The sequence below is a fragment of the Lachnospira multipara ATCC 19207 genome (assembly GCF_000424105.1).
Lineage (GTDB): Bacteria > Bacillota > Clostridia > Lachnospirales > Lachnospiraceae > Lachnospira > Lachnospira multipara.
Window position 1 is genome coordinate 1 of the sequence record NZ_AUJG01000001.1, and the last position, 57,671, is coordinate 57,671.

The window sequence follows — 57,671 nt, forward strand, 5'->3', positions numbered from 1 at the left end:
AGAAAGGAGCAGCCCAGTTTTATAGAAATATACATTCGCAACCTATTATTGAGAATGGGAAAGTAGTGGATATTCCTAAAGTAGATATTGTGTGGCAAGATAAAGCAGAATATTTATTTTCAAATATAGGATATTCAAATGAAAGCACAGGATTTGATTATAGTAGTTATATGACAATTAAAAGACAATATAGTGTTATTAAGTCAGATGTTGTAGCTTTTTCTGTTGCATTATATGAAGAAACAATGCCTATAGGGGAAGGAATAGAAATAAGTATTTATGGTATTCCATATGAATATGCTAAACAGCAGTTGGGTGAAAATTTTATTTACACCATAGAAGATTCAGAAAATTTTAGTGAGAATATACATAATAATTACACTGAATTTGATAAAGTGTGTTCAGGAAGAATAAAAGATACAGGAGTGTATTATATCGACTTATTAGATGAAAATACAGATGAAATGTATTGGAATTATTATGTGGTATTAGATTTTGACGATAATACTATAAAATATTATGACGTGAGTGGAAGTTATGGATATAACATAACAAACCAATCAGAATATGAGGAATGGAAAGAACAAAACAAAGATAAATTTTTAAATTAGCTAGCAATTGGGGGGACAATGAATAATAATTACACATGTATTTCAAACGAAGTTTTAGATGAATTGATACTTCATAAAGTCGTTTTTTTTAAAGTAAATGGGCATTATTTAGAAGTAAAACTAGCCATGAGTGATTTAAAAATAAAGATTAGAGCAAGTCTTAAAACGTATAAGGATCGATTAATAGAGAAAAATTTTATTAACCCTAATCAGTCTATAATGATCAATTTACTTTATGTTAAAGAGATAGATAAGGTTAATAAAAAAGTAGTAATGCATACTGGAGACATGATTGATATAAGCAGAGATAAATATAAAGATGTTTTGACACAGTATATAAAATATATAGGAAAATATGAGGAAAGTGTAGATTTTATTTAGTTTTTTGGGGGGAATGATGACTAATATCAAGATTATTTTTAAGCGCGTATTAAAGAGACCATATTCAATCTTGGTAATGATAGCTATGTGTGCTATTTCTTTTTATATGTTTTCGGGAGAATTAACTGAAAACGTACAGTCTTTATATTATGTGCATAGAATACATAATATGTTTGGAATCGACGAAGAGCAGGTCGGTTTTGTCCAATTGCTAAAATCAAGTAACTCACTAGAAACAGCAATAGAAGTAAAAAATAAAATGAATGATATTCATGGAATTAAAGGCGCTGGATTTAGAAGTGGTTATACGATTTTTTCGCAGAAAAGTAATAGTGAAATACCAATATTTTTATTTGATACATCAATAATTGAATCTGTGAATGTAGATGTGGATGAAAAAACACTTGAAGAAATGAGACAAGAAACTGAATATGAACCTATTTTATTAGGACCAGATTATAAAGGAAAATATGAACTAGGAGAAGTTATTGAATATGAATATGCATCCTATAAAGTGTATGGCTTTTTAAAAGAGGATAGTGCTATATATCATGACTTTGATTTGTTTAGTGGATGGACAAATCTTGATTTGTACAACTTAGATAGCGCAGGAGTTGTAGTGATGGATGATTTGACTCAAAGAGAAAGCGTTAATTTTTCTTATATTCAGTTTATAACAGAGAAGAATGAATTTGATAATGTAGCCAAGGAATTAATTAAGTATTCATTGGACAATGGAATAGAATTGAGGGTAGTAAATAGAGCAGAGGAAATAAAAAATGAGTTGAAAGAAAAGAATATATTAAATAGCGACGATTTTTATTTATTAGTTCTTGTTGGAGTTGTGACAATTATAACCATAACCACAATGTCAGTTACTTATATCATGTTAGATAAGAGAGATTATGGAATATTAATGATAAATGGACTGAAGTCAAAAAGTATACATTTACAGATCATATTGCAGAATCTATTAATAGTCATGTTAGGTGCCATTATTGGATGGATGATAAATCAAAAATTGTATTATGGAGCCTTAATTATAAGTCAGACAGATATAAATAATAATTTTATGTATTTAATCTACTATAAAACAGCAATGATATTTATACCTATCATTATGTGTTTAACATCAGTGGTGATAGTGGCTTTATCAAGTATTATACCTGTTTATATTACAAGTAAACTAAGATTAGCAGACCTTGTGCAGACAGAGAATGAGTAAAGGGGAGCATGATATGAGAAGGTTATTAGAGAATGTACTCAGGTATAAGAAATCATTTGTCTTTGTATTAATAGGACAAATAGTTATATATATAAGTGTGTTTGGCATACTTAATTTATATAATAACGCGGAGAATAGAGAGAAAGATAGAATTGAATCAATTTATGATTCTAGAATAGAAATAGACTTATATAAGTCACAGGAAAAGAATATTTTTTCAGAAGATTTTTTAAATATAGATAGGGGAAATATAGTCGTAACTAAGGGCTTATCCTTAAGTTTTTCAGAACAGGGACTGCCTAATATAGTAGATCTTGTGCTTGTAAATAATGAAGAATTGCCTTATAAGCTTATTAAAGGTCATATTCCAGGAACAGAGGAAAGTGATATAGGAAGAAATGTAGTAGCTATAGGACGTGATAAATTAAAATATGCTTATGAAGAAAATGGTAAACAATATATTACTTTAGCAACAACAAAATATGAGGTAGTTGGAGTGCTAGGTTCTAATAGGTCGGATTTTTGGGATTATAAGATTGTTCTAAATATACATTGTATAAGCGATAAGACGTTAGAAAGCATTAATAAAGATAGTGATTTTAAGCTAGAACTTGGAAGTAACAATATAGATATTTTCGATATTTATAAGGATGTATATGTAAGTTTAAAGTCAGAAGATAATGGGCTTAATCTAGAATCTAATAAAGTAAAGGGATTGGGAGAAAGTACTGTATCAACAACATTAAATAGAACAGGTCTTGCTAAGAAATTAAGCGTTGCTTTATTTTGTTTTTGTAATTGCCTTGTAATATCGGAATTTTTCTTTATAGAACATAGGAAAGAGTTAGAAATAGAGAAGACTTTAGGTGCATCTAATAGATTTGTAATAGGAAAATTATTTACAAGATATGTGGAAATAAGCGCGATTGCATTATTATTATTTTTAATAGTAACAAAAGCATTTGAAAAAATCGGACTTTTATCAAATATAATTAGAGTAAGTTTTATAAATGTGTTAGTAGTTTTTGCTACAATTATAGTAATTGCGATTTTATCATTAATTTATCCATATGTAAAAGTGGTAAAAATGGACGTTGTAGAAATGAGAACTAGGAGATAAGAATGATAATTATAAATAACCTAAAAAAAGTATTTGAAACTGGAGATTATAAAAAAGAAGCTTTAGCAGGAATAGATTTAACAGTTAATGAAGGTGAAATGATAGCAATAATGGGGCCTTCCGGCTCAGGAAAAACAACTCTACTAAATGTAATAGGCTGCATGGATAGCAATTTTACAGGAGATGTAATAGTTAAGGGCAATAATATTAGAAAGATTTCGAAGGGAAAATTAGAAAAAATAAGACGTGACAACATTTCCTTTGTCTTTCAGGATTATGCCTTGCTAGATAATTATTCTGCTTATGAAAATGTGGAAATGCCACTTCTTATAAAAAGAAGAAAAAATCGAAAAGAAAGGGTAGTTGAACTTTTAGATAAATTAGACATAAAAAATGAAGCAAGTAAAAAGCCTTCTAAAATGTCAGGTGGCCAAAGGCAAAGAGTGGCAATAGCAAGGGCACTAGCCATGGATAATGATATATTATTATGTGATGAACCAACAGGAGCTCTAGATCAAAAAACAGGTGAAGATGTAATGGAAATCCTGCGTTCAATTAATAAGGAAGGCAAGACAATAATAATAGTAACCCATGATGAGAATGTGGCCAATAAAACAGACAGGATAATAAGAATAGTAGATGGTAAGATAATAAAAGATGAGATAATTAAGAATTAAAGTTTAAAATTCTTGCAGGTTTTGCCTATGTTTGGGTAACTTGCAAGAATTTTGTTTTTAGTGTATAATACTTGAACGCGTTCATACGCTAAAGTAGTTATGTAGTAAATGGTGTAAAATCGATAGTATTATATTTTCAAATTGGTTTAATAATAGTCTTATTCTGATTTTGATTAAGAGTTGCATTTGCAAAGATTAGAATAAGTTATTACTAAATAAAAACAAGGAAGGAGATATGGTGCGAGTTGGTTATGCATCATATGTAAAGTATGAAAGAGAAAAAACTTGGGCTCATGGCCCTAATCTTGATGATTTTTACATCAGTCTATGGATTTAATAACATTCCAAGATCTTATTATTTAATGGGATATGCAGCAATTCCTTGGTTTGTTGTTGCAGGTATCTTATTCTTTATTCCATTCGCCTTTATGGTGGCAGAATTTGGTTCAACTTTCAGAGAAGAAAAAGGTGGTATGTACTCATGGATGTGTAAGTCCGTAGGACCTAAGTACGCATTTATCGGTACATTTATGTGGTACACATCTTATGTATTATGGATGGTTAATGTATCTTCTGGTATTTGGGTACCAGTATCTAATATAATTTTTGGTAAGGATTGCACAAGTGAGTGGTCTTTCTTTGGCTTTGATTTATTATCAGGCACAAGATTACTTGGTGTAATGGCAGTAATCTTCTTTATCTTAATTACTTTCTTTGTAACAAAGGGTATTGATAAGATTAGAAAGGTAACATCAATTGGTGGTACAGCCGTTCTTACAATTAATATTTTAGTAGTAGTTGGTTCTATCATAATGATTATTGCTCGTCATGGACAGTTAGAACAGCCTTTTGCTGGCTTTGAGTCACTTAAGACTCCACTTAACGTAGCATATCAGGGTAGCCCTATTATGATTTTATCTTTCATCGTTTATGCATTATTTGCTTACGGTGGAATTGAAGCTGTAGGTGGTCTTGTTGATAAGACAGAGAATCCTAAGAAGAATTTCCCTAAGGGTATCGTAACAGCAGCAGTAGTTATTGTTATTGGTTATGCACTTCTTATCATGTTAGTTGGTTCATTTACAAACTACGAGGAAATTCTTGGTGCAGGCAATATTACACTTGGTAATGTATCTTATGTAATTATGTCAAATTTTGCAGCAGAGTTTGGTAAGGCATTTGGTATGTCAGTAGCAACTCAGGCTTTACTTTCTAACATATTTGCAAGAGTTTATGCTCTTATTATGTTACTTGCATTATTAGGTGCTATGTTTACACTTGTTTATTCAACATTAAAGCAGATTATCGATGGTACTCCAAAGGAATTATGGCCAGGTAAGATGGGTGTTGTTGATGAAGATGGTATGCCAAGACATGCTATGTGGATTCAGTGTGTAATTGTATGTGCATTAATCCTATTAGTATCCTTTGGTGGTGATAACATGCAACAGTTCTTCTTAATCTTAACAGCAATGGTTAACGTAGGTATGACAGTACCTTATATGTTTATCTCTTTTGCTTTCCCAAGATTTAAGAAGTTAAAGAATGTAGATAGAAGCTTTGAAGTTTATAAGACTCAGAGATCAGCTAATTTCTGGGGTTATGTAGTAACAATAACTCTTTTCTTAGCAAATCTATTCGCTATCATTCAGCCAGCTTTTGACGGTGATTATTTAACAACATTCTGGTCACTTAGTGGTCCAGTAATCTTTGGTATTGTTGCTTGGATTATGTATACTCATTATGAGAAGAAGATTGCAAAGAATCCAGAATTAGCAGCTGCTAAATTAGATGAAGATGAAGCAAATGCTGATGCATAATTAAATAAAAGCGAGTCTTGACTTTCTAATATACAATAAATTTATAGAGGCGTTATCAAAGGGCTTTAAGCCTGGTAGATAACGTCTCTTTTTTGTATTCTTTTTAAGAAAATGTATTAGCCCCTTTTATATATAATAAATATTTTATAATTTAAGCCTTGAAATAGTGAGGAAAAGTGATATTATTAGTATATACATTGTATGCAATAAAAAAGTACACAATCAAAATAAAAGGAGATTTATTATGAAATATGCAGTAAGATATTATACTAAGACAGGAAATACTAAAAGAATGGCAGAAGCAATGGCTAAGGAATTAGGAGTAGAGGCACTTCCAATTTCGGAACCTGTAACAGAAGCAGTAGATTATTTATTTTTAGGAAACTCATATTATGCTTTTAACATAGATCCTGAGGTAAAGAAATTCATTGCTACATTATCTAAAGATAAAGTGGGAAAGATTGTAAACTTTGGTTCAGCAGCTATGTTAAACTCAACTTACAAGAAAGTTAAGGCAGAAGCTGATAAGGTTGGTGTAGCTATGGATTCTAAAGAATTTCACTGTAAGGGTGAATTTAAGGGAATTCATAAAGGAAGACCTAATGCAGATGATATTATTGCTGCAGTTAATTTCGTAAGACAGTATAAGTAAAAGACTAAATAAATAGTTAATGATTTAAAGAAAGCCGTGAACATGTTATATGAGGGGACCCCAAAAAGTCTAACTTTTTGGGGTCCCCTCAATATGTTCACGGCATTTATACAGTCGGGGTGACAGGATTCGAACCTGCGACCTCTTGATCCCAAATCAAGCGCTCTAGCCAAGCTGAGCCACACCCCGTAAGTGTGCTTATTTACTATTTTAGCGACGTTTAATAGAATAACATATTTAAAATAAAAGTCAAGGTAATTTGCTTAAAAACATATATTTTTTCTATATATATTTAATTGTTTTACTGCTAATTTCATAATATAATTAATATAGTATAAAGAAAGAACGTGATCAATATGAATAACCATTTAAAACTGCTTGTAATTATAGGGGCTTTTATACCCAATTTGCTTGCTTGTAAGGGGGAGGTGCACTCTAAAAGTGTAAGTGATGAGCTAACTTACAAATTACATTTTCAAGAGATAAAAGATGAGCACATAGAGCTAATGCACTATAACAGGGAGGGTGAAAGGCATAACTATGCCTTGAATCGTCAAGCAGAGGAATTAGCGCTAGAAGAACAAGCTAAAGAGGAAGAAACAACAGAGTCTGAACCATATTTAAGTCAAAGTGCATATTTAAGCAAAAATATGGAATATACGCCGTCTGATGAAACTGTAGCAGTTCAGGAAAAGACCGTGGAGGAGACAAAAGATTTCGTAAGCTATTTAAATATAGCATCAACAACAAATCAGTTGTTAGTGGTTTCCGCAAGTGGTACAAAGGCAGAAGTTTCACTTCATAATAAGGATGCCTCTGGAAATTGGCAGCAGGTTTTAGTATGTAATGGATATGTAGGTTCTGCAGGAGTGGGTGTGACTTCTGAGGGAATGAAAATGACACCTATTGGAGTCTATGATTTTACATTTGCATTTGGAAATGCCGCAAATCCGGGAGCTCTGCTTTCCTACACACAATGTGACGATAGCTACTACTGGGTGGATGACGTAAATTCTGCATATTACAACAAATTTGTCACAACAAATGAGGTGACACCAGATTGGACAAGTGCTGAACATATCTCTGAAATAGCAGTTTATAGCTATGTTTTAGCCTTTAATTACAATGCAACTTGTATCCCAGGTAAAGGTTCAGCCTTCTTTGTTCATGTAAGTAGTGGGAGTCCAACAGCTGGATGCATTTCAGTTTCTGAGGAAAATATGCTTACAATTATAAGAAACGTGGCTCCAGGCTGTAAGATATTGATTGATAAGGAAGAGAATATAGGGGGATACTGAGTTAGCTAGCTTAAGATTTTCAATGTCAACTGCGGGTTAGATAAATACTTGTCTAACTCGCAGTTTTATACTATTCTAGATGGTGATTGTGCATTTTTATCTATTAGTGTTAATCACAGCATGGATATAGAGGAGAAATTAAACTATGAACCAAAAGAAGATAAGAAACAAAAGTAATAACAATAACAATTCTTGTACTTTTAACAAGCAGTACTATGAGGATATTAAGCTTGTCAGGCAAGGACAAAGTCTCGCATATATTTTGGCAGCTCTTGGGGTACTTGCCTATGTTGCATTTTTTATATTTGGCATTATTTCAAAGAAATTCGACTTTAATGTCACCACAAATCAAAAGATTTTCGTACTGTCTGCTATAAACATTATGATTATTACAGTAGATGTTATTTTTATTTTTATATACAGAGGTAAAGTTTATTCAAAAGAATCCACAGCAAAAAAAGGTAAAAAAGAGGTCGAAGAAAGAAAAGACCGTGTAAATTGTGACATTTTTCTATTAGAATTATCATTATCATTGATATTGATTTTTAATGTATTAAGGAAATACAACTTTTCTAATGAATTAAGATGGGGGATTGTGATAATTGTCATAGCTATTATAATGTTTATCTTTTTACATTTGGTAAAGTTGATTGAAACTAAGAAATTTGGGGTAAATTTCCCAACCTTTATAATTACGGTTTTGGTTTCTATAATTCTTACTTTCTCTTTGGTTAATATAACAGCTAGTTATTCTTATGAAAATGTAAAAGTAATAGATACTAATACTTATATATCAGGAACTAAAACTCGAACTAGAGTTTATAAAATCGAGTTTGAATATAGTGACGGAAAAACAGAGAAAATAGGCACTACAAAACAACTATATGAAAAAGCAAACTATCTAAGTTATGGCTTTTACTTAGAAGATGTAACTGGAATTTTTGGCTTGAAGATGCATAAATTGTGTTATAAGCCTCTTTTTTAAATAAAGCCTGCATATTATATTATTCTAGTTAGTGATTTGGCGAAAGGAGATAGGCATGAAATTATTAAAGAAGATAGTTATAACTTTAGTGGCAGTGATTGCGCTATTTTATTTACTTGTGTTGATCACAGCTTGGATATAGAAGAGGATTTCAATTATCCGTTTGAAAAAAAGAGACTTACTAGGAGGCGGCTAGATGTTTAAAAGGAAAAATACTGATACGAGTTCTGAAATAAAAAAGAATAAAGACATGCTATCTAATGAAACTAAAAAGAACGAGGCTGGTGTATCGGTTGAAACTAATAAAAAAGATGCTATTAAAATTAATATAAAAAATAAGAACACGGGAATTTTAACAAGAATAATCTGCTTTGGGCTTGGATGTCTTGTGACTTTTATAGTTATGATTTCTGTTGGCTTTAAGATGGTGAAATCAGAGACGGTTTCAACAACTAGTGATGATGGCTTAAGTCTTCCAGGGGAAACACAAGTAAGAGAGGTAACTGTGGAAGAAGTAAAGGTAAAGCTTGAGGAAATCGGCGAGCTTAGTACTTACCAAGGAACTTATTCAATTACTTATGGAAAAAAAGAGACAAGAGAATTGTTGGAAAAATTCACAATTCCATTTACCAGCAACAACATAACAATAGAGTGTGAAGGCGTTGTAAAGGTAGGTTACGATCTTGATTCTATAAATGTAGAGGTGGCAGAAGCTGATAAAAAGATATTCATCTCTATTCCAGAAGCCAAGGTTAACGATAACTACGTGATTTGGGACACAATGAATTGTAGCGAAGAGAACAACATTCTAAATCCTATCGAGTTTTCTCAGTATCAGGAGTTGATATCTGAAATTGAAGAAAAAGGACTTGAAGAAGTTGAAAACGATGGAATCTATACAAAAGCAGAGGACAATCTAAAGCTTTTGATTGAGAAGTTTTTAGGGGACTTTGAAGAGTATGAGATAGTGTTTATGTAGTGGGCTTGTAAAGCGGTTAAAAGTGTTATAAGGACCGGAGGGTTTGTGAAACACGCCGGAATTCGGGCTTTTGTGCCTGTGAGGGAGTTTATCTCTTAATTTAAGCACAAGAAATTTCTGGGACGATGTCGCATTTTCAAAAGTTAGTGCCTAAATAAATTGAAAAGTAATAACTCAGGCACAAGAGAAAAATTAGAAATCAAAATTTTTTTTCAAGTCTTAAAGCTAGAGAAATCCTACGTTTATTAGTATGATTAATTTACTTTAAGCAAAGTTTTTCGTGACAAATGAAAAAAAGCATGTTACACTATCCAAGAAATTTTTACAAAAGAAGAAACCATGGTTAGGTAAATTTTTTACAAAAGAGAAAAAAGATATTAGACAAAAGAAAACCAATACAAACAAAGGCAAAATTCATTGCTAATTAATCCCATCACTAAAGAAACTAAATAAGGAGATTCACTATGGATGAATTACTAATGATGCTAGAGGCTAGATTAGCAAACTTAAACTGCGCATTAAGGTTGGCAAAGAAAGATCAAGATTTTCCCGAGGGTTCACTCAGAGTTTCAACAAGTAACAAAAGAGTTAGATATTATTGGATGAATCAAAAGGCCTCCGATTTAGGTGAGTACATCAAGAAAGATAACCACCAATTTGCTAGAGAACTAGCCCAGAAAAGTTACAATAGAAAATTTATAAAAATGGCAGAATCTGAAATCCTTTATCTACAAAGTGTAATCACACATTTATCAAAAAACAATTCTGATATGTCCTATGACAAATTATCGCTTACTAGAAAAAATCTAGTAAATCCCTACATTTTACCAGACAATATTTATGCTAAAAACTGGCAGGAAGAAAGTTATAAAACAAGTAATTACTTGCCGGAATGCAAGGTTTATTCAACAAAAAGAGGAGAAATGGTACGTTCTAAATCCGAAGCAATCATTGCTGATATTCTTTATGAATTGAAAATTCCATACAAGTACGAAAAGGCTTTAGTCCTTAAAAACGGAACGATCAAATTTCCAGATTTCACTGTGTTAAATAAAAAGACAATACAAGAAGTTTACATTGAGCATTTTGGCTTGTTAGACGATGAGCTGTATTTAAGCAGCAATCTTTTAAAGCTTGATGAGTACAGAAACAATGGAATTTATCTAGGTAAGAATTTGCTATTCACCTACGAAACAGAGGATAGCCCGCTAGATATAAAAGGGATAAGAAAGATGTTCAGGGAATTACTATAGTCTATAGGGATTAGTTGGAATGAAGAAGAAACAAAAGAGAAATAGTTAAAAAATAGTAGGAAAAAGCTTCCTGTGTGCCTGTAATGATGTGTATTCTAAATCTAGGGCACACGCTTTTTCTTATCTTTTAGGAAAATAATAAGGATTTGTGGCTAGAAGAAGAGATTAAGAACAGAATAGTCACAAGAAATTAAATAGTACTTTACGGGAATTAGTAATCCTGTGCCTTTATCGATAGATTTTAAAGCAAGCGGACACAAACCCCAGAAATTTTACATAGATTTTACACAGACCACCCCTTTAAGTTTACAGAAGCCCTATACAATCAAACTGTAAAAAGAAAAAGAGGTAGATTTTATGGATATTTTTGGAGTATTAACTATGATTGGTGGCCTCGCTCTTTTCCTTTACGGAATGAACACCATGGGCGATGGACTTGTAATGCTTTCAGGTGGAAAGCTTGAGAAGATTTTAGAGAAGTTAACAAAGAAGAGAATTATGGCACTTTTACTTGGTGCCTTTGTAACAGCAGTAATACAGTCATCTTCAGCAACAACAGTTATGGTAGTTGGTTTTGTAAATTCAGGAATTATGAAATTAACTCAAGCTGTTGGTATAATCATGGGTGCCAATATTGGTACAACAATTACATCATGGATTTTGTCCTTAACAGGAATTAGCGGTGGTAATGTATTTGTTAATCTACTAAAGCCAAGTTCCTTCTCACCAATACTTGCAGCAATCGGTATTGTATGTATTATGACAAGTAAGAATGGTGAAAAAAAGAAGATAGTTGGTAACATTTTACTTGGATTTGCAATATTAATGTTTGGTATGGAAACAATGAGTGGAGCGGTTGAGCCACTTAAGGATAATAAAGCCTTTACAGGAATGTTAACAGCATTTTCAAACCCATTACTTGGTATGGCAGCAGGTGCAGTACTTACCGCAGTAATTCAGAGTTCTTCTGCATCAGTAGGTATTTTGCAGGCCCTTTGTATGAGTGGGGCCATAACTTATGGAACAGCGATTCCAATTATTATGGGACAGAATAGTGGTACTTGTGTAACAGCGTTGATTTCTGCAATTGGAGCAAGTAAGAATGCTAAGAGAGCAGCTTTCATTCATCTTTACTTTAACTTAATAGGAACAATTATTTTTATGATCGGCTTCTATTCAATTAATAGTGTGATGCATTTTACATTCCTAACAGATTCTGCGGGAGCAGCCGGAATTGCTGTAATTCATAGTTTATTTAATATAGGTTGTGCAATTATCTTATTCCCATTTGCTAATCAGTTAGTAAAACTTGCAACCTTTACAGTTAGAAATCATAAGGATAATGAAAATGATCTAGTTAGACCGGCAGAGCTTGCAGCCCTTGATGAGCGTTTTCTAGATACACCATCTTACGCCATCCGTCTTTGTAAGAAGGCAGTGGTGAAAATGTCTGAGCACACTAACGAGGCCATTTTACTAGCTCTCGACCTTCAGGCTAAATACTCTGACGAGAAGGTGGAAGAAGTCATAAAGTTAGAGCAGTTGGTGGATGAGTACGAGGATAAGATTGGAACTTATCTTGTGAAGTTGGCAAGCAAGGATTTGGGCAAGGACGATAGCCACGAAATGTCGATTTTGCTACATTCCATCAGCGATTTTGAGAGAATGTCAGATCATGCAATTAATATTGCAGAATCCTTTAAAAAGAAGAATGATGAAAATATTGATTTTTCATTTCAGGCAATAGAGGAGTTAAAGTTCTTAGGAGTTGCGGTTAAGAATATAATGAAACTTACACTTAATACTTTCTCCTCAAGAGATACTAAGATTGCGGTAAATGTTGAGCCTCTTGAAGAGGTAATTGATGACCTTGTAATGGAGATGAAACAAAGACATATTGATAGATTAAAACAAGGTGAATGCTCAATGGAAGCAGGTATTTTGCTTGAAGATATCTTGACTAATTATGAAAGAGTTTCAGATCATTGCTCAAATATTGCAGCTGCTCTAATTGAAATTGAGTCTGATGAGCTTGATATGCATGAATATGTGGACGTTAAGGTAAAGGGTAGCGACCCATATTTTAGAAAAGAATACATTAGACTTAAGCAAATCTACATGTTACCTGAATTAGACGAGGTTAGCTAAAATTTATTATAAGTAGATTGCGACACAACTTAAGCTTACAAGTAATTAACCATAAAGAAAAGTGCTATGGAAAGTGATGGGCAAGGCCTTTATAATCACTATCTATAGCACTTTTTACATGTCTTATTTTTACAAGTAAATACAGCAAATCTTATTTAGATATTCTTTAAATAAAAAATCGCAAGCTGAGTTCTATCTCTTAGGTCCAATTTTTCCAAAATTGTGGAGAGATAATTTCTAACAGTTCCCTCTGATAAGAAAAGTTTGCCAGCAATTTCCTTGTTTGAATAACCGTCTGCCACTAATTGAATTACAGCAAATTCCTTGTCTGTAATGTCGGCTGCGGCATAGTCAAAACTAGGGAGGGTGGCAGTTGCTAAATTTGCAGCATCTGAAGCAGAAAGCCCAGCAGCAGAAGTTCCCTGCATTAGCTTTGGCAACTTATTTATAATAGTTCCTCCAAAGACGCTTTGACCATTTATGGCAGCAGTGAGGGCAGTGTCTAATGCCTTGTAGTCCTGCTTTAAAAGATAGCCGCGTACCCCAAGTTTTAAGGCCTCGATAATATATTCGTCATCTGAAAATGTAGTCAAAAATAGGATGGTTGCCTCAGGGTGCTTCTTTAGAATTTCTCTTGCAGCTTCTAATCCATTCATGCCCTCCATTCTTATATCCATAAGAACTAGGTCAGGTTTTAATTCTTCATAAAGGTCAATAGCTTCCCTTCCACTATGTCCTTTTCCTACAATTTTAAATTCTTCCTTGCTTGAAATAATCATTTCAAGTGACATGGTAATAAGTTCGTCATCATCAATTAGTAAAATAGATTTTTGCATTTTTTCTCCCATCGTTATTAGAAATTCAACCTGGCAAAGATTGTAAAGCCATCATTACAGTAAAAGTAAGCATCACCGTTGCAGGCGTTAGCTCTCTGTCTTATATTTTCAAGTCCGATTCCTTCAAAAATTCCAGACTGAATCATCTTTTTAATATCAGAATTTAGTTCTCCGTTGTCAGAAATTGTAAGGGTACAAAAGTTTCTGTTTTGGTGCAAAATAATTGAAACCTTGTCACCCTTGCTGTGTTTAATTATATTTGTAACTCCTTCTTTTAGGATTCCAATAAGACTAAACTTAACTTCCTTTGGTAAATTATTTTCAAAATCCAACTCTGTAGAAACCTGAAAATTAGTGAGTTCCTTTATAATGTCGTCAAAATTTTTTGCAAGATCAATAGAGTCATCTCTAAGGTCATGGACAGAATTTCGCATTTTCTCCATGGATTCATCTAAAGTGTTTGATAGCATCTCTAGCTGGGGCATTATATTTTCATCAGAATTCATAGTCTTAATGGCGCCTAACAGTAGAATGGCGCGACTAAGCATGTGGCCTACATTATCGTGGATTTCTCTAGCAATTCGGTTACGCTCGTTTAGGGTAGCAAGGTGAATTTGCTGGTCCTGTTCAAGCACTAAATGCTTATTTTTATTTTTAAGTAAACTCTCGATTTCCACACTATCATCACGAGTTTTGTAGAGCTTTTGTTTATAAGTTATGACTTCTTCGTAAAGAATTGTGGAAACATAGGTAAAAACTAAAGACAATAAGAGGAAGGCCAAGTATATAGGAAAATTTGTCGGCTTCCTTATAATTAGAAAAATTAGGCAAACTACGAAAGGCACAAAGATAAGTGCATCTGCTAGTTTCCTTTTTGGAATTAAGATAGTGATTTCTAAGAATAAAAATGTGCAAATTGACACTACGACTGAACTTGTCGTAATGTCATTTGCATTTAATAAAATTATCAGCGAAATTGCTGCAATTAGTCTAATAAAAACATCAGTAAGCATATTGCTCCCTCTTTTTGTTAATAATAATTCCTGCTACAAAGAATATTATTGCATAAACTAATTGAATAAGCAAACATTCTATGAAATGGGAACTAAAAACATTTGAGACGCTGTGGTGCTCAATATATTTGCAACAATCTACAAACCAGTAAACTGGGAGAAGTTGAGAAAATTTCACAACTGTCGCCGACATAAACTCTGATGGAACAAACACTCCACATAGGAAACTCATGGAAAGAACAATCATATTTGAAAGCATGTTTATAAGGTTTGTATTTGAAGTTATTGAACATATAAAGTAAGCAATTCCAATTCCCAAAAACATTAGGAAAAATTCGTTAATTCCATAGAAGAAAAGCATGTGAAAATCAGGCTGATTTCTTCCAAGAATTGCGGAATAAATAAAGAAGCAAGTTGTTAACACAAAGCCAATTAGTAAAACCGCAAGGATAAGCTCTTTGTTACGGCTAGCAAAGGATTTTCCACTGATATTTATTCGGTCCTTTGAGTCCTTATCTTTTAAAAATCCTAGTACAGAAGCGATGCAAACTGTAAGAATCATAAGACAAGAGTAGGCGCTAAAAATAAATGAGCTTGAAATGGAAGCACTGTTAGTAGTTGACTTATAGTCGTTGTTTGAGTATATCTTAGTCTCTACAATGTCCGTTTTTTCCACTTGCTCTAGGGAGATGTTAATGGACTCCTCCTCACTATATCCGCAGTCTAGGTAAGTTTTGATGTCTGATAAAAATGTATTTATTTTCTGACTTATCAAATAACCGCTAGCGGAATTTGCAGAAGCAAGATACTGGATTGAATCTTCGTAATCTCCGGATAGAAGTAAATTTTTAAAATCCTTAGGTATAACAATTGCATAGTCGTAAATTTCAAAACGAACGTTATCATTGATTGCCTGATAGTCAAGTTCTTCGCTAGTTAAATTTAATTTTGTGATTTTCTGACTAGAATCTAGGTAGCTAATTAAAGCTTCACTGATGTCGCTTTTATCCAAATCTACCACTGCCACGTCAAGGCTTGTATCCTTGTAAATGTCGGCACTAGAGTTAGATGAAACCTTAGCTCTAACAACTGCAAATATGGCAAATACTAAAAAGTATATGATTATTGTTTGTGAAAAGCTTCTTAGAGATAGAAGCGTAGCCTTAAATACTGTCATAATTTCTCCTCCTTAAAATTAGAACACTAATAATTAGGCAAATGGCAATCATAAGCACCATTATTCCTAAATCCTGATAGTAGGCAGAAGTTTTGCCATAACAAGCTAGCTGATAAAGGCTATCTGTGAAAACTGTGGCAGGATTGATTTTATTTAAAATTGGGCAGAAATTCTGAATAATCTGCTGAATGCCGCCCATCATAAGTCCTGAAAAGAAGGAACATGTCATGGTAAAGGCAAGAGGTACCATAGAGAGGGCCAATTCATTTTTAAAGATAGAGCCAATCAAGGTACCAACTGAGATACCAAGGGCACTAGCTAGGCTAGTAATGGCAATGACCATGTAAATTGGTGAGCCCCAGTGAAGACCTAGGCAGTACTCTACATAGCAGATAACCACTGTGTTTGAAAGAGTTTGAAGTAATGTACCTGCAAGGATTCCAGCAAATATTGCCTTTAATTTATGTCCTGGTGCCAGCTCAAATCTTTTACCACATTCTGAAAGATTGGCACAAAGACTTGTCATCATAGCTGTGCTTACCCACGATGAGAAAAGTGAGGACATGGCAAGTAGGGCATAGAAAAATTGCATATACTGTGATACCCCAGATTTAAAGTCGTATTTTTTCAAAAAACTCATATTGGAATTTATACTAGCAATAAGAGTGTCAATTTCTTCTGGCTTCTCTGATAAAATTTTTTCAAAACTTGCTTGGTAATTTTGGTAGCTCTTTACTATCTGAGAAAGACTAGTGGAGATAAGACCATTTTCAGTAACAATGATTTCAATGTTGTCATCATGCTGGTAATAGATTCCTTCAATGTCTTTTTTGTTCAAAGCATCACTAGCAGCTTCTAAGCTATCAAAGCTAGTTACCTCAAGGATTTTACCGTGATCTTTTGTCTCTTTTGAAAGCTCCTCTATAACGGATAAAAAGTTACTATTTATACCATCACCAGCCACATAGGCAACCTCAATAGTGTCTAAACGGTTTGGGTCATCCTTAATCATATTGCCAAAGCCTAGATAGAAGGCGCTTGCAAGGACTAATGGAAAGAGAAAGTTCCAGCCCACAAGCCAGCGCATTCTAATTAATTGCTTTATTTTATAGAAAAATATTCTTAAAAACATTAGTCACGCAACTCCTTTCCAGTAATTTCTAGGAAGACATCATTTAGTGTTGGTAGCTTAGTTTGTACATGGCCGAATGGTATATTTTTTTCGCTAAAATATTCAAGTACATGTACAAGATTATGTTCGCCTCCATCTAGGCTAATAACAAGCTCGCCCTCGTTATACTTAGCGTCATAGACATGGTTGATGCCTTTGATATCCTTAAGTATATCCTCATTTATGGCAGGCATTCCTATGCAAATGCTTTCGCGAATCTTTAAGGAATTCTTTAAATCATTTGATGTGCCCTCGGCTACCTTCTTGCCGTGATCCATAATGATGATGCGGCTACAGATTTCCTCAACTTCCTCCATATAGTGAGAAGTGTAAATAATAGAAGCCCCTTGTCTATTCATTTCCTTAATGCCCTCAAGAATTGCGTTACGGCTTTGTGGGTCAACGGCAACTGTTGGCTCATCAAAGATGATTAAACTTGGTTTATGGGCAATGCCGCAGGCAATGTTAAGTCTTCGTAGTAAACCACCAGATAACTTCTTAGGCTTGTATTTCTTGTAGTCGCTAAGACCTGTAAATTCCAGGGCTTCCTCCACATAACGGCGGCGTTTACTTTTATCTTTAATGTAGAGCCCACAGAAGAAGTCCACATTTTCATATACATTTAAAGTATTCATAATAGCTACGTTTTGAGGGACTACACCTATTTTTGACTTAATGTCGTAGGCCTTAGGACTCATGGCCTTATCAAAAATTATTATCTCTCCCTTATCAAAGCTAAGAAGAGATAAAATGCAGTTAATAGTTGTAGTTTTGCCAGAACCATTAGGCCCTAGTAGTCCAAGAATTTCTCCCTGCTTTAATTCGAAGGAAAAATTGTCTACAGCGATTTTTTCCTTATATCGCTTAACTAAGTTGTTAACTTTAACTATTGAATCACTCATAAATTTATCTCCTTATTAAACTCCCTTATAATTATCAATTTACCTAGCATTTACTTACACAAGTTTAAAAGCAATTTCGTAAATCTAAAATTATAATATTAAATTCCTGCTCTGGATACTAGTGATTGCAGTCATTTCCTGCATGTGACAAATGTCATGTCTTTTTACATTTTCATAAAAATAAAAACTTTGTATTCCAATTATAGATATGGTAAACTAGCAATAGATATACATGTGTTAACTAAATAAATAGCAAAGGAGACGGACTATGAAACAGAATGTAGCGGATTTGCTTAATGCACAGGTAAATAAGGAGTTTTACTCTGCTTACCTGTATTTGGGAATTTCTAAGTTTTTTACAAAGGCTAAATTATATGGCTTTGCCAACTGGTATAGAGTTCAGGCTACAGAAGAGCAGGAGCATGCCATGAAGATTTATGATTATCTTCTAGATTCTAAGCAGGATGTGTGCCTTGAGGCCATAGATAAGGTGGATATTAAGATAGAAAGTGCCTTGGCTGCAGTAATTGAGGCGGACAAGCACGAGCAATATATCACTGCTGAGATTTGTAAGATTATGGATTTGGCGGTTGCTGAAAATGATTACACAACGCAAAGCTTCCTCGATTGGTTTATAGAGGAGCAAAAGGAGGAAGAGGAGAATTCAAGAAAGATGATTTCAAGGGTTGAGGCCGTTGGCAGCGATAGAAGACTTCTCTATATGTTAGATAAGGAAATTGAAAAGCGCGAATAATTAGCTGCTTTAAAAACGTTGAAGCAATGTAGAAAGATTTATGAACGCTTTACAGTAATTTACCCTTCGGCTTCTATGGCTGAAGGGTTTTTGCATAATTAGGCAAAGATAATACTTTTTGCTATTATATAAAAAGAAATTGGAAGGAGGCCTACAATATGGATATTAAAGATATACGTTTTTATATGGAATGCTATGAGGCAAGAAGTATCAATAAGGCAGCGAAGTCTTTATTTATCACACCTCAAGGACTCGGAAAAGCCCTGGATAGAATTGAAACAGAGCTTCAGGTTAAGCTCTTTGACAGAACCAAGCAAGGCCTTGTGCCAACAGAAGCGGGAGTTTTCTTTTATAAGAAAAGCCACAGAATTTTGGAGAGCACAAGAGAGCTTGAGGAAGGTCTAGAAGAGATTAAAAGCAAGAAGAAGATCTTTAAACTAGGCTATTCCTGCGGTTTAATCAGGATGTTGCCCTTAAGTGTCATTGATAAGATACAAGAGGATTTTGAAAATGTAGAGCTAAGTATCGAGGAATCCTCAAACCTTGATGTTAAGCAAAAGCTAGCCAAAAATCAGATAGACCTAGGCCTAGTAATTGGCCGTGTGGCAGCAGAGAATGTTATTGAAGTGGAGCTTGAAAGTAAGACCATGTGCGCAGTTGTGCCAAAGGGGCATAAGCTCTTTAATAGGAAAAGTCTAAAGATAGCAGACTTAAAGGATGAGCAGTTAATTAGTTTAAACGAGAAATATCAGGCTTATGATAACTTGATTAATTCCTGCGAGCGCGAAGGATTTTTCCCCCACATACGCATTAAAACCATGGAAGCTGCCATGATTTATGAGTTTGTTAGAGAAGGCATTGGAATAGGAATCGATGTGGACATCCATAATAGAGAAGGTCTTTTTGAAAATGTAGCTCTAATCCCTATTAAAGACGCCATTCCTTGGAGTGTCTATCTGGTTTATAAAAGCGAAAAAAGAAAAGATGAATGCTTGTTAAAGCTTGAAAAAGAGTTAAAAAAGAATGCAAGAAGGTAGAAACTATTAGTTTCTACCTTCTATTTTTTTGTTGATAGAATATTATCAACAAGGAGTGTTAAAATTATAACAAGTAAATGTTAAATAATTATCAATCCCTAAGGTTAGCAGTTAATTTGCGGTTAGAAATAAACTTAAAAGTAAAACACATTTTCAAGACAAGGAGAAAAACGTATGGAAAGAAAGTACCCACATTTATCAAGTCCAATTACAGTGGCTGGCGTAACTTTTAAGAACAGAATGTTTTCTGCACCAATGGGCGGAACTGACATTACAAATGATGGTTGTATCGGACCTAAGTCTACAGCCTTTTATGAGCTTAGAGGAAAGGGCGGCGCTGGTGCTGTAACAGTATCAGAATGTATGGTTCATCCACAGACAGATGGAAGTCATGCATATCACCTTGATCCTTCAATTTTAAACTCTCTTGCATGTGCAACTTACACAGCAGATGCAATTAGAAGACACGGCTCTATGCCTTCTCTTGAGCTTTCTCACTCAGGAATGTATGCAGGAACATATATGACAGATAAGTCTAAGCAAAAGAGCATGAATCAGTGGGGACCATCTGATACAGTTCGTCCTGACGGCGTAGAAGTTAAGGCTCTTACTAAGGACATGATTGATGATATCGTTAAATCTTACGGTGAAGTTGCTGCCATGGCTAAGCGTGCCGGTTTTGAAATGCTTATGATCCATGGTGGTCACGGTTGGCTTATAAACCAGTTCTTATCACCTTTCTTTAACAAAAGAACTGACGAGTATGGCGGAAGCTTAGAAAATAGATGCAGATTTGCAAAGGAAGTTCTTACTTCAGTAAGAAATGCAGTAGGCCCTCGTTTCCCAATTGAATTTAGAATGTCAGGTTCAGAATTCTTCGATGAAGGTTATGGCCTTGAAGAAGGTGTAGAAATCGCTAAGCAGTTAGAGTCTTATGTAGATATTCTTCATGTTTCTGCAGGTACATACCAGAGAACATTTGGTATTACACACCCATCAATGTTTGAAGAACACGGAAGAAACGTATATCTTGCAGCTGAAATTAAAAAGCATGTATCAGTACCTGTTGCAACATTAGGTGGACTTAATGACCCAGCTCAGATGGAAGAAATCATTGCCTCTGGAAAGGCTGATATTGTCTACATGGGACGTGCTCTTTTAGCAGATCCATATCTACCAGAAAAGGTTATGCAAAACCGTGACGATGAAATAGTTCGTTGTCTTCGTTGCTTTACATGTATGGCAGAACGTGCAGCTACATCAACAAGACGTTGTACAGTAAACCCAATTATTGGTCGTGAAATCGAAGGAGATGAAGTAACTAAGGCTCCTGTTAAGAAGAAGGTTTTAGTTGCAGGTGGCGGTCCTGGTGGACTTTATGCAGCCTACACAGCAGCTAGACGTGGCCATGAAGTAATTCTTTGTGAGAAGGAATCAGAACTTGGCGGAATCTTAAAGAGTGAGCAGGCAATTCCTTTTAAGTATGAAATGTATCAGTTAACAGGAACTTATGAGAAGTTAGCTCGAGAAGCTGGTGTAGAAATTCGCTTAAATACTGAAGTTACTAAGGAATACGCTTTAAAAGAAAATGCCGATGCAATCATTATTGCTGTTGGTTCATCACCACTCATACCTCCAATTCCAGGTCTTGATGGTGAAAATGTAGTAATCGTTAACAACTACTACAAGGAAAAGGAAAAGGTTTCTGATGAAGTTGTAATTCTTGGTGGTGGCCTCGCAGGTTCTGAATGTGCAATTCACTTAGGTCAGGAAGGTAAGAAGGTATCTATCGTAGAAATGAGAGATAGCTTAGCACCTGATGCTAACGTAAGACATCGTCCATTACTCTTACAGCAGATTGATAAATATGTGGATGTACATACAGGACTTAAGGCCGTTAAGGTAACAGCTGAAGGTGTTGAATGTGAAGATAAAGATGGCAATGCTGTATTCGTTAAGGGTTCAAGTGTTATCTGTGCCCTTGGTCAGCGTTCAAGAACAAATGTAGTAGAAGAATTAAGAGATTGTGCTCCATTTGTTAGAGTAATCGGTGATGCAGCTAAGGTTTCAACAATTACTAATGCAGTATATTGGGGCTACCACGCAGCACTTGATATCTAAGATGTAACTAACCGGTGCTTTTACATTTTCATAAAGATAAGTACTTTTGAAAATGTAAAAAGCCCGGAAATATAATCACTAAAGATAGGTCGTCATTCCCAAGGCGACCGCACCTAGCAAAATAATATAAAAAAATTGAGGAATAAAAATATGAATTTAGGAATTAAAGATTTAGATAAAAGAAGATGGGTTGTCCTAATTGCAGGATGTTTTATTAACCTTTGCTTAGGCTCAATTTACGTATGGAGCGTTTTCTCAGCAGGAATGGCAGATTATTTAACAAGCACACTTGGAAAAACAGTAACTTCTGCAGATCTTGCTATTGTTTATACAATTGCTAACTCAGTTGGCCCTATCACTATGATTTCTGGTGGTTGGTTTAACGATAAATTTGGACCAAGAAAAGTTATTTTAACAGGTGGTATCATGTGGGGACTTGGTATGTTCCTATCAGGTTTTGCCACAAGCGTTAACATGCTTATTGTAACTTATGGTCTTATTGGTGGCCTTGGTCTTGGAATGGCTTACGGAAGCACAATTTCAACTTGCGTTAAGTTCTTCCCAGATAAAAGAGGTTTAGTAGGTGGTATTACAACAGCCGTTTATGGTATGAGTTCCGTAATTTTACCTCCAATCGTTACAGTAATTGTTTCTAAGACAAATGCAACAACAGCCTTCAAAATCGTAGGTGTTGTATTTATGGTACTTATTGCAGTTTCAGTAATCTTCCTTGAGAAGTGTCCTGAAGACTACACACCAGCAGGCTTTAAGGCAAACAAGGCAGTAAAAGCACAGGTAAATATGAACTGGAAAGAAATGTTAAAGACACCAACTTTCTACGTAATGCTTTTACTTCTTACATGTGGTGCCTTTACAGGTATGATGATTACATCACAGGCTTCTTCAGTAGCACAGCACATGGTAGGTTTATCAGCTGTAGCAGCAAGCCTTGCAGTATCTGTATTAGCTTTATTTAACGCTTTTGGTAGAATTATTGCAGGCTTTATTTCAGATAAGATTGGTAGAATTAACACATTATTCTTAGCATGCTTACTTGCTGTAATTGGCCTTTCATGTCTTTATAATTCAGGCATTGGAACAGTAATTTTATTCTATGTTGGCCTTTCAATCGTTGGTGTAAGCTACGGTGCTTTTATGGGCGTATATCCAGGTTTTACAGCAGATCAGTTTGGCCCTAAGAACAACTCAGTAAACTACGGTATTATGTTTATTGGCTTTGCAATTGCAGGTTACTTTGGTCCACAGATTATGGGAACAACATTTGCAAAAACAGGCGCATATCAGAATGCCTTCATGTACTCTATTGTATTCTCAATTGTAGGTATCGTATTCACATTTATCTACAAGCTAATTGCTAAGAAGAATAAGTAGAAAAATGTATAGCAAGTTTGCAAACTATAATAAGTATGCAAACCATAGCAAGTATGCAAATGCATAACAATATTGATCTCCTCACATAATATAAAATCAAAAACAAAGGGAAAGTCTGGTGAAAGCCGGGCTTTTCTTTTTATTGCGGTGACTTAATTGAATTCTATCCTTAAAAAGCGACTTGTCACAGATATAAGTAGAGTATAAAATATCTAAGATAATGCATTTATTTATATTTCATACGAATGTGAATTGGAAGGAAGATATTGGAAAGGAAATTTTTATTATGAAAATTAGAAATGCAGTAATAACTGATTTAGATCGCATTATGGACATTTATGCCTATGCAAGAAAATTTATGGCAGAGCACGGAAATCCAACACAGTGGGGACCCACAAATTGGCCACCAAGAGATTTAATTGAGGAAGATATTACAAGAGAAAAAAGTTATGTCTGTCTTAATGATGAAGATAAGGTAATTGGTGTATTCTTCTATAATTATGGTAAAGACGTTGATCCAACTTACGGTGATATCACTGATGGAACATGGCTTGAAGATAGTCCATATGCAGTAGTTCATAGACTTGCAGTGGATGGTTCAGAAAGAGGCATTGGTACATTTTGCTTAAATTGGGCCTTTGAAAAATCAGGACATGTAAGAATTGATACTCATGGTGATAATAAGGTAATGCAGAGCTTACTTACAAAGCTTGGTTTTAAGCACACAGGAACAGTTTATGTAGAAAGTGATGATATGCCAAGAATTGCATATGAGAAGATATTTTAAGCCGCTAGTCCTACTTTTCCCGAAATAAGCAAGTTTTATCCCCGAACTTCTATTTAATTATCTTGCATTTATCTCACTTACTATATAAGATTTAACTATATACTTTATTTAACTAGATTCTTGCGAGATTTTTACGAGATTTTCACGAGATTCTCACAAGATTCTTATTGGGGAGGATAAGATGAAATCTTTATTTTATGAGGAAGCAGCAAAAAATTGGAATGAGGCATTACCTTTAGGAAATGGCTTTTTAGGGGCCATGGTTTTTGGGGGAACAGGGATTGAACGTTTAAGTTTAAACGAGGATAGCTTATGGTATGGAGGATTTAAGAATCGTGTAAATCCCGATGCTAGGGAATCTATTCCTAAAATTAGAAAATTATTAGAAGAGGACAAGCTAGAAGAGGCGCAGATACTTGCAGATGAAACCTTTGCAGCCTGTCCTGATTCACAGTGTCATTACGAACCCTTATGTGACTTATTAATTCAGCAAGAAAGTACCTATGAATTGCAGAGTTTGCATGGAATGCGTTGGCTTAATGATAAGGATATGTCCAAAATGGAAATAGAAAATCATAACTATAAACGAGAGCTTGATCTTGATTATGGAATTATGAAAGTTGAATATAATGGACATGATAATCGTAAATATAAACGAGAAATTTTCATATCTAATCCTAGTCGAGTGCTGGTTATGGATTTTGAGGGTGAGCCTTCTAGAATCCTAATGCGCAGGGATAGATATTTAAGCAAATTGGAAAAAATCGACAATAACACTATCGCCTTATCTGGTCAAACAGGAGATGGTGGAGTTAGTTATGTGGCAGTTTGTAGAGTGCTTGGAGAGGAAGTTTGTGCAAGAAATTCTTTAATTAAAACAGGTGGAAAATTTAAGCTCTATTTAGCAGCAGCCACAAGTTATAGATATGAAGATCCAAAGGGTAAGGCTTTAGAATGGGTTGATAAGGCTAGCAAGGTGGATTATGAAATCTTAAAGAAAGAGCATATGTCTGATTTTAACCAATATATGAAGCGTTGCTACCTAGAATTAAAGAGCGATACAAGGTCTAAAGATGAATTAGAAAATATGCCTACTAATTTACGTTTAAAAAGATTTGTGGAAAATAAGGATGATTTAGGTCTAATAAATACTTATTTTACATTTGGCAGATACTTACTTCTTAGTTCTTCAAGAGAAGGCAGTTTGCCAGCTAATTTGCAGGGAATATGGAATAAGGATTTTTTACCTGCATGGGATAGTAAATTTACCATAAATATTAATACCCAGATGAATTACTGGCCGGCGGAAAGCCTTAATTTATCTGATTTACACAAGCCTCTTTTTGATCATTTATTTAGGATGCTTCCGAAGGGAAAAGAAGTGGCTAAGGAAATGTATAATGCTAATGGTTTTGTGGCACATCATAACACAGACCTTTGGGGAGATTGTGCGCCACAAGACACTTATGGTGCGTCTACCTACTGGCAGATGGGAGCGGCTTGGTTAAGTTTACATATTGCCGAGCATTATTTCTTCACTAAGGATCTTGATCTTTTAAGAGAAAATGTGGTCATTATGGAAGAGGCAGCGAAATTCCTTATGGAAACGATGCAGGAAAATAAGGATGGTTTTTATTTTGTTAGTCCTTCAGTTTCCCCGGAAAATAAGTATTTAACAAAGGATAAGAAAAAGGGAACCCTAACTAATTGTGCTGCTATGGATGCTCAGATTACATATGAGTTAATGAAAGATTTGTGTATATGTGAGAAAGCTTTGGGGAAAGAAACTAAAAAATATCAGGACTTTGTGGAAAAGCTTCGTCCAATAGTTGTAGAAAATGGACTTATTAAAGAGTGGATAAGAGATTATGAGGAGATAGATTTAGGTCATAGACACATTTCCCACCTCTTTGCTCTATACCCTGGAAGCCAGATAAAATCAAAAGCAGCTCAAACCCAAGTAAAGCTAGATAAGGCAGGTAAGACAATGCAAGGCCAGACAATGTCAGATAAGTCGGAAATTTTTACGGCTGCAAGAAATACCCTAGAGCGAAGACTTGCCAATGGTGGTGGTTACACAGGTTGGAGTAGGGCTTGGATAATCTGCATGTGGGCAAGACTCCTTGATGGTGATAAGGCTTGGGAAAATATTGTTGCTCTACTTGAAAAATCCACTCTTACAAATCTTTTAGACAATCATCCACCATTTCAGATTGATGGAAATTTTGGCAGTATTGCAGGAATTTCAGAAATGCTACTACAAAGTCATGAAGGCTTTATAAACATTTTGCCAGCACTTCCAAAGACATGGAAAGAGGGCAAGGTTTACGGACTTAGGGCTAGGGGTGCTTATACCGTTAATATTTCTTGGAAGGAAAATGCATACACAGCCGAGATAATTCCTGATTTTAAAGGAACTTTAAAGTTAGTTGATGGGAAAGAGATAGAACATGAAGCTAAGGAAAAGATAGAAATAAAGGCATCTATTAACAACTAAAAAATTATTTGTAAACTTTCAAAGTTATTAGTTCCGATTTTTACAATACAAGCTATATGAGAAAAGTTATTATATAGCCATAAAGCAAAGGCAACGGGGCCGAGGTCATAAGACTTCGGTCCTTTTTTTATAGAAGGGAGAGTTTGAAATGGAAGTAAGAATTAAGGAACATCCGATACTTGGAGAGGTTAAGAAAGGAAGACTAGTTAAATTTACTCACGATGGTCAAGTCTTTGAAGGATACGAGGGTGAGCCAATTGCAGTGGCCCTAAAGGCAGCAGGAGTTTTAGTTCATAGATATACAGAAAAGAAGCATAGTCCAAGAGGTGTCTTTTGTGCCATTGGCCGTTGCACAGACTGCGTAATGATTGTAAATGGCGAGCCAAACATCAGAACCTGCGTAACCCCACTAAAAGAGGGCATGACAGTAGACACACAGTATGGCACAAGTGATGAGCCATTTGTAAAAGAATTAAAGGAAGCAAAGTAAGCATAAGCATTCGGGAAATCGTTTATCCCAGAAACAAACAGGAGGAATTCATATGGAACGATACGACTTAATAGTTATCGGTGCTGGTCCATCGGGCTTGTCCGCAGGAATTGAGGCAGCCAAGGCCGGAGCTAGTGTAATTATTTTTGATGAAAATGAAAAACCAGGGGGACAGTTATTTAAGCAGATTCACAAGTTCTTCGGTTCAAAGGAGCACAGAGCCAAGGTTAGAGGCTTTAACATAGGATACCAATTATTAAAAGAAGCAGATGAGGCAGGGGCTAAGGTTGAACTTTTGGCAACAGTCCTTGGTATTTATCAGGATAAGGAAGTGGTGGTAAAGATTAAGGATGGAATAAAGCATTATAAGGCAGATTCCATAATCGTAGCTACAGGTGCTGCTGAAAATATGGTGCCATTTAAAGGTTGGACATTGCCTGGAGTTATTGGTGCCGGAGCTGCACAGACAATGCTTAACCTCCACGGAATCCTACCGGGAAAGAAAGTATTAATGCTTGGTAGTGGAAATGTAGGATTAGTTGTTAGTTATCAGCTAAAGCAGTGTGGCTGTGATGTGGTGGCACTTGTGGATGCCGCACCAAGAATCGGAGGTTATGGCGTGCATGCAGCAAAAATATCTAGAATGGGAATTCCATTTTACTTACCATACACCATTAAAAAGGTGGAAGGTACAGATCACGTGACTGGCGTAACCATTGCAAAGCTAGACCCAAGTTTTAAATTTATAGAAGGCACTGAGATGCATTTTGATGTAGATACTGTCTGTGTTGCGGTAGGTTTATCACCAATGAGTCAGCTACTTAAAATGGCCGGTTGCAAGATGGAGGATAATCCAAGAAAAGGGGGCCAAGTTCCAATTATTGATGAACATGGACAAACTTCTATTCCAGGCATCTTTGCGGCAGGTGATGTTTCAGGAATTGAAGAAGCAAGTTCAGCCATGATTGAAGGTAGACAGGCAGGCATTTATGCTGCAAATTACCTAGGTTACATCGAGGATGAGCTTATGAAGGAGAAGGAAGATGAGTTAGATAAGGCGCTAGACGGCCTAAGACAAGGCATGTTTGCACCATCCAATAGAGGAAAGAAGATTGAAAAAACAGAAGAAGGAATCGACATTTCTAATAACTTATTGGCAAAAGGCTTTGTAGCTGACGAGGAGATAGAAAGATTCCCAGGAGTAGTTCACAAGTTAGGAATCCACCCGGTTATGGAGTGCACACAGAATATTCCTTGTAATCCATGTCAGGATGCATGTCCTAAGAAATGTATAAAGATCGGTTCAAAAATCACATCATTGCCCGCAGTTGATGAATCTGTAGACTGTATAGGATGCGGAATGTGTGTAGCATCTTGTCCAGGACAGGCCATTTTCTTGGTCAATGAAAATGTAGGCGAGGGCATGGCAGAAATCACTCTTCCATATGAAATTTACCCTCTTCCAGAAGTAGGTGAAAAAGGAATTGCTCTATCAAGAGCAGGACATCCTCTTTGCATAGCAGAGGTAATAAAGGTAAGAACAGGACTTGCTTTTGATAAGACAGCAGTGCTTACAATCAGGGTTCCAAAGGAATTTGCTATGAAGGCAAGGTTTTATAAGAATGAAAAGTTAGCTAAGTCAGTTTAGATTTACCGTAAGCATTTCATTTTCAAAAGGAGGTTTAAGAATGCACGAACTTGTAGATAGAAGTCTTAAAGACGAGGAATTTGAGGAAAGAGAAGATGACGACATGCTCATATGCAGATGTGAGGAAATCACAAAAGGTGAGATTAGAAGAGCAGTGCATGACGGAATGTATACCATGGCTGAGATTAGAAGATATCTTCGTTGCACCATGGGGCTATGTCAGGGCCAGACTTGTGCCAAGCTTGTTAAGGGCATTGTGGCAAAGGAGTTAGGCGTTAGTCCAGATAAGCTAGAGCCAGCAACAAGCAGATCTCCTATGAGACCAACAGAGATGTATATAATCGCGAATGAAGAAAAATAATGTATTGAAAAAATAAGACATTTTAGAAATGTAAAAAGATAAAAAAGGAGGGAATCTGATGATAACAGCCGACACAATCGTAGTAGGGGCAGGAATTATTGGAAATGCCATAGCCTACTATTTAGCTAAAAAAGGACAGAAAGTAATTGTTTTGGAAAAATCGGACAACATTGGTGACGGAGGTTCCTCAAGAAACGGTGGAGGTGTAAGACAATCTGGACGAGATCCAAGAGAGTTGCCACTAGCCATGTATGGAATTAAGAATTTGTGGCCATATCTTTCAGAAGAGTTAGGAACAGAGGTTGAATATTATAAAAAGGGCAATTTAAGACTAGGAAAGACAGAAAAACACAAGGAGATTTTAACAGGTCTTACTAATAGAGCAGTGGCTTGTGGCCTAGATGTAAGGATGATAGATGCTTACGAGGTTAGACAGATTAACCCATTTTTATCAGAAGAAGTCAGCTGTGCAAGCTGGTGTGAAACTGATGGACACGCAAATCCCCTACTTGCAACCCTTGCTTACTATAAGGCAGCAAGAAGGCTTGGAGTTAGATTTATCACAGGAGAGGAGGTTCTAAGTCTTAAGAAACTAAGAGGCAGATTAAGACAGGTTATTACAGCCCATGACATTTACGAGGCAGACAATATAGTTTTGGCAAATGGCATTGCAGCTAGAGATTTAGCAGCTTATGTAGGAATTGATATTCCAATGTCTAGTGCTCTTCTTGAGTGTCTTGTAACAGAGGCTGAGCCTAGAATGTTTGAGCAGATGCTTGGTACAGCAGAGGCAGATTTTTACGGACATCAATCAAAGCATGGTTCCTTTGTAATAGGCGGCTCCTCTGGTCTTGAGGCAGTAAACAAAGATAACGGAACTCCAATTAATTCAAGCATTACAGCAGCATGTATTGCTAGGGGAATTATTAAATACATTCCAAAGTTATCCCACGCTAAAATCGTTAGAACTTGGGCAGGCTGGATGGATCGAATGGTAGATGGCGTGCCAGTAATTGATAAGGTAGACGAGGTTGAAGGCCTATACCTAGCTTGCGGTTTTTCAGGACATGGTTTTGGAATCGCACCAGCAGTAGGTTTAAATATGGCAAATCTAGTTTTAGGAGAGAATTTAACTTGCGATATTTCAGGACTTGCCTATAACAGATTCGCTGCGAAAGCCTAAAGAAGCAATTAATAAATTGGGGCAAGAGCCCTACAATAATCAACTACTACAAAAAGTTAATAAGGAGGAAATTATTATGAGTTATCCACAGGTAGATTTTTTATATCTTAATGAAAATGATGCAATCAAAGCAGGTGTGGCAGATATGCCAAAATGTATCGAAACAATGGAAGAAATGCTTAAACTTATGAAGATGGGCGATTTTAGAATGGGCGGTGCTAACGGCAATTCCCACGGTTGCATGGTAACTTTCCCAACAGAATCGCCATTCCCGGAAATGCCAGTAGATGCCCCAGATAGACGTTTTATGGCAATGCCAGCTTACCTTGGTGGCAAGTTTGATATGGCAGGTATGAAGTGGTACGGCTCTAATGTTGAGAACAAGAAGAAGGGCCTTCCAAGATCAATTCTTATGTTAACTTTAAACGATAAGGATACAGGAGCTCCACTTTGCTATATGTCTGCAAATGTATTGTCAGCCGTTAGAACTGGCGCCATCCCTGGAGTTGGTTTTAAATATTTTGCTCCAAAGGAAACTAAGGTGGTAGGTATCATTGGACCTGGGGTTATGAGTAAGACAGCCCTTGCAGCAATGATGGCAGTTAGACCAATGATTGAGACAATTAAGTTAAAGGGTAGAGGTATCGCATCCATTAATAAGTTCATTGATCACATCCATGAAAAATATCCAACAGTCAAGGAAGTTACTGTGGTTGAAAACATTGAAGATTGCGTAAGAGATTCAGATATAGTCTATGCCGCAACTTCTTGTCCAAGTGGTGATCCAATGCTTTATCCATACATTAAGGAAGACTGGGTAAAGAAAGGGGCAATGATTTGTACAACAGCAGCCCTAAGATTTGATGAAGACTTCATTATGAACAGAGCAAGAACAGTAACAGATAATATTAAGCTCTATGAGGCTTGGGAAGAAGAGTATAGCCCTAATGCCTATAATCAGATTCCAATCCCAGCCGTTAAGGTTATGGATTTAATTGCAGAGGGTAAGATGAAAATGTCAGATATTGACGATTTAGGCGACGTCTTACTTGGCAAGATTCCAGTTCATAGAAAAGAAGATGAAATCGTAGTTTATTCAGTAGGTGGTATGCCAATTGAAGATGTTGCTTGGGGTACTGTGGTTTATAGAAATGCTCTAGAAATGGGAATTGGTACAAAGCTTAATCTATGGCAGGAACCAGCTCTTGCTTAAGGGCGTAATTCGCAATACATTTTCAAAATAGGGAGGAATTGTTTATGGAATTTAAAAGAATAGAGGTTGTAACATCACTTTATAAGTTGTCAGATTTACAAAAGGCACTAGGTAAGCTAGGAGTTACAGGAATGACAGTAATTCAGGCGCTTGGCTGTGGTGTTGAAAATGGAACACAGGAATATGAGTTAGAAATGAAGAAGACACCTGAATTATTACCAAAGCAAATGGTAATGCTAGTTGTAGAAGCAAGCCTAGTTGATAAGGTCGTAGATGTTATAAAAAAAGAACTTTACACAGGTCATATAGGAGATGGCAAAATCTTTGTATCAACAGTTACTAATATAATTCGAGTTAGAACTGGTGAGGAAGGTGAAGCAGCACTTAACTAGGGAGGAATGCTTATGGAAAAAGGAAAATTAGGTCTCCCAAGCGTCATAGCAACGGGAGTAGGTTTAATAGTTGCTACTAGCTGCTTAATGTCAGTGGGACAAGGTGCTGGTAGCCTTGGAATAACATTTATAATATCAATGCTTATGGCATGCGCAATTAACATTACAACAGCCCTTTGTTTATCAGAGTTAAATGCCCTAATGCCTAACTTAACAGGAGGTCTTGCACAGTACACACTAGCTTCCTTTGGTCCATTTATTTCAATAATCACAATGGTAGGTGGCTATCTTGTATGTAATACAATCGCTGGTTCCGCAGAATGTGCCATGTTTGGTAACACATTAACTGGTGTATTTAATACAAAAATTCCTGGAAGCGTATTTTGTATAGTCCTACTTTTAATACTAATCGCAGCTAATCTTCACGGCATAGATTTATTTGCTAAGATTCAAAATGTAGTAGCCTATGGTCTTATTTTTTCAATTTTTATCATGGGTATTATAGGAGCTTTTAAGCTTGGTACAGGGGAGGTTGTAGAGCAGCCACTAGTTTTAACATCTAATATGTCAGATATATTTTCAATGGTTGGTTTAGCCTTCTTCTTATTCTTAGGATGTGAATTTATTATTCCCATCGCTCCAAACGTTAAGAATCAAAGAAGAAATGTACCTCTTGGCATGATTCTAAGTCTTTTAATTGTAACAGCCATGGAAATTATCTTAATCCTTGGAATGCACAATTACACTGACTGGGCAACACTTGCAGGAGATGCAGCCCCACACGTACTTTACGGAATTAGCCTCTTTGGTGAATTCGGAAAATACTGGATGGCCCTCATTTCAGTCTTTGCAGTTGTAAGTACAGTAAATTCCATTATTTCTTCCCTTGCCTATATTTGTGCAGGTATGGCAAAGATTGGCCTATTGCCTAAGGTCTTTATGAAGAAGAATAAAAATGATGCGCCTTTTGTAGGCATTCTACTAATCGGCGGCACTATGGTATTAATTAATGCAACAGGCCTATCCACAACTTCACAGTTGTCACTACTTATCCTTATTGGATGCGTATTCTGGATGGCAGCCTACTGTATTTCATCCCTCAATGTCCTAGTATTTAGAAGGAAGATGGCAAATGTACCAAGAACCTTCAAGGTGCCATTTGGTCCCGTAATTCCAATAGTTGGTATAGTTGGTAACATTTTCATGATCTATAATATAGCCTCTGATACTGAGACAAAGATGATAATCTACAGAACAGTTCTAGTAATCTTTGCAGTCCTAGCAGTTTATGCCTTTATCTGGGTTAAGAAGGTTATGAAACGCCCGCTATTTAAGGCCTATGAGGTTAAGGACATTATGGCTATGGAAAATGAATTGTATCATCTAGTTAGAGAAGAACAGAAAAAAAGCGCATAAACAACTTTCCTAAAAAGCGACATAAATAAAGAGACGCTAAGCCATAATAATAGTGGCTTAGCGTTCTTGTTATGTAATAATGAGTGAAAAATATATCTACACAATTTACTGGAAAATAAACTTATCGCTGTAATTACTAGTATTTACTAGTTTTCTATAAACCGCTGGGGTTTTGGTGGTAAATTTTTTAAACTCCCTTATAAATTGGGCCTGGTCGTAGTAGCCGTGGGCTTCGCTAATATTTGTAAAGGAATTATTAGGCTCGCGGTTTAACTGATCAAGGGTTGTTTGAAAACGAATAATATTTGAATAGGCCTTTGGAGAAAGTCCACAATATTCATTAAAAAGTTTATTAATATAACGGACACTGTAATTAAGTTCCGACTCAAGTTCATTTACCCTTATTAGACCCTTGCTGTTGTTGATACATTTTCTTGCATAACTATAAATGTCATAAGTAGAGTTCTTCCAAGCAGGTTTATTCTTGTCATTATAAAAACTTAAAAAGGTCTCAACCTTATTAAGAAAAGTCTTGGCATCGTTTAGTTTATCAATTAAGTCTCTCTTTCTAAGACAGGCCTCGAGTTCAATGGTATTATCAAGAAAATCCTTAAATCGACCATCTAGAAAGTCAGGTACAACACCGGGTACAAAGCGAACTCCAAAGTATTTGTGATCCTTTTTGGTATCTATTGCTGTGCTTTGTAGAACGCTGCCAGCAGCATAGGGCTTGTAACTATAATCCGTTAAATCAAAGAGAATATCAATGCTAGCGTCAGGTACCACTAGGGTGTGAAGGTCAGAAGAAAGGTCTGATTTATACTCGTAAATGTGTGAAATACCGTGTTTTGTTAGCTCTCTTTTGTAGTACTTGCTTGCTGAAAGTGCGAAATAAGGTTGAATTGCTCTCATTTATTAATCCCCCGAATAATATTTTTTGCCATCTGCTTAAAAAACAATAAAAAAGGACAAAGAAATCTAAAACGACTTCTTTGTCCATAAAAAGATATTACTACAATTGATATGAATTGTAAAATGAAAAATTAATTGCTATGATACTAATTGTAGTTGCTAAGAAAAAATGCATCTGGGGAGGTTTTTATGTTTAATAATTCACTTAAAGTAATGGAGGACAAGCCATATTTTATAAAAGATAATAAGCCTTTTTTCTGGCTTGCAGATACGGCTTGGCTTATATTTGCCAATTTAACTAAAGAGGAGGCATACATTTTCTTAAAAAATAGGGCAGATAAGGGCTACAATGTAATTCAGGCGGTGCTTATCTATGCTACAGAGGGCATGAAAGATATTAATAAGATGCCTACAAAAAGATATGATTGCGATAAAGAAAGTTATTGGCAGCATGTTGAAGAGATTATTGATATGGCAAAAGATTTAGGGCTTTACATGGCTTTAGTGCCAACTTGGGGAAGTTTGGTAAAAAAAGATATTTTGAATATGGATAATCTAGAGGAATATATTAGTTTTCTTGCTGATAGATTTGGCAAGAAGGAAAATGTTATATGGCTTATAGGAGGCGATATAAAAGCCGGTCCTTATGTAGATTTATATAATAAGATGGGTAGGCTTTTTAAGGAAAAAAATCCTGATAAGTTAATAGGTTTTCATCCTTTTGGAAGGTGTTCGTCTAGCTTGTGGTTTAAGGATGCAGATTGGTTGGATTTTAATATGTTTCAGTCTGGACATAGAAGATATGACCAGTGTCAGATGGGAGCCTGGGATGATACAAGTAATCAGTTGTCTTTATTTGGAGAGGATAACTGGCGCTATGTGGAATTTGATCATGTAAGCTCTAATAGACCAACTCTTGATGGAGAGCCTTCTTATGAGCAAATATTACAAGGCCTGCATGATGACACTCAACCTTACTGGCAATCAAGGGAGGTAAGAAGATACGCTTATTGGTCTGTGTTTGCTGGAGCTGCCGGACATACATATGGAGATTGCTCAATTATAATGTTTTATGATGGTAGTATAGACGGAGTGGTTTATGGAGCTAAGGATTATTGGCAAAAGGCTATGCATCATGAAGGTTCAGGACAGATGAAGCATCTTAAGGACTTAATGGAGTCAGTAGATTTTACTAATGGTAAATCAAGAGATGATTATTTAATAGAGGGGCAGAGAGAAAAGCACGATAGAATTGCTGTATTTGCTTCTGATGATTTCTTGTTTGCCTATAATTATTTAGGAAAGAACTATAAATTAGATACTAGTGCTTATATTGGAAAAGATATTTATTATTTTAATCCAGCTACAGGAATTTATAGCTACATTGATAAGGTTAAAACTGATATCTACCAATATGAACAAATTCCAGATTACAATGGAAACACAGATACAGTGTTGGTTATAAAATAAAAAAGATAATCCCTAGTAAAGCGGACATTCACAATCCACTTTACTAGGGATTTTTTATTATAAGCCTATAGCCTAACTTGCAAGTTTATTAGATGTCTTATTTTTACAATTCTCTAAAACTAACTTTAAAAATTCCTCATGAATTCTATTATCTTTTGTCATTTCAGGATGAAAGGCAAGGCCAATTTGATTTTTATATTTAACTCCAACAATTTTGTCATCAACAACTGATAAAACTTCTACGTCTTTAGATAAGCGTTCTTTAATGTATGGAGCGCGAATAAATGTAAGTGGATAGTTTTCAATTGTGCCGACATTTTCCTTAGTAACAAAGCTCCCAAGCTGTCTACCATAGGCATTTCTAACTACTTTAATTGGAAATGTACCAAGATGGAAGCCTTTTTCATTTTCAATTTCTTTAGCTAGTAAAATAAGTCCTGCGCAAGTTGCAAGCACGGGCATGCCAGATTCAATAAGCTCTTTAATAGGATTAAAAAGGTTTAAGTCGTGAAGTAGTTTTCCCTGAACTGTGCTTTCGCCGCCTGGAAGGACTAGGGCATCAAGTCCTTCTAAATCCTTTAACTGTCTGATTTCTACCAGGTCTACCAGTTCAGACATTTCCTTCTTTGTAAGTACATTTTCAAGCATCTTAATGTGTTCAATAAAGGCGCCTTGAAGGGCTAAAACACCTATCTTCATTAACGACCACGCTCCTCCATAATAATCTTGATTTCGTTAGGGTTAATACCCACCATTGCTTCTCCAAGATCTTCAGATAACTTTGCAATAAGCTTAGCATCCTGATAATTTGTAACAGCCTCAACAATGGCAGCAGCTCTCTTCTTTGGGTCACCTGACTTAAAGATACCAGAGCCAACAAAGACACCTTCCGCTCCAAGTTGCATCATAAGTGCTGCATCTGCAGGTGTTGCTACACCGCCGGCAGCAAAGTTAACTACAGGTAGCTTTCCATTTTCATGAACATAAAGAGCTAAGTCATATGGTACCCTTAGTTCCTTAGCAGCCTCGAAAAGCTCGTCCTCTGACATAGAAACAAGCTTTCTAATTTCAGAGTTCATCTTGCGAAGATGTCTTACTGCCTGAATTACATCTCCAGTACCAGGTTCACCTTTAGTTCTAATCATAGATGCACCTTCGTTAATTCTACGAAGAGCCTCACCTAAGTCTCTTGCGCCACAAACGAATGGCACCTTAAACTTTGTCTTATCAATATGGTAAATGTCATCTGCAGGTGATAAAACCTCAGATTCATCAATATAGTCGATTTCAATTGCCTCAAGGATCTGAGCCTCTACGAAGTGACCGATTCTACACTTGGCCATAACAGGTATAGAAACTGCTTCTTGAATGCCTTTAATCATCTTAGGGTCGCTCATTCTTGAAACACCACCGGCTGCTCTAATATCAGCAGGGATTCTCTCAAGTGCCATAACAGCACAAGCACCAGCTTCTTGGGCAATAATTGCTTGTTCAGGTGTCGTTACATCCATAATAACGCCACCTTTTAACATCTGAGCCAATCCCTTGTTTAATTCATATTGTTCTGTTTTATTGTTCATATTATTTTCCTCCCTTAGAACGTTTTAATAAATATATTATTTTGCTGGTTATATGAAAATAACCAAAATTAAAAGAAATAATATAACCAGATTCGGTTAAAACAAGTCTATTATCTTTAGTAAATGAATGTTATAATATGATAGAATACCTAAAATTGTATTATTATGGAGGTAGTATGGAAGTATTTAAGGAAAACCAATTGGATATAATGTTATATGTATGTGGGATATGTACAGCCCTTATGATTTTAGCTTTTATATCAAAGGCAATTCCTAAAAAAAGAAGAGTAGCACTTATTCTTATGGAATTAAGTTCATTTAGTTTGCTATTTTTTGATAGACTTGCATACATTTATAGAGGAAATATCTCAGACTTAGGATATATCATGGTAAGAGTTAGTAATTACATGGTTTATGCCTTAAGTCTATTTGTCATATATACTTTTAATCTGATTGTAAAGGACTCAATAAGTAAAATTCGCGATTCTAAGAAATATATTTTAATAATTATTAAAGCAGTAGATTTTTTAATAATTGTAGGAGAGATTTTGATTGTTGTTTCTCAGTTTACAGGAATGTATTACACCTTTGATGAATTTAACAGGTATCAAAGAGGTAAATTCTTTGTTATAAGTTATATTTCTCCACTTATATCTTTGATTTTATTGCAGGTAGTAGTTCAAGCTAATCGAAAAAATATTAGTAGATTAATGCGTATACCGCTAGAACTCTTTAGCATTATACCATTAGTGGCTACAATAGCTCAGATTTTCCTTTATGGTTTGTCCTTGACCAATATTTCGATTGTAGGAATTGCAATGCTTTTATACATTTTCTCGCTAATAGATATTAACGAAATGGTTAGAAAGGCTAATGAAAATGAAATTAGAATCCTAAAGGAAGAACAAGAACTTTTATCTAGTATGTTTGAGGAAACAGCCTCTGCCCTAGCAAGTGCTATTGATGCTAAGGATGAATACACTCATGGACATTCAAGACGTGTGGCTAGATACTCTGAGTTAATTGCTAAGAGGGCGGGTTTAAAAGATGCAGACTGTAAGAAGGTATATTATACAGCCTTGCTTCATGATGTAGGAAAAATTGGAATTCCAGATAGTATTATTAATAAACCTGGGAAATTAACTGAGGAAGAATACGATACAATTAAGCTCCATACAACCATTGGAAGCCAGATTCTATCTAGTATAAATTCCTCTCCATATCTTAGTATAGGGGCCAGATATCATCATGAATGGTATGATGGAAGTGGATATCCTGAAGGTCTAAAGGGCGTAGAGATTCCTATTATTTCAAGAATTATTGCGGTAGCGGATGCTTATGATACTATGACTTCAAAGAGAAGCTATAGAGATCCTTTGCCACAATGGAAGGTGCGTGAAGAAATAATTAATGGTTCGGGAACACAGTTTGACCCATTCTTTGCCAATGAAATGTTAAATATTATGGACTCAGACGCCATTTATATTGATGAGTAACCGCCGCACACTCGTGACTTTAGTCGTGAGTTAGGCGGTTTTTCTTGTACTCCATTGCTACATATGGTATCATATATGCATGGATAAAACATCTTATTTTACAATACCTAAAGATGTTACGCATGGTCGTGGGTATGTGTACTCATTGCAATATCATATCGTATGGGTTACAAAATACAGGAAACCTATATTTGTAGGCGCTATCGAGCAGGATATTAAGAATTATCTCCTCGAAACGCTTAAATCTTTAGATATGGATGTCCTTGCAATGGAAATAATGCCCGACCACATACATCTTCTTGTGGATTGCAAGCCACAACTTCGGCTTTCGGACGCTATTAAAATACTTAAAGGAAATACTGCGAGATGGCTATTTCTAAGTCATCCTGAGATTAAGCAGCAACTCTGGGGCGGACATTTATGGAATCCGTCATATTTTGTTGCAACTGTAAGCGAAAGAACGCTTGAGCAAGTAAAATCCTATATCGACAATCAAAAGACCAAATAATTTAGAAAGGAGGCTTTGCGATATGAAGATATATTCTACATACAGCGTAAAAATCAAACATTATAATCATATATTCAAAGATACTGTATCTGTTTACCGTAAGGCCGTCGACTTTCTAATAAATGTCTGTCTTGATGAATGGGATAACATTTTTGAAATTAAAGGTAATCTTTTGCAGCAACAGTATGTGGAGAGATGTGTCCATACCACAAAAGATAATCCAACACCTATATACGACTTCGATACTAAGTTTTACAAGATGCCAAGTTACATGCGCCGTGGGGCTATTAATGAGGCTATTGGCAAAGTTTTGTCATATAAAAGTAACCTTGCTAATTGGAAAGAGAATCCTATTGGTAATAGGCCCTCTACTCCCAAAGCGGGATATGTATTTCCGTCAATGTATCGTACAGTCATGTATAACCAGATAGAAGATTATGTAGCTCAGGTAAAAGTTTATATTCATAATACATGGGACTGGATAACAATAGATCTTCGTAAATCGGATATGAATTATATATATAGACGATGTAAAAACCGCAAACAGTGTGCTCCAACACTACAAAAGCGAGGTAAAGAATGGTTTTTGGATTTTCCATTTGAAGAAAATATAAAACTTACCGATACTTCTATATATGAGCAAACTATTCTTGCTGTTGATCTTGGCATTAACACAGCTGCTACGATTAGTGTTATGCGCCCAGATGGCACTATTCTTGGAAGACATTTTTGTAAGCTTCCCAAAGAAATAGACTCTCTAACGCATAGTATAAATCGTATTAAAAAAGCTCAGCAGCATGGTAATTATAAAACACCTAGACTTTGGGCCAGAACCAAAGGCATAAACCACGATATTTCTGTAAAAACTGCGAACTACATCATGGATATAGCTGTTCTCTATAATGCTGATATCATTGTATTTGAATATTTAGATAAGAATTGTAAGGTTCGTGGATCCAAGAAACAGAAACTTAAAATGTGGCGTAGTCAAGAAGTTCAATCTATGGTTACAAAAAAAGCTCACAGGCTTGGAATGAGGATAAGCCGTGTCTGTGCCTGGGGAACAAGTAAACTCGCTTATGATGGAAGTGGTCGTGTTCTTCGTGGCAAAGATGGTGACTTTAATACCTATGAGCTTTGTAAATTTCAGAATGGTAAGATTTATAATTGTGATTTATCTGCTTCATATAATATCGGAGCAAGGTATTTTATACGTGAAACTTTAAAATCCTTGAATGAGAGTTCAAGGTTGCGCATTGAGGCTAAAGTACCTCAATGTAGTAAGAGAAGCACATGCACATTCTCTACTTTAGTTAACTTAAACGCGGAACTTATGTCCTTAGCGGGCTAAGTAATCTGAGTTTAAGCTGTATGGTAGAAATGTAGTCCACTTTCCTAAAGAGAGGTATAAGAAACAAAAAGAGAACAATAGCAATGTTATTATTCTCTTATATTTCTTATTTGGAAGCCCGTGACTTTAGTCATGGGAGGCTTCACAGTGAACTACAATTAGCAGAGCCGTTACAAAAAGCTCAGTAAGGAGATGCTTATGACTGATAATGATGTGAGAATCGTTATGTATCACTACACAAGAGATCTAAAACATTCAAGATATCCCAATATTAAGGGACTTGATTATCCTTTATTTAAAGAACAGCTAGAATATCTTAAGGCACATTTTAACATAATAAGCATGGAAGAACTTTTACTAGCGTCTCAGGGAAAAGCTTCCCTTAAGGATAATGCGCTTTTATTAACCTTTGATGATGGTTATATCGATAATTACACATTTGTATTTCCACTTTTACAGGAACTAAATTTAACAGCTTCCTTTTATATTACTGGAAAAACTTTTGCAAAGCATCAGTTATTAGATGTCAACAAAATTCACTATATACTTGCAAGTGCAGAGATAAATTTAATTATAGAAGAACTAAAGAAGAAACTAGATTATTACAGAGGTAGGGAATTTGTCTATCCCTCTAATGAAGAATTATGGAATCAATTTGCCAAGGAAGGAAAGTATGATCCTAAGGGAGTAGTTTTTGTAAAAAAATTACTTCAGACGGTACTTCCAGAAAGACTAAGAAACATTATTTCTAGTGAACTTTTTAAGGAGTTTCTAGGAATAAGGGAGGAACAATTAGCTTATGAATTATACATGACAGAGAATCAGATTCGTGTTTTAAAAAGAAATGGCATGTTTATAGGAATTCATGGCTATGATCACTATTGGCTGGGAAAACTAGAAAAGGAACAGATGGAGAAGGATTTAGAGACAGCCCTAGATACTCTAGAGGAATTTATTGATAGAGATAACTGGGTAATGAATTATCCTTATGGTAGTTACAATCAGGACGTTTTGGATTTTGTTTCAAAGAAAGGGGCTAAACTTGGCCTTACAACAGAGGTTAGAGTGGCTAATCTAGAAAAAGATAACAAGCTTTTACTTCCTAGATTTGATTGTAATGATTTCCCACCAAAAAGCGAGAATTATAAGAACTTCTAGAATACATTTTTCCAAGCGAATCTTGACGATAAATTAGTAGCCTTATTGATATAAAATCCCTTTTTAGAAATTATCTTTTGTGGTTATAACAACATTCAATTTCTAAAGAAAACTATATAGTATTGTTATAAAGGTTTTTATCAAGAAAGGATATACTATGGGTAAGAAAATTAATTTAAAGAAAAGTGTGTATGAACTTTGTAACGAGTATCCAGAACTTATAGATATAATGCTAGAATTAGGCTTTACCGAGGTTACTAAGCCCGGTATTTTAAATACAATGGGTAAGGTTATGACAATTCCTAAGGGCGCAATTATGAAAAAAATCGACATGGTGGATGTGGTTTTAGCTCTTAAAAATAATGGCTTTGAGCTTGAAGGTAAGATGCCAAGTTTTGTCCAGAAACGAATAGCTAAGAAGATGTTAGAGTCTCAGCTTCCAAAAAGAAAAGATGCCAATGGCAATGAAATCAAGGAATTAGAACTCGATGAGAGAACCCTAAAGATTAAGTCCTATGTTGAAAGATTATCTAAGGGTGAAGATATTGAATCCGTTAGAAAAGATTTCGTGGAAAACTTTACGGATGTAGATGCGGCAGAAATTGCTAAGGCAGAGCAGTCCTTAATTGCGGGAGGTACACCAGTTTCCGAAGTGCAGAAATTATGTGATGTTCACTCAGCTCTTTTCCATGGAGCTACAAGAGAGGAGAAGATTGCCAACGCAGAAAAGGCAGTAGAGGAATCTCTTAAACGTAAAAGAGGTGGGAAGGCTGAAGTTAAAACGGCTAAGACCTTAGTGTCACCGAATGGAAATTCGATTTTCTATGGTTCAATTGGCAAACTAGATGTTAAGGAAGCCATGAGTGAATCCTTTGGTATGGGCATTGGCTCAAAGTTTAAGGCTGCTCCTGTTAAGAGACAGGACGGTGCCGATGGCATTTACATGGAATTAAGAAAGATTGAGAATCACCCACTTAATACATTTGCTCTTGAAAACGAGGCTATATCAGATGCTTTAAAGGAATTAAGAATAGCCATGGATACTAAGAAAAATGTTATGCCAGCCTTAAAGAAAGCAAGGGAAGCTTCAATTCACTATGCCGAAAAAGGGGATTTATTATATCCAATTCTTAATGTGAAGTACGGTTTTTCTGGTCCTGCCAATGTAATGTGGGGCGTAGATGACGAGATTCGTGACGAGATGAAATCTCTTTACAATAGAGCCCTAGAAGATGAGTGTTTTTTAACTAATGATCTTTGGAACGAGCGATTAGATGCAGTTGTTACAAGGGCTGAGGAGATGATTTACAAAGAAGAAAATATCCTCTTCCCATTATGCGCAAAGAATTTTACAGAGGAAGACTGGTGCGATATTGCAAGAGATTTTGCAGATTACAAGCCATGTCTTATAGGAAATCGTCCATTATGGGAAAAGGCTACTCCAAAGGGAAATGTTAAAAACTATAGCCAAGAAGCAGGTAGTGCTAATCTTCCTTCAGGCCGCTTAACTATTGAGCAGCTAGATGCCATGCTTAATACAATTCCAATGGAATTAACTTTTGTTGATGCAGATAATGTTAATAGATATTTTAATGATGGAGAGGATGTAAAGCTCTTTAAAAGACCTTTATCAGCTCTAGGTAGAGAAGTATTTTCATGCCATCCACCTAAAATTGAGCCAATGGTTCGCATGATACTTGAGGACTTTAAGGAAGGCAGAAGAGACTGCGTTGATGTTTGGACAAGTAGAGATGATGAGCCAGTACTTATTAAGTATATGGCAGTTCGTGATAAGGATAAAAACTATATAGGTACTCTTGAATGTGTACAGCCAATGGGCTTTGCAAAAAAGCACTTTAAGAGGGTGTAAGTATTGTTTGAGGCCAGTAATAGCTTAAAAGTATCATGGAAGATACTATGTTTCAAAAAACTGCGTACTTGTGGAAATAAAAGAAACTCCTTAAAATTTAATTGTAACAAGAGATGGAAATCTCAGATTATATATGATGTAAAGGAAGACAAGTAAATGCACGATATATGGAATCCTTGGCACGGTTGCATTAAGGTAAGTGAAGGCTGTGCCAATTGCTATATGTATTTTTTAGATAGCCTAAGAAGTAGGGATGGTTCTAATATATATAGAAGTAAGTCAGGTTTTAATTATCCCCTATCTAAGGATAGGGATGGAAACTATAAAGTAAAATCAGGGGAAATGCTAAGAGTGTGCATGACCTCTGATTTCTTCTTAAAAGAAGCTGATGATTGGCGCCTTAAGGCCTGGCATATTATAGAGCAAAGACCAGATGTTAAGTTTTTCCTACTTACTAAAAGGCCTGAAAGAGTGGCAAATTGCCTACCTATGAATTGGGGTGAGGGTTGGGAAAATGTATTCTTTAACGTAACTTGTGAAAATCAGGCAAGGGCGGATGAAAGAATCCCAATTTTACTAGATTTGCCCTTTAAACATAAGGGCATAATGTGTGCTCCCTTTATAGGTCCTATTTCTATTAGAAAGTATTTAGAATATGGAGAAATAAAGCAGGTTTTATGTGATGGGGAAAACTATAATGGAGCAAGACCTTGCCATTATGAATGGGTTAAAAGACTAAGAGATGAGTGTGAAGAATTTAATATAAGTTTTACTTTTTGTGGAACAGGCAGACGCTTTTATAAAGATGGGAAACTCTATAAAATAGAAGGAGTTGAAACTCAGGCTAAACAAGCCTTCCTTTCGGGATTAAGTTTTAAAGGTGAAGAAATAGATTTTAAGCTCTATGATGAGTGGGGTAATCCTTTAAGGAAAGATATTTATAAGAAGTTTTTTAGAGAAAAATGTAATAGCTGCGGAATGCGCCCTATTTGCAATGGATGTAGTAATTGTGGTAGGTGTACTTAGTTTAAGATAAAAAATAACTGAGTTTGATAATTAAATTAAGTTCTAATAAAGTTAGCTTAATAATATAAAGACATTTGTAAAAATTTGACTAATTATAACAAGTGTACTTAAACTTAAAGGCTAAAAAATGTGCCTGAACTTTATTTTTTAAAGCATTTTCCAAATCGCTTTAAAAATATTGCCCCAAGACCCTATTTTTGTTAATATAATGAACGAAAAACACATTTGAAAGAGGAATTTATATTAATGAAAAAGAAGAGATTATCATTATCAGCCAAGATTTTTATAGCTTTGGTTTTAGGCATAATAGCTGGTATAGCCTTAACAGCTAAACCAGAAATTGCAACAACTTATATTAAGCCTTTCGGTACAATATTCCTTAATCTTGTTAAATGGGTAGTTGGACCATTGGTTTTCTTCTCAATTATGAGCGGAGTTCTTTCTATGAAGGATATTAAGAAGGTAGGTTCTATTGGTGTTAAGACTGTTTTATATTATATGTGTACAACAGCCTTTGCTATTACAATAGGTCTTATTTTTTCAAATATCTTCAAGGGAATTTATACAGTAGTCGAGACAACAGATTTAACTTATGAAGCTTCAGAATCAGTAAGCTTTATGGATACATTAGTGGGAATGTTCCCATCAAATTTTGTACAGCCTTTTGTAGAAGCTAACATGTTACAGATTATTGTAGCTTCATTAATTATTGGCTTTGCTTTATTACTTATTAATAGTAACAGTGATAAGCAAAAGGATTTCGCCTTAGTAGATGCAGTTAATGACATTTTCTTAAAGGCAATGGAAATGATTATTAGCCTTTCACCAATCGGTGTATTTTGTTTACTTTGCCCAGTAGTAGCTGAGAATGGACCAGCGGTACTTGGTTCACTTGCTAAGGTATTACTTGTAGCTTACTTAGCATATATTATGCATATGTTAGTAGTTTATTCATTAACAGTTTCAACATTTGCTAAGGTTTCACCGCTTAAGTTCTTTAAGGAAATGTTACCAGCAATTATGTTCTCCTTCTCATCAGCTTCTTCAGTAGGTACACTTCCAATTAACATGGAATGTACAGAAAAGCTTGGTGCAGACAAGGATATTTCAGCTTTCATCCTTCCACTTGGTGCAACTATCAATATGGATGGAACAGCAATTTATCAGGGCGTGTGTGCAATCTTTATTGCCTCATGCTATGGAATTAATTTAACATTTCCACAGATGCTTACAATCGTACTTACAGCAACACTTGCTTCAATTGGTACAGCAGGTGTTCCTGGTGCAGGTATGGTAATGCTTGCTATGGTATTACAGTCAGTTGGCCTTCCAGTTGAAGGTATTGCCTTAGTAGCTGGTGTTGATAGAATATTCGATATGGGACGAACAACAGTTAACATCACAGGTGATGCATCTTGTGCAGTTATAGTATCTGCTCTTGAAAGACGTAAGATAGAGAAGAAATTAAAGGCGCAAGCAACAAACTAATTAGCTTAAATAAACGGGAAAAGGGAAAAAGCCTTAAGTTATTATCGTAATAGCTTAAGGCTTTTATCTTTTATATTATTTTTTGGCTAAGCGCATATTTCTTCCACCTATCCAGATGTGATTTCTTTTAATACTTAAGAAGCTCCAAATAGGGAAGAAATAAATTTGAAGGAATAGCTTTAAACTAATCTTATTGACTCCTATTTCCTTATAAAGCTTTTTAGCTAGTTGTCTAAGTTCCTTTTCTTCTTTAAGAAAATGTTCAGCATGAGCTCCAGCAGCAAATCTATTAAGGGAATATAAAATATGTTCATTGATTGCTCGTAACTCCTTAGAATCATGGATTATTAATTTGCTAGTAGATATATGTCTTTGGCAAGAAACAAGCATACCAGTATAAATCTTACTAGAAGGTGTTGTCATAATACTGTTTTCATGGAATCTGTGATAAATCAACTTATTATTAATTATTGCTGCCTTGTTAAGCTTTAATGAAAGGTCAATGGCAAAAATTCTATCTTCAAGTACATAGTCTTCAAATTCAACCTTTTCTATTAAACTGCGTTTATATAGTTTATTCCAGGCTCTTGCAAGGATAAGATCTTCATAGGCTAAGGTTTTTAGAAAATCAATGGAATCAAGATATTTTCTAAAATCTACATCCTCATACTTTATGATTTCAGGTGTATTACCATCTTTAAAATCATATTCATAGCAGGCAACTAGGTCTAAATTATCCTTCTTAAGAGTTTTATATAAGAACTCTAAAGTTTGTGGTGAAATAATATCGTCGCTATCGACATAGAAAATATAGTCGCCATTTGCCTTTGAAAAACCATAATTTCTTGTTAAAGATAAACCTGAGTTTTCTTTATAGAAATACTTGAATCTAGAATCATATCCTGTCCAATTTTTACAAATGGTTTCAGAATCATCTGTTGATCCATCATTAATCATAAGTACTTCGAAGTCCGTATAGGTCTGAGCTTTAATACTATTAAAGCATTCGTTTAAATATTTAGCTGTATTGTATATGGGTATAATAATACTAATCATATTCTCTCCTGTTTATGGTAAATTGTATTACATTTAAGAATTTTAACATGTCATTGTTATATATTATTGAATAAAAAAGACATAAATTTTAACTCAGTCGGAGTACAAGCTCCGACTGAGTTAAACGCTCCGCGAGGAAGTGCTCGCATTAGATGCGGCTTTGCCGCTGAGGGAAGTGCTCGCATTAGAAGCGGCAAAGCCGCTGCTCGCACATAAGTAGTGATTTGCTGCGCAAATAACTACAAGTCGCACACGAGTAGTGATTTGCTACGCAAATAACTACAAGATTTGATTTATTGAGACATTTGTGTAAAAATAAGATTTTAGTGGGAGGAATAAAAATGTCAAATTTAATGAAAAAGATTATTAATTACGCAATTATTGTTTTAATGTTTTTTCTAGCTATCTATGAATGTAGAACCATTATAGGGCTAACAGATAACAATGTTTATACAGAAACTGTAATGATTTTAGATAAAAAGGAAGCTCGTCAAAATGGACATATTAAAGCATTACGACCTAGTAGTTATTACATGATAGCTGTTGATGGTGAGGGTAATAGCTATAAAGTTATGAAATGGGGAGCACAGGTAGGAGATGTGATACCTATTTATACCACAAAGTTACAGCATGATAGCTCTGAACCAGCGTGGTATAGTTCTATGAGTGATTTAAGAATGTCGAATATAATGTATATAGTTACAGGAGCAGTACTTTTAATTGTTCTATTCCTTATAAGTAGAAGTCTTAGAAAAAGCTATAAATCTCCTAAGAATGATGCGAATAATAATCAATATCAAGGTTATAATCAGAATGTAAATAATAATCAATATCAGGGCTATAATCAGAACGTGAATAATAATCAATATCAAGGCTATAATCAGAACGTATATAATAATCAGTATCAAGGATTTAATCAGAACAACAATTAATATAATTAGAATTAGAAAAGGACATCCTATTATGATATGTACTCAGAATCCTGGACACATATTAATTATAGGATGCCCTTTTATTGTTGTACGCCTAGCGGCGCGCCCCTTTTATTTATTCTAAGACTAAACAAATTGGTGCATGATCCTGACGTTCACCAGAATCTATCATTTCTGAAGAAACTAAATTTTCCTTTAAACGATCGCTAATTAGGAAATAGTCTATTCTCCAGCCAGAGTTATTAATCTTACTTGTCTTAATTCTTTGAGACCACCAAGAATAGCAGCCTTTTTTATCTGGATGAGTATAGCGGAAGCTATCTGTAAAGCCTTTAGCTAGTAAATTAGTAAAGCCTTCTCTTTCCTCGTCTGTAAAACCAGCAGACATATGATTAGATGCTGGATTTGCAAGATCAATTTCCTCATGGGCTACATTGTAGTCCCCACAAGCTATAACAGGCTTTGTCTTATCAAGCTCTGCAAGATAGTTAGCGTAACATTTGTCCCATTCTTGACGAAGAGCAAGGCGCTTAAGTCCATCACCGGCGTTAGGAGTATAAACAAGATTAAAGAAATAATCCTCTAATTCTAGAGTAATCATTCTACCTTCATCATCCATAGTATCTGGGGCACCAATCTTTGGGAAAGTTGCCTTTGGGGTGATGTCTTTTTTATACAAAACCATAGTTCCTGCATAACCCTTTCTAGCTGGTGGGCAAGAACTTACAAATTCATAGTTATAATCTGGAAAGAAAGCCTTAAGTGCAGTTTCCTGCTTTGCATTCATGCCAGTGCTAGGAAGCTTAGTTTCCTGAATAGCAATAAGGTCTGCGTCTTCATTTGCAATAGTCTTTAAAACTTCTCTTGTGAGTAAAGCTCTGTTGCTATCACTTGTAAGAGCAGCATTTAAAGAATCAATATTCCATGAAATAAATTTCATAAGTATTCTCCTCGTTTTTTAATAAGTTATTCTTATTCTAACATAGGCTTTTGGCTAAATAAAGCAGTCCCAAGAATTGTATTAAAATAAAAAAACAACTTTATATGGGTAAATCCTAAAATTTATGCTATACTAGGTACGCGGACAAATGTCTTTACTAGGAATACATTTTTCGCAAAAAGCAAAATTTATAATGTGGGAAAAATTTTATTTTTTAGGAGGTTTTTATGAAGATAGCAATGGCTAATGATCATGCTGGTACAGCAATGAAAGAAGAAATCAAAAAGTATCTATTGGAAAATGGATACGAAGTAGAAGACTTTGGAACCTACGACGAAAAATCCTGCGACCTTTCAGATTTCGTTTACCCTGCAAGTCTTGCAGTAGCCAAAGGTGAATGTGAAAGAGGAATTTTTTGCGATGGCGTAGGCTACGGAAGTGCCTTAATCGCCAATAAGATTAATGGTTGTTATGCAGCGGTTTGCCAAGATCCCCTATGTGCAACACTTGCCAGACAACATACAGATTCTAACATTCTTTGTTTAGGCGCTAAGATTATTGGAGGACTTATGGCCATGGAAGTTGTTAAAACTTGGCTAAACACTGATCCTTTAATGGAAGAGAAGTACCGTAACAGAGTAAGAAAGGTCTGTGAAATCAACGATAAGCATTGCGTCCCAGTTAAGTAAACCAAAGCTTAGGCACATTTTTATATCCCGGTTTGATTAGGATAAGGCTTACCATCCTAAATTTAGAAAATGTGAAAAGGACAACGAGGTAAAGCAATCAAAACAATTTATTTAGGAGATTATTTTATGTTACACTCAATTAATGACTTTCTTGTAACTCTAGATGGCTATGTTTGGGGTATGCCCCTCATAGTTTTAATCTTATTTACAGGCTTGCTACTAACAATCAGACTTCACGGAATGCAATTTTCTAAAATCGGCATGGGCTTTAGACTTATGTTTAAGAATGATAAGTCTGGTAAACAAGGTGAAGTATCAAGCTTTGCAGCTCTATGTACAGCACTTTCAGCAACAATTGGAACCGGAAATATTGTAGGTGTTGCAACAGCAATTTGTGCAGGTGGTCCAGGAGCCCTATTCTGGATGTGGCTTGCAGCATTAGTAGGAACAGGCACAAAGTATGCAGAATGTATGCTTGCTGTTAAGTATAGAAGCGAAGCAAAAGATGGTCATATTATTGGTGGACCATTTTACTATATTGAGAAGGGCATGGGCCCTAAGTGGAAATGGCTTGCAAAGATTTTCGCAGTATTTGGCGTAATGGTAGGTCTTTTCGGTATTGGTACATTTACACAGATCAATGGTATTACATCAGCTGTTAAGAATTTCTTTGATCCAAACACAGTTAATACAGTTTCAATCCTTGGTATGGATTATTCAATAGCTACAGTAGTTTCAGGTGTTATTCTTACTGTATGTGTTGCCTTAGTACTTATTGGTGGTTTAAAGAGAATTTCTTCAGTAGCACAGGTAGTTGTGCCATTTATGGCAATTTTATATATAGCCTTTGGACTACTTATCCTTTTACTTAACTTTACTAAGATTCCAAATGCTTTCGTTCAGATTTTCCAGGGAGCTTTTGGCCTTAGAGCCGCAGCCGGTGGCGCAGTTGGTGCAATGGTTATGGCTATGCAAAAAGGTATCGCAAGAGGTATCTTCTCTAATGAAGCAGGTATTGGTTCAGCTCCAATCGCAGCAGCAGCCGCTCAGGTTGACGAGCCAGTTGAGCAGGGACTCGTATCTATGCTTGGTACAGTAATTGATACACTTATGATTTGTACAATGACAGGTCTCGCAATTATTATTACAGGTGCTTGGCAGGTTGAAGGTTTAGAAGGTGCAGCGGTTACTACATTTGCTTTCCAGAACGGACTCCCATTCCCAGCAGTTGTTTCATCTTTTGCGCTTATGTTATGCTTGGTATTCTTTGCTTTTACAACAATTCTTGGTTGGGATTACTATTCAGAGCGTTGCCTTGAGTATTTGACTAATGAGAATACTAAGGTCGTAAATGTATATAGATGGATTTACATTGCTTGCGTATTCATTGGTCCTTACATGACAGTTAGCGCAGTTTGGACAATCGCAGATATCGTTAATGGTCTTATGGCAATTCCTAACCTTATTGCCTTACTTGCCCTTTCAGGAGTGGTTTCAACTGAAACTAAGAAGTACTTCGATAAGAAGAAGGCCGAAAAGGTAGCTGATTTAGCTAATAAGGTTACAAGCATTAACAATAACTTTGATGACGAAAGTGCCGTGTCATAAGAACTAATTATTTTTTATGAAAATGCATCTAGGAATAAAAACTAGAATAAGAGATATAAATTATTCAAAAATCAAATAAGATTTTTAGTAAGCTTCTAAAGCCAGTATTTATCTGGCTTTGGGAGCTTTTTTGCTGCATGAATTTTGCAAGCAACAAAAGATATTTAAAAAATAATGGAAACTCTAGTTGACATACTACGACGGTCGTAGTATATTTACTTTGACAGACGTACTACGACAGCCGTAGTACGATAGTCGTAGGAGATATAATGTAAAGCGGACATTCGGAATCCGCTTCGCTACTCCCTCATGAACGCAGTGGCACTTTGTGCCACCTGTCAGAAGGGGCTTTAACCCCTTCTGACACTAGTAAGCTTTATACCCCCGCTTAAAGCTTACGCTTTTGAAGCGGGGGATTGCTTACACTGCGTTCAAATTAAAGATACATTTTCAAAAACAGGAGGTGGTCTAATGGTAGAGATAAGTAGTGACGTGATCCGCGGTTACAACGACACTATGATTTTGTATATCCTTTTAAAGGAGCCGTCTTACGGTTACGAGATTTCAAAGCAGATTAAGGAAATCTCAGAGGAGAAATATACAATAAAAGAAACAACCCTATATTCAGCATTTAATCGATTAGAGAAGAATGGCTATATTGAATCCTTTGTGGCTAATAAAGATTCTGAAGGAACTGCTAAGAAGAGAACCTATTATAGAATTACAGAAGCAGGCCTTGAATACTACAAGGAGAAATGTCTTGAATGGGATTTGATTAAAGAAGTGGTGAATAAATTTACAAAAAGTTATTAAACAATTCGTTTCTAATGAAACTTAAATTATACTTTAATAAAATTATATTAGAATTAACGATGGAAGGGAGATACTATGGAGACAATAAAGAGTTATCTTGATGCTATGTTTGCTAACTTGCCTAACACTAATGAAGTGAAGAAGGCAAAGGCAGAGCTTTTAGAAATGATGGAGGATAAATACAACGAGCTTAAGGCAGAAGGTAAGACAGATAATGAGGCTGTTGGAACTGTAATTTCTGAGTTTGGCAACTTAGATGAACTTGCAAGTGAGCTTGGTCTTGAAAAGGAAGTAGAGGAAACTAAGGAAAGAGAAGAGAATACTAAGGCTAGATTCCTTACAAAAGAAGAGGTAATAGCTTATTTAAGCTCACGTGCTAAGTCAGCTTGGCTTGTGGCAATTGGCGTATTTTTATGTATTACAAGTGTAATTAATCCTATTCTTTCTGGAACAAGATTAGAAAATGCTGGTGTATCTTTTATGTTTGTTTTTATAGCCGTAGCAGTTGCGCTATTTATCACTTCAGCAATGAAGTCTTCTAAATGGTCTTATATAAAAGATGAAGCCTGCAAAATCGACATGACAACAACAGATTATGTAAAGGAAAGAAAGAGAAGTTTTGAAACTACTAATACAATTTGCACTTCAGTAGGAGTTATGTGTTTCATTTTATCTGTAGTTCCTGCAATTGTTATAGATGATGACATTATTTCTCCAACCCTTTTATTCCTAATCGTAGGAATCGGTGTATTCTTAATTGTTTATGTGTCAATTATTAATGGCAGCTATGATAGAATCCTAAATCTCAATGATGAGAAGACTATGAGTGGGGAACATGCAAGGGCTTCAAGCGTAAAATATACTAGTAAGAAGGCAGAGATTATTTTAGAGACTTATAAAACAACAGTAGTTTGCCTATACTTGATTATTAGTTTTTTAACCTTTAGATGGGAGATTACATGGATTATTTTCCCTATCGCATATCTAATTAACAAGATTTTAAAGTTAAACTTTATTGATGAGGAGGATTAATTTATGTCAAATAAAGCAAAGAAAAAATATAAGATTGTTTTATATACAATAACTCTTGTAGCGATTTTAATTGGTTTATATATGCATGTAATTAGATATAGCATTGGTGGGGCCCTTGGCAAGAATATAAGCCAGGATTTCACAGGGGAAGAGGTTTCAAGCATTGATCTTAACATAGATGCTGCATCAATTAAGATTGTTTATGGTAATGAATTTAATGTTAAATATAACCTTACAAGAGGTAGTGATGTAAATGTGGAACTTAAAAGTGGAAAGCTAACAGTTAGTGAAGAATCCTCAATTAAGATAGTAGGAATCCCATTTTTAAATGGCGACACAGGAGTAATTACAATTACTTTGCCAGAGGATACAAAACTTGATAAGATAGAGGCAGATTTAGCAGCGGGAAATTTAAAAATAGAAGATATTGATTCTGAAGAAATCGCTATTAAGAGTGATGTTGGAAATGTAAAGCTTACAGAAGTTACAACAGAAAAGCTTAATATTGATTCTTCAGTTGGAAATGTGAAAATCACTGATGGTTCAGCAGATGATTGCACAATTTCAGTAATAACTGGAAATGTAAAGATAGAGGCTTGTGATATAGAAACAGGTAGCTGTACTAGCCAGGTAGGAAATATAAAAATTAGCGGCAATGTAGGCGATTTAAAGGCTAGTTCAAAATTAGGTAATGTAAAAATTAATGGAGATAACTAAAAATGCAGTATTTGTCAACATTTTAGAAAGAGGAATTAAGATGAAAGCAAGGGAATACCTAGAAATTTTACATGTGGCAGAAAGACTAAAGGATACAACTAGACACTGCACAACATCAAAAGGCAGAGTGGAAAGTGTAGCTGAACACAGCTGGAGAATATCCCTTATGGCAATGCTTTTAAGAGAGGAATTTCCTAAACTTGATATTGATAAGGTAATTTGCATGTGCATTATCCATGATTTAGGAGAATGCTTTACAGGCGATATTCCGGTTTTTAATAAAACCGACAAGGACAGAGAAGTGGAAGATAAGCTTTTAGCAGACTGGGTAAATACACTCCCAGAGAAAACTAAAAAAAGCTTTAGCGCACTTTTTGCTGAAATGCAGGCTCTTGAAACTAAAGAAGCTAAACTTTATAAGGCACTAGATAAGCTAGAGGCTTTGATTCAGCATAACGAAGCACCTATTAGTACTTGGGCAGAGAATGAGTACGAACTTCAAAAGACTTATGCTCACGATGCTGTAGCATTTTCAGAATGGCTAAAGGAATTAAGAGCAGAAGTCTTAAAGGATAGCTTAGATAAGATAGAGGCTGAATAGTAGTGGAAATCTGGCGAAACTATACTTAATGTAGAAATTGAATTGTCACGGTGCAGTTTTGTGCAGGCACAGGAGAAATTTCTCTTTTTTACCTGTAAGGGAAAAAATGCCGTTCAGCTGACTCTACCTGCAAGTGAGAAATTTTGTTGTTTTGATGGTAATACGCTACTTATAATTTTTTAATCGTTACAGTCAAAATAAGAAAAATTTAAGATTACTTGTATAGCTAAAAGTAGAGACACAACTTGCTTACAGTTAATTTCCGATTTTGATAAGTTTGATGGTAATGCTCTAAAAAACTCTTTAGTACGTTAATTTGTGAATTACATTCAATTTTGAAAAAAAGTGCCTTTTGATGGCAATTGTTAATGAAATTTAACTAGAGGAATGCAGGGAAAAAAAGAATTTCGCCCTTTTACATGCATGCTTCCCCGAAATTTATTCATTTTATCTTAGTCTTATATTGCTCCATACAAGCAAGTTGGAAAAAACAACGATTTAACCGCAAATATCGCAGAAACCCCAAAGCGTTCGCAGAAATCCAATAGCGCCCCGCAGCACCCTCGCATAAACAAAAATTCCCACATTCACTATAATCATGCTATACTTAGCCTAATAACTTGGATTAGGTTATATTTTGGCGGAGATTTGATTTAGAAAGGTAGTTAAATGAAAACAAATATAGTAGCAAAAACTTTTGATGAATTAACATCAAAAGAAGTTTACGAAATACTTAAGGCAAGAGCGGAAATATTTGTAGTGGAACAAAATATTGTTTATCAGGATATGGATGATATAGACTATGACGCACTTCACGTATTTATAAAAGAAGGAGATAAGGTAATTGCTTATTTTAGAGCCTTTAAGCTAGAAGATGATTTTATAAAAATTGGTCGTGTACTAACTACTACTCATGGTAGAGGAGATGGTGCTAGACTATTAAAGGAAGGTTTAGAACAGGTTAAGACTAAATTTAACACTAATAAGATAAAGCTAGATGCTCAAACCCATGCTATCAAGTTTTATGAGAAGTTTGGCTTTAAGGTGGTTTCAGAAGAATTCCTTGAAGAAGGAATTATGCATGTGAAGATGGAGAGACTATTTTCTAATTTAGCATAAGAATGTTTTAAGAATGAGAGGAAAATGTTAAAATGAATTTGTACAAAGGTAGACCTGAATGTACCTCTAATCGATTAGAAAAAGAAATAAGAGTTTATGACTTGCTAGATAAGTTAGGTATACAGTATGAAAGAACAGATCATGAAGAAGCAAGTACAATGGAACTTTGCAATGAAATAGATAAGGTTTTAGAAGTAATAATTTGTAAGAATTTATTTTTATGCAATCGTCAGAAGACGAATTTTTACTTACTCATGATGCCTGGAGATAAGAAGTTTAAGACCAAGGAACTTTCAAAACAGATAAACTCAGCAAGATTATCCTTTGCTGATGAAGAAGATATGCTTAAATATTTAGACATCACACCAGGCTCCGTTAGCATCATGGGACTTATGAATGATAAGGAAAATGAAGTGCAGCTCCTAGTTGATGAAGATGTGTTAAAGGATGAATATATCGGTTGTCATCCTTGCATTAATACTTCCAGCTTGAAGCTTAAAACTGCCGATGTATTTGAAAAATATTTACCAGCAGTAGGGCATGAGGCAAGAATCGTGCATCTGTTAGGTGAGGATTAGAATAATATAAAGAGATGGAGGTGATTTTATGAAGATTCAAGTAGTGATCGCTGCAATCGCAGCTGCATGTGTAACAGCTTTTTTAGTTATTAAGAAGAAAAAAGCTGCATAAAACATCTCCTAGAAATAGAGGAATGTTAAACGATGATTTTTGATAAATTGAAAAAATTGGACATCGTGATGACAGTAGCGTGGATACTAGCAATAGTGTCTGCGCTTCTTGTGTGTCCAGATGCTAAATACATAGATTATATAGATTTTAGATCCCTAGGAATTTTGTGGGGATTGATGATAATAATTCAAGGCTTTAAGAAAAATAATCTCTTTGACATGCTAGCAAACAAGCTAATTAGCAAGTTTAGTAAAGCTTGGCAGTTAATGGCAATCTTAGTCTTTATTTGTTTTTTCTTAAGTATGTTCATAACCAATGATGTGGCACTTATTACCTTTGTGCCCATTGCAATTATGATATTAAGAAGGGCTAATTTGGAAAATGTAATGATACCTATAATCGTTCTCCAAACCATAGCAGCCAACCTAGGTAGCATGTTAACACCTATTGGAAACCCGCAAAATCTTTATATGTACGGACTTACAGGCCTTAGTTTAATAGATTTTTGTAAAATAATGCTGCCCTATAGCGTTATATCTTTTATCCTTTTAGTTGTTGCTATATTTTTTGTAAATAAGAGACATTATAGTCTGTATAAGTTAGAAAAGTTTGTGGATAAAAATCCTGATTTAGAAAAGTCTGTGGATAAAAATTCTAATTTAGAAGAGACTGCAAAAAAAGAAGAGATCAAGACAGGAAGTGCTCTAAAAATAAGAGAAGTTCTAGCCTTTAGTCTGCTTTTTATTATTGCATTGCTTACCGTAGGCCGAGTAATTCCCTACTACATCTTTGTGGGAATCGTGCTAGTAGCGGTTTTAGTGCTTGATAGAAAGTTAATTGCCAAGGCAGATTATATTTTACTTTTGACCTTCATAGGATTTTTCATTTTCACTGGTAACATGGGCAGAATTCCCTTTATAAAGGACTTCTTGGAAAATGTAATGGCAAATAGCGAGTTCATCATTTCCCTAATCACAAGCCAGTTTATAAGTAATGTGCCTGCAACCCTGATGTTGTCTGGCTTTACAGCAAACTATAAGGAATTAATTATTGGTGTAAATGTTGGTGGGCTTGGA

The 57,671-nt window shown here is 35.3% G+C and carries 53 protein-coding genes and 1 tRNA gene (1 of these 54 running past the window's edge); 43 read left to right on the forward strand and 11 right to left on the reverse strand.

All coding sequences use genetic code 11. The annotated features are described in order from the left end of the window. The 7 genes from G600_RS15795 to G600_RS0100035 all read left to right on the forward strand — a co-directional run. Positions 1-611, forward strand: a 611-nt coding sequence (locus G600_RS15795) for a hypothetical protein (RefSeq protein ID WP_034245024.1), incomplete at its 5' end; no start/stop codon positions are given. An 18-nt stretch (positions 612-629) separates the two neighbouring features. Next, positions 630-992 (forward strand): LytTR family DNA-binding domain-containing protein, encoded by a 363-nt coding sequence (locus G600_RS0100010; RefSeq protein WP_027430098.1) that lies wholly within the window; start codon positions 630-632, stop codon positions 990-992. Positions 993-1,008: 16 nt separating this feature from the next. Next, entirely contained in the window at positions 1,009-2,217 is a 1,209-nt protein-coding gene (locus tag G600_RS0100015; RefSeq protein ID WP_027430099.1) for an FtsX-like permease family protein, read from the forward strand. A gap of 13 nt (positions 2,218-2,230) precedes the next feature. Beyond that, the gene (locus G600_RS0100020; RefSeq protein WP_027430100.1) at positions 2,231-3,337 is read left to right on the forward strand and encodes an ABC transporter permease; all 1,107 of its coding nucleotides are present in this window, start codon (positions 2,231-2,233) and stop codon (positions 3,335-3,337) included. A 2-nt stretch (positions 3,338-3,339) separates the two neighbouring features. After that, positions 3,340-4,014: an ABC transporter ATP-binding protein gene (locus tag G600_RS0100025; protein WP_034245027.1), complete on the forward strand. Its 675-nt coding sequence runs from the start codon at positions 3,340-3,342 to the stop codon at positions 4,012-4,014. A 269-nt stretch (positions 4,015-4,283) separates the two neighbouring features. Next, positions 4,284-5,834 carry a glutamate/gamma-aminobutyrate family transporter YjeM gene (yjeM, locus tag G600_RS0100030; protein WP_027430102.1) on the forward strand — a complete coding sequence of 517 codons (1,551 nt, stop codon included), beginning with the start codon at positions 4,284-4,286 and terminating at the stop codon, positions 5,832-5,834. Positions 5,835-6,078: 244 nt separating this feature from the next. Next, the gene (locus G600_RS0100035; protein WP_027430103.1) at positions 6,079-6,486 is read left to right on the forward strand and encodes a flavodoxin family protein; all 408 of its coding nucleotides are present in this window, start codon (positions 6,079-6,081) and stop codon (positions 6,484-6,486) included. A 114-nt stretch (positions 6,487-6,600) separates the two neighbouring features. On the opposite strand, the gene G600_RS0100040 is transcribed toward G600_RS0100035, so the two are convergent. After that, positions 6,601-6,675, reverse strand: a tRNA-Pro gene (locus tag G600_RS0100040). Positions 6,676-6,914: 239 nt separating this feature from the next. On the opposite strand from G600_RS0100040, the gene G600_RS13255 reads away from it, so the two are divergent. From G600_RS13255 to G600_RS0100070, 5 genes are all read left to right on the forward strand, one after another. Further along, a complete protein-coding gene (locus tag G600_RS13255; RefSeq protein WP_162141487.1) occupies positions 6,915-7,784 on the forward strand; it encodes a L,D-transpeptidase family protein in 870 nt (289 codons plus the stop codon). A 145-nt stretch (positions 7,785-7,929) separates the two neighbouring features. Next, positions 7,930-8,769: a hypothetical protein gene (locus G600_RS0100050; RefSeq protein WP_027430104.1), complete on the forward strand. Its 840-nt coding sequence runs from the start codon at positions 7,930-7,932 to the stop codon at positions 8,767-8,769. A gap of 196 nt (positions 8,770-8,965) precedes the next feature. Further along, complete coding sequence (locus G600_RS0100060; RefSeq protein ID WP_027430105.1) at positions 8,966-9,748, forward strand: DUF4230 domain-containing protein; 783 nt, start codon at positions 8,966-8,968, stop codon at positions 9,746-9,748. Positions 9,749-10,212: 464 nt separating this feature from the next. Continuing rightward, on the forward strand, positions 10,213-11,001 hold the full coding sequence (locus tag G600_RS14820; protein ID WP_051195281.1) for a PDDEXK family nuclease: 789 nt from the start codon (positions 10,213-10,215) through the stop codon (positions 10,999-11,001). A gap of 357 nt (positions 11,002-11,358) precedes the next feature. Next, positions 11,359-13,149: a Na/Pi cotransporter family protein gene (locus G600_RS0100070; protein ID WP_027430106.1), complete on the forward strand. Its 1,791-nt coding sequence runs from the start codon at positions 11,359-11,361 to the stop codon at positions 13,147-13,149. A gap of 155 nt (positions 13,150-13,304) precedes the next feature. Here the strand turns inward: G600_RS0100070 and G600_RS0100075 are convergent, their stop codons facing one another. From G600_RS0100075 to G600_RS0100095, 5 genes are read right to left on the reverse strand one after another with little or no spacing between them, the layout of a single operon-like run. After that, positions 13,305-13,985 carry a response regulator transcription factor gene (locus tag G600_RS0100075; RefSeq protein ID WP_027430107.1) on the reverse strand — a complete coding sequence of 227 codons (681 nt, stop codon included), beginning with the start codon at positions 13,983-13,985 and terminating at the stop codon, positions 13,305-13,307. 17 nt (positions 13,986-14,002) lie between these two features. Further along, positions 14,003-14,998 (reverse strand): sensor histidine kinase, encoded by a 996-nt coding sequence (locus G600_RS13265; RefSeq protein WP_081669357.1) that lies wholly within the window; start codon positions 14,996-14,998, stop codon positions 14,003-14,005. After that, on the reverse strand, positions 14,988-16,175 hold the full coding sequence (locus tag G600_RS0100085; protein ID WP_027430108.1) for an ABC transporter permease: 1,188 nt from the start codon (positions 16,173-16,175) through the stop codon (positions 14,988-14,990). The genes G600_RS13265 and G600_RS0100085 overlap by 11 nt, the downstream gene beginning before the upstream one ends. Further along, positions 16,162-17,307, reverse strand: a complete 1,146-nt coding sequence (locus G600_RS0100090; protein WP_027430109.1) for an ABC transporter permease — start codon at positions 17,305-17,307, stop codon at positions 16,162-16,164. Before G600_RS0100090 ends, G600_RS0100085 begins: the two co-directional genes overlap by 14 nt. Further along, positions 17,307-18,248 carry an ABC transporter ATP-binding protein gene (locus G600_RS0100095; protein WP_027430110.1) on the reverse strand — a complete coding sequence of 314 codons (942 nt, stop codon included), beginning with the start codon at positions 18,246-18,248 and terminating at the stop codon, positions 17,307-17,309. The genes G600_RS0100090 and G600_RS0100095 overlap by 1 nt, the downstream gene beginning before the upstream one ends. A gap of 268 nt (positions 18,249-18,516) precedes the next feature. Between G600_RS0100095 and G600_RS0100100 the strand changes: the two genes are divergently transcribed. The 13 genes from G600_RS0100100 (at position 18,517) to G600_RS13275 (ending at position 33,539) form a co-directional block, all read left to right on the forward strand. After that, on the forward strand, positions 18,517-19,002 hold the full coding sequence (locus G600_RS0100100; RefSeq protein ID WP_027430111.1) for a ferritin: 486 nt from the start codon (positions 18,517-18,519) through the stop codon (positions 19,000-19,002). A 158-nt stretch (positions 19,003-19,160) separates the two neighbouring features. After that, positions 19,161-20,039, forward strand: coding sequence for a LysR family transcriptional regulator (locus G600_RS0100105; RefSeq protein ID WP_027430112.1), 879 nt, complete (start codon positions 19,161-19,163; stop codon positions 20,037-20,039). A gap of 174 nt (positions 20,040-20,213) precedes the next feature. Continuing rightward, positions 20,214-22,160, forward strand: a complete 1,947-nt coding sequence (locus G600_RS0100110) for an oxidoreductase (protein ID WP_027430113.1) — start codon at positions 20,214-20,216, stop codon at positions 22,158-22,160. Positions 22,161-22,310: 150 nt separating this feature from the next. Next, the gene (locus tag G600_RS0100115) at positions 22,311-23,552 is read left to right on the forward strand and encodes an L-lactate MFS transporter (RefSeq protein ID WP_027430114.1); all 1,242 of its coding nucleotides are present in this window, start codon (positions 22,311-22,313) and stop codon (positions 23,550-23,552) included. 286 nt (positions 23,553-23,838) lie between these two features. Next, positions 23,839-24,339: a GNAT family N-acetyltransferase gene (locus tag G600_RS0100120; RefSeq protein ID WP_027430115.1), complete on the forward strand. Its 501-nt coding sequence runs from the start codon at positions 23,839-23,841 to the stop codon at positions 24,337-24,339. A 181-nt stretch (positions 24,340-24,520) separates the two neighbouring features. Beyond that, positions 24,521-26,836 (forward strand): glycoside hydrolase family 95 protein, encoded by a 2,316-nt coding sequence (locus G600_RS13270; protein ID WP_051195282.1) that lies wholly within the window; start codon positions 24,521-24,523, stop codon positions 26,834-26,836. 148 nt (positions 26,837-26,984) lie between these two features. After that, positions 26,985-27,326 (forward strand): (2Fe-2S)-binding protein, encoded by a 342-nt coding sequence (locus G600_RS0100130; protein WP_027430116.1) that lies wholly within the window; start codon positions 26,985-26,987, stop codon positions 27,324-27,326. Between the two features lie 52 nt (positions 27,327-27,378). Further along, positions 27,379-28,974 carry an FAD-dependent oxidoreductase gene (locus tag G600_RS0100135; RefSeq protein ID WP_027430117.1) on the forward strand — a complete coding sequence of 532 codons (1,596 nt, stop codon included), beginning with the start codon at positions 27,379-27,381 and terminating at the stop codon, positions 28,972-28,974. Between the two features lie 40 nt (positions 28,975-29,014). Beyond that, positions 29,015-29,335, forward strand: a complete 321-nt coding sequence (locus G600_RS0100140; RefSeq protein WP_027430118.1) for a (2Fe-2S)-binding protein — start codon at positions 29,015-29,017, stop codon at positions 29,333-29,335. 58 nt (positions 29,336-29,393) lie between these two features. Then, the gene (locus G600_RS0100145) at positions 29,394-30,518 is read left to right on the forward strand and encodes an NAD(P)/FAD-dependent oxidoreductase (RefSeq protein WP_034245031.1); all 1,125 of its coding nucleotides are present in this window, start codon (positions 29,394-29,396) and stop codon (positions 30,516-30,518) included. 76 nt (positions 30,519-30,594) lie between these two features. Beyond that, positions 30,595-31,731, forward strand: a complete 1,137-nt coding sequence (locus tag G600_RS0100150; protein ID WP_027430120.1) for a tyramine oxidase subunit B — start codon at positions 30,595-30,597, stop codon at positions 31,729-31,731. A 44-nt stretch (positions 31,732-31,775) separates the two neighbouring features. Further along, entirely contained in the window at positions 31,776-32,123 is a 348-nt protein-coding gene (locus G600_RS0100155) for a P-II family nitrogen regulator (RefSeq protein WP_034245034.1), read from the forward strand. Positions 32,124-32,135: 12 nt separating this feature from the next. Continuing rightward, complete coding sequence (locus G600_RS13275; protein WP_034245038.1) at positions 32,136-33,539, forward strand: APC family permease; 1,404 nt, start codon at positions 32,136-32,138, stop codon at positions 33,537-33,539. Between the two features lie 105 nt (positions 33,540-33,644). Here the strand turns inward: G600_RS13275 and G600_RS0100165 are convergent, their stop codons facing one another. Further along, on the reverse strand, positions 33,645-34,451 hold the full coding sequence (locus G600_RS0100165) for a helix-turn-helix domain-containing protein (RefSeq protein ID WP_027430122.1): 807 nt from the start codon (positions 34,449-34,451) through the stop codon (positions 33,645-33,647). A 189-nt stretch (positions 34,452-34,640) separates the two neighbouring features. Here G600_RS0100165 and G600_RS13280 point away from each other — a divergent pair, with 189 nt between their 5' ends. Further along, a complete protein-coding gene (locus G600_RS13280; protein ID WP_051195283.1) occupies positions 34,641-35,921 on the forward strand; it encodes an apiosidase-like domain-containing protein in 1,281 nt (426 codons plus the stop codon). A 72-nt stretch (positions 35,922-35,993) separates the two neighbouring features. On the opposite strand, the gene pdxT is transcribed toward G600_RS13280, so the two are convergent. Further along, positions 35,994-36,620: a pyridoxal 5'-phosphate synthase glutaminase subunit PdxT gene (pdxT, locus tag G600_RS0100175; protein WP_027430123.1), complete on the reverse strand. Its 627-nt coding sequence runs from the start codon at positions 36,618-36,620 to the stop codon at positions 35,994-35,996. Beyond that, complete coding sequence (gene pdxS, locus G600_RS0100180) at positions 36,620-37,501, reverse strand: pyridoxal 5'-phosphate synthase lyase subunit PdxS (RefSeq protein ID WP_027430124.1); 882 nt, start codon at positions 37,499-37,501, stop codon at positions 36,620-36,622. Before pdxS ends, pdxT begins: the two co-directional genes overlap by 1 nt. A 176-nt stretch (positions 37,502-37,677) precedes the next feature. On the opposite strand from pdxS, the gene G600_RS13285 reads away from it, so the two are divergent. The 7 genes from G600_RS13285 to G600_RS0100215 all read left to right on the forward strand — a co-directional run bounded on the left by G600_RS13285 (position 37,678) and on the right by G600_RS0100215 (position 46,398). Then, entirely contained in the window at positions 37,678-38,997 is a 1,320-nt protein-coding gene (locus tag G600_RS13285) for an HD-GYP domain-containing protein (RefSeq protein ID WP_051195284.1), read from the forward strand. A 79-nt stretch (positions 38,998-39,076) separates the two neighbouring features. Then, positions 39,077-39,505, forward strand: coding sequence for an IS200/IS605 family transposase (gene tnpA / locus G600_RS0100190; RefSeq protein ID WP_027430125.1), 429 nt, complete (start codon positions 39,077-39,079; stop codon positions 39,503-39,505). A gap of 22 nt (positions 39,506-39,527) precedes the next feature. Then, positions 39,528-40,856, forward strand: coding sequence for a transposase (locus G600_RS0100195; RefSeq protein WP_027430126.1), 1,329 nt, complete (start codon positions 39,528-39,530; stop codon positions 40,854-40,856). 198 nt (positions 40,857-41,054) lie between these two features. Further along, entirely contained in the window at positions 41,055-42,014 is a 960-nt protein-coding gene (locus tag G600_RS13290; RefSeq protein WP_242826332.1) for a polysaccharide deacetylase family protein, read from the forward strand. A gap of 157 nt (positions 42,015-42,171) precedes the next feature. Continuing rightward, entirely contained in the window at positions 42,172-43,884 is a 1,713-nt protein-coding gene (locus G600_RS0100205) for a DUF438 domain-containing protein (protein WP_027430128.1), read from the forward strand. A gap of 156 nt (positions 43,885-44,040) precedes the next feature. After that, entirely contained in the window at positions 44,041-44,910 is an 870-nt protein-coding gene (locus G600_RS0100210) for a DUF5131 family protein (RefSeq protein ID WP_027430129.1), read from the forward strand. A gap of 246 nt (positions 44,911-45,156) precedes the next feature. Beyond that, positions 45,157-46,398: a dicarboxylate/amino acid:cation symporter gene (locus tag G600_RS0100215; RefSeq protein ID WP_034245041.1), complete on the forward strand. Its 1,242-nt coding sequence runs from the start codon at positions 45,157-45,159 to the stop codon at positions 46,396-46,398. 75 nt (positions 46,399-46,473) lie between these two features. Here G600_RS0100215 and G600_RS14825 read toward each other — a convergent pair whose 3' ends face one another. Beyond that, entirely contained in the window at positions 46,474-47,454 is a 981-nt protein-coding gene (locus tag G600_RS14825; protein WP_051195285.1) for a glycosyltransferase family 2 protein, read from the reverse strand. A 341-nt stretch (positions 47,455-47,795) separates the two neighbouring features. Between G600_RS14825 and G600_RS0100225 the strand changes: the two genes are divergently transcribed. Further along, complete coding sequence (locus G600_RS0100225; protein WP_027430131.1) at positions 47,796-48,386, forward strand: hypothetical protein; 591 nt, start codon at positions 47,796-47,798, stop codon at positions 48,384-48,386. A gap of 115 nt (positions 48,387-48,501) precedes the next feature. Here the strand turns inward: G600_RS0100225 and G600_RS0100230 are convergent, their stop codons facing one another. Further along, complete coding sequence (locus G600_RS0100230; RefSeq protein WP_027430132.1) at positions 48,502-49,326, reverse strand: exodeoxyribonuclease III; 825 nt, start codon at positions 49,324-49,326, stop codon at positions 48,502-48,504. A gap of 227 nt (positions 49,327-49,553) precedes the next feature. Here G600_RS0100230 and G600_RS0100235 point away from each other — a divergent pair, with 227 nt between their 5' ends. From G600_RS0100235 to G600_RS0100280, 9 genes are all read left to right on the forward strand, one after another. Beyond that, positions 49,554-50,015: an RpiB/LacA/LacB family sugar-phosphate isomerase gene (locus G600_RS0100235; RefSeq protein WP_027430133.1), complete on the forward strand. Its 462-nt coding sequence runs from the start codon at positions 49,554-49,556 to the stop codon at positions 50,013-50,015. Positions 50,016-50,141: 126 nt separating this feature from the next. Beyond that, positions 50,142-51,623, forward strand: coding sequence for an alanine/glycine:cation symporter family protein (locus G600_RS13300; protein WP_081669359.1), 1,482 nt, complete (start codon positions 50,142-50,144; stop codon positions 51,621-51,623). A gap of 471 nt (positions 51,624-52,094) precedes the next feature. Further along, the gene (locus G600_RS0100245; RefSeq protein ID WP_027430134.1) at positions 52,095-52,436 is read left to right on the forward strand and encodes a PadR family transcriptional regulator; all 342 of its coding nucleotides are present in this window, start codon (positions 52,095-52,097) and stop codon (positions 52,434-52,436) included. 75 nt (positions 52,437-52,511) lie between these two features. Further along, positions 52,512-53,468 (forward strand): permease prefix domain 1-containing protein, encoded by a 957-nt coding sequence (locus G600_RS0100250; RefSeq protein WP_027430135.1) that lies wholly within the window; start codon positions 52,512-52,514, stop codon positions 53,466-53,468. A 3-nt stretch (positions 53,469-53,471) separates the two neighbouring features. Continuing rightward, positions 53,472-54,185, forward strand: coding sequence for a DUF4097 family beta strand repeat-containing protein (locus tag G600_RS0100255; RefSeq protein WP_027430136.1), 714 nt, complete (start codon positions 53,472-53,474; stop codon positions 54,183-54,185). Between the two features lie 40 nt (positions 54,186-54,225). Further along, on the forward strand, positions 54,226-54,786 hold the full coding sequence (locus G600_RS0100260) for an HD domain-containing protein (protein ID WP_027430137.1): 561 nt from the start codon (positions 54,226-54,228) through the stop codon (positions 54,784-54,786). A 669-nt stretch (positions 54,787-55,455) separates the two neighbouring features. Next, positions 55,456-55,905 carry a GNAT family N-acetyltransferase gene (locus G600_RS0100265; protein ID WP_027430138.1) on the forward strand — a complete coding sequence of 150 codons (450 nt, stop codon included), beginning with the start codon at positions 55,456-55,458 and terminating at the stop codon, positions 55,903-55,905. A 32-nt stretch (positions 55,906-55,937) separates the two neighbouring features. Continuing rightward, positions 55,938-56,483: a prolyl-tRNA synthetase associated domain-containing protein gene (locus G600_RS0100270; protein ID WP_027430139.1), complete on the forward strand. Its 546-nt coding sequence runs from the start codon at positions 55,938-55,940 to the stop codon at positions 56,481-56,483. Positions 56,484-56,627: 144 nt separating this feature from the next. Next, positions 56,628-57,671: the 5' portion of an SLC13 family permease gene (locus G600_RS0100280; protein ID WP_027430140.1), read on the forward strand. The gene runs 150 nt beyond the window's last position; the window shows 1,044 of its 1,194 coding nt (coding positions 1-1,044); the start codon lies at positions 56,628-56,630; its stop codon lies off the right edge, out of view.

Excerpts from the sequence above, each read along its gene's own strand:
- G600_RS0100010 (WP_027430098.1), top strand. The coding sequence starts at position 630 with ATGAATAATAATTACACATGTATTTCAAACGAAGTTTTAGATGAATTG.
- G600_RS0100015 (WP_027430099.1), top strand. The coding sequence starts at position 1,009 with ATGACTAATATCAAGATTATTTTTAAGCGCGTATTAAAGAGACCATAT.
- G600_RS0100020 (WP_027430100.1), top strand. The coding sequence starts at position 2,231 with ATGAGAAGGTTATTAGAGAATGTACTCAGGTATAAGAAATCATTTGTC.
- G600_RS0100025 (WP_034245027.1), top strand. The coding sequence starts at position 3,340 with ATGATAATTATAAATAACCTAAAAAAAGTATTTGAAACTGGAGATTAT.
- yjeM (WP_027430102.1), top strand. The coding sequence starts at position 4,284 with ATGAAAGAGAAAAAACTTGGGCTCATGGCCCTAATCTTGATGATTTTT.
- G600_RS0100035 (WP_027430103.1), top strand. The coding sequence starts at position 6,079 with ATGAAATATGCAGTAAGATATTATACTAAGACAGGAAATACTAAAAGA.
- G600_RS0100050 (WP_027430104.1), top strand. The coding sequence starts at position 7,930 with ATGAACCAAAAGAAGATAAGAAACAAAAGTAATAACAATAACAATTCT.
- G600_RS0100060 (WP_027430105.1), top strand. The coding sequence starts at position 8,966 with ATGTTTAAAAGGAAAAATACTGATACGAGTTCTGAAATAAAAAAGAAT.
- G600_RS14820 (WP_051195281.1), top strand. The coding sequence starts at position 10,213 with ATGGATGAATTACTAATGATGCTAGAGGCTAGATTAGCAAACTTAAAC.
- G600_RS0100070 (WP_027430106.1), top strand. The coding sequence starts at position 11,359 with ATGGATATTTTTGGAGTATTAACTATGATTGGTGGCCTCGCTCTTTTC.
- G600_RS0100075 (WP_027430107.1), bottom strand. The coding sequence starts at position 13,985 with ATGCAAAAATCTATTTTACTAATTGATGATGACGAACTTATTACCATG.
- G600_RS13265 (WP_081669357.1), bottom strand. The coding sequence starts at position 14,998 with ATGCTTACTGATGTTTTTATTAGACTAATTGCAGCAATTTCGCTGATA.
- G600_RS0100085 (WP_027430108.1), bottom strand. The coding sequence starts at position 16,175 with ATGACAGTATTTAAGGCTACGCTTCTATCTCTAAGAAGCTTTTCACAA.
- G600_RS0100090 (WP_027430109.1), bottom strand. The coding sequence starts at position 17,307 with ATGTTTTTAAGAATATTTTTCTATAAAATAAAGCAATTAATTAGAATG.
- G600_RS0100095 (WP_027430110.1), bottom strand. The coding sequence starts at position 18,248 with ATGAGTGATTCAATAGTTAAAGTTAACAACTTAGTTAAGCGATATAAG.
- G600_RS0100100 (WP_027430111.1), top strand. The coding sequence starts at position 18,517 with ATGAAACAGAATGTAGCGGATTTGCTTAATGCACAGGTAAATAAGGAG.
- G600_RS0100105 (WP_027430112.1), top strand. The coding sequence starts at position 19,161 with ATGGATATTAAAGATATACGTTTTTATATGGAATGCTATGAGGCAAGA.
- G600_RS0100110 (WP_027430113.1), top strand. The coding sequence starts at position 20,214 with ATGGAAAGAAAGTACCCACATTTATCAAGTCCAATTACAGTGGCTGGC.
- G600_RS0100115 (WP_027430114.1), top strand. The coding sequence starts at position 22,311 with ATGAATTTAGGAATTAAAGATTTAGATAAAAGAAGATGGGTTGTCCTA.
- G600_RS0100120 (WP_027430115.1), top strand. The coding sequence starts at position 23,839 with ATGAAAATTAGAAATGCAGTAATAACTGATTTAGATCGCATTATGGAC.
- G600_RS13270 (WP_051195282.1), top strand. The coding sequence starts at position 24,521 with ATGAAATCTTTATTTTATGAGGAAGCAGCAAAAAATTGGAATGAGGCA.
- G600_RS0100130 (WP_027430116.1), top strand. The coding sequence starts at position 26,985 with ATGGAAGTAAGAATTAAGGAACATCCGATACTTGGAGAGGTTAAGAAA.
- G600_RS0100135 (WP_027430117.1), top strand. The coding sequence starts at position 27,379 with ATGGAACGATACGACTTAATAGTTATCGGTGCTGGTCCATCGGGCTTG.
- G600_RS0100140 (WP_027430118.1), top strand. The coding sequence starts at position 29,015 with ATGCACGAACTTGTAGATAGAAGTCTTAAAGACGAGGAATTTGAGGAA.
- G600_RS0100145 (WP_034245031.1), top strand. The coding sequence starts at position 29,394 with ATGATAACAGCCGACACAATCGTAGTAGGGGCAGGAATTATTGGAAAT.
- G600_RS0100150 (WP_027430120.1), top strand. The coding sequence starts at position 30,595 with ATGAGTTATCCACAGGTAGATTTTTTATATCTTAATGAAAATGATGCA.
- G600_RS0100155 (WP_034245034.1), top strand. The coding sequence starts at position 31,776 with ATGGAATTTAAAAGAATAGAGGTTGTAACATCACTTTATAAGTTGTCA.
- G600_RS13275 (WP_034245038.1), top strand. The coding sequence starts at position 32,136 with ATGGAAAAAGGAAAATTAGGTCTCCCAAGCGTCATAGCAACGGGAGTA.
- G600_RS0100165 (WP_027430122.1), bottom strand. The coding sequence starts at position 34,451 with ATGAGAGCAATTCAACCTTATTTCGCACTTTCAGCAAGCAAGTACTAC.
- G600_RS13280 (WP_051195283.1), top strand. The coding sequence starts at position 34,641 with ATGTTTAATAATTCACTTAAAGTAATGGAGGACAAGCCATATTTTATA.
- pdxT (WP_027430123.1), bottom strand. The coding sequence starts at position 36,620 with ATGAAGATAGGTGTTTTAGCCCTTCAAGGCGCCTTTATTGAACACATT.
- pdxS (WP_027430124.1), bottom strand. The coding sequence starts at position 37,501 with ATGAACAATAAAACAGAACAATATGAATTAAACAAGGGATTGGCTCAG.
- G600_RS13285 (WP_051195284.1), top strand. The coding sequence starts at position 37,678 with ATGGAAGTATTTAAGGAAAACCAATTGGATATAATGTTATATGTATGT.
- tnpA (WP_027430125.1), top strand. The coding sequence starts at position 39,077 with ATGGATAAAACATCTTATTTTACAATACCTAAAGATGTTACGCATGGT.
- G600_RS0100195 (WP_027430126.1), top strand. The coding sequence starts at position 39,528 with ATGAAGATATATTCTACATACAGCGTAAAAATCAAACATTATAATCAT.
- G600_RS13290 (WP_242826332.1), top strand. The coding sequence starts at position 41,055 with ATGACTGATAATGATGTGAGAATCGTTATGTATCACTACACAAGAGAT.
- G600_RS0100205 (WP_027430128.1), top strand. The coding sequence starts at position 42,172 with ATGGGTAAGAAAATTAATTTAAAGAAAAGTGTGTATGAACTTTGTAAC.
- G600_RS0100210 (WP_027430129.1), top strand. The coding sequence starts at position 44,041 with ATGCACGATATATGGAATCCTTGGCACGGTTGCATTAAGGTAAGTGAA.
- G600_RS0100215 (WP_034245041.1), top strand. The coding sequence starts at position 45,157 with ATGAAAAAGAAGAGATTATCATTATCAGCCAAGATTTTTATAGCTTTG.
- G600_RS14825 (WP_051195285.1), bottom strand. The coding sequence starts at position 47,454 with ATGATTAGTATTATTATACCCATATACAATACAGCTAAATATTTAAAC.
- G600_RS0100225 (WP_027430131.1), top strand. The coding sequence starts at position 47,796 with ATGTCAAATTTAATGAAAAAGATTATTAATTACGCAATTATTGTTTTA.
- G600_RS0100230 (WP_027430132.1), bottom strand. The coding sequence starts at position 49,326 with ATGAAATTTATTTCATGGAATATTGATTCTTTAAATGCTGCTCTTACA.
- G600_RS0100235 (WP_027430133.1), top strand. The coding sequence starts at position 49,554 with ATGAAGATAGCAATGGCTAATGATCATGCTGGTACAGCAATGAAAGAA.
- G600_RS13300 (WP_081669359.1), top strand. The coding sequence starts at position 50,142 with ATGTTACACTCAATTAATGACTTTCTTGTAACTCTAGATGGCTATGTT.
- G600_RS0100245 (WP_027430134.1), top strand. The coding sequence starts at position 52,095 with ATGGTAGAGATAAGTAGTGACGTGATCCGCGGTTACAACGACACTATG.
- G600_RS0100250 (WP_027430135.1), top strand. The coding sequence starts at position 52,512 with ATGGAGACAATAAAGAGTTATCTTGATGCTATGTTTGCTAACTTGCCT.
- G600_RS0100255 (WP_027430136.1), top strand. The coding sequence starts at position 53,472 with ATGTCAAATAAAGCAAAGAAAAAATATAAGATTGTTTTATATACAATA.
- G600_RS0100260 (WP_027430137.1), top strand. The coding sequence starts at position 54,226 with ATGAAAGCAAGGGAATACCTAGAAATTTTACATGTGGCAGAAAGACTA.
- G600_RS0100265 (WP_027430138.1), top strand. The coding sequence starts at position 55,456 with ATGAAAACAAATATAGTAGCAAAAACTTTTGATGAATTAACATCAAAA.
- G600_RS0100270 (WP_027430139.1), top strand. The coding sequence starts at position 55,938 with ATGAATTTGTACAAAGGTAGACCTGAATGTACCTCTAATCGATTAGAA.